Source organism: Klebsiella planticola ATCC 33531, assembly GCF_000735435.1.
In the GTDB taxonomy this organism is placed as follows: Bacteria; Pseudomonadota; Gammaproteobacteria; order Enterobacterales; family Enterobacteriaceae; genus Klebsiella; species Klebsiella planticola.
Genome location: NZ_JMPP01000028.1, coordinates 1 through 57,671 on the forward strand (window position 1 = coordinate 1; position 57,671 = coordinate 57,671).

Here is a 57,671-nt window from a genome sequence, read left to right on the forward strand (position 1 = left end):
CCCACCGCCGTCGACGTCGGCGATCTGTCGGCGCCTGACCGAGCTGTGCCGCGATCTGCAGGTCGATATTCTGGTGAACAACGCCGGCGTCTCTCATCCGGGATCGATTCTCGATGCCGAGGCCGACTGGATCAACACCCAGGTGGATGTCAACCTGCGCGCCGTACTGCACCTGTGCCGGCTGCTGGTCCCGGGAATGGTGGCGCGCGACTGCGGCCACGTCATTAATATCACCTCCATCGCCGCGATTTATAACTTCAATGGCAACTCTATCTATCACGCCACCAAAGCGGGAGTACACGCGCTGTCGCGCCAGCTGCGCGTCGATTGCTACGGCAAGCGGGTGCGAATTACCGAAATTTGCCCGGGGCGGGTGGCGACGGAGATTTTCGGCAATGTTTCCGGCGATCATGAAGAGGCGCGTCGTCGCTTTATCGAGGGTTTCGAGCTGCCGGAAGCAAAAGACATCGCCGACTGCGTGGCTTTCGCGCTCGCCGCGCCGGTGGCGGTCAACATCGGCAATATTGAGATCACCCCGACGCTGCAGGTACCCGGTGGGCTATCCACGATGCGTCCCGGCGACCGTGAGTCCTGAATGACGGCAAACGAGGAGGGTATATGGCACTCGACTTCAGTAACGTGATGACTGGCCACTATGGCCAGATGATTATTGATGGCACCGTCGTCACTCTGGAACTGGCGTTGGGTGCATGGCTGCTGGCCATGTTTATTGCGCTGGTGCTGGTGATGATCCGCCTGAGCAACAAGCGCTTCGCGCAGCTGTTGGTGGCGGCGTATGTCTCCTACCACCGCAACGTACCGACGCTTATTCAGCTGATGATGTGGTACTTCGCGATTCCGACGCTGCTGCCCGAGTCGCTGCAGATGTGGGTTAACGAGATGAATGCGGAGTTTTTGTTCTCGTTGGTCGCGCTGGGACTGTGCCAGGCGGCCTACTTCTCTGAAGACATCCGCAGCGGCCTGCGTGCCATCCCCGCAGGGCAGAATGAGGCGGCGAGGGCGCTGGGAATGGGGTATTTGCGCGCCATGCGGCTGGTGATTCTGCCGCAAGGGATCCGTAACGCGCTGCCGTCGGTGATTAACCACACCGTGCTGCTGTTTAAGAATACCAGCCTTGCCATGGTCATTGGCGTCGCCGAACTGACTTACGTGACGCGCGATATTGAAAACCAGACCTTCCGCACCTTCGAAGCTTATACGGTGGCGACGGTAGGCTACCTGGCCTTCTCTTTGCTGCTGATGGGGATGGGGGCGCTGCTGGCCCGCCGCTTTCAGCGCGCGTATGCGAGGTAATCTGTATGTTTGATTTTTTCACGATTCTGCACGATAACGGCCTGCTGTTGCTGATGGGACAGTATCCCGATGGTCCGCTGGGCGGCGTGTTGTGTACCTTGCTGGTGTCGCTGCTGGCGGTCCTGTTCGCTTTCCCGGTCGGCGTGCTGCTATGCCTCGCTCGCCTCTCGCCGTGGCGCTGGCTGAGCTGGCCGGTAACCTGCTGGATCTATCTGCTGCGCGGTATCCCGCTGATGATGGTGGTGTTCTGGACCTATTTCTGCGTGCCGCTGCTGATTGGCCACAACATCAGCGGCTTCAGCACCATGCTGTGTACGCTGATTATCTACGAGAGCACCTATATCGCTGAAATCGTACGCGGCGGGATCCAGGCGCTGCCCTCGGGGCAATATGAAGCCTCCCGCGCGCTGGGAATGGGGCACATCCGGGCGCTGCGCCTGGTGATTCTGCCGCAGGCGCTGTACAACACGCTGCCGAGTCTGGTCAGCCAGCTGGTGTCAATTATCAAGGATAGCACCCTCGGCTACGTGATTAACGTGCCGGAGCTGACCTATGCGGCTAACCAGGTCAGTAACCAGCTGCTGACGAAACCGTTCCAGGTCTTTGCCATCGTGGCGCTGAGCTATTACATCATTAACTTTAGCCTGACGTGGCTGGCCAATCGCCTGGAGCTGCGTATCGCCAGCAGGAGGCAAGGCGCGCAGTCCGCCACGGGAAAGCCGGTCACGGCGCTGGTTCTCGACCCGTCGTCATCACAAACTCAATAAGGAGCAACCATGCGACCGATGATTCTGTTCAATCAGGTGAATAAATGGTACGGGGAATATCAGGCCCTGACCGACGTCAGTGCCGAAATCAAAAGCGGTGAAGTGGTGGTGGTGTGCGGTCCTTCCGGATCGGGGAAATCGACGCTAATCCGGACGGTCAACCGTCTTGAGCCCATCGAACAGGGGCAGATCCTGTTTGACGGCGTCGATATTCATGGCTCAAGCACCCGGCTGAACCAGCTGCGAACGCGAATCGGCTTCGTCTTCCAGAGTTTTAACCTGTTTCCGCACGTTTCGGTGCTGGAGAATATTATGATGTCGCCGGTGAAAGTGCTCGGCGAGAAGCGCGCCGAAGCCCGGCGCCATGCCGGGGAGCTGCTGGAGCGGGTGGGGCTGTCGCACAAGGCTGACGTTTACCCGGCGCAGCTTTCCGGTGGCCAGCAGCAGCGGGTGGCGATTGCCCGGGCGCTGGCGATGAAGCCGCCGGTCATGTTGTTTGATGAACCGACTTCCGCACTCGATCCGGAGATGGTCGGCGAGGTGCTGAGCGTGATGCGCGGGCTGGCGCAGGAAGGGATGACCATGATGTGCGTGACCCATGAAATGAATTTTGCCCGTGACGTCGCCGATACGATCTGGTTTATGGATCAGGGACAAATACTGGAAAAGGCCGAGCCGGATAAATTCTTCACCGCACCGCAGCATCCGCGCGCGAGGCGTTTCCTCAATGATTTGCTGGTCCACTAGAACGTTGAGCGGCCAGCGCGTTGCGCACCTGCTGCAACAGAAGCTGCGGAGGAACTGCTGGCCTGATGGTTGTACTGCCCCCTGGCCGTGTGCTGATGTCAGGAAGTCGGTGAATATTTTTCATGGCACTGATATGGATGCCTGATATCTGCATCCGTCATCCCTTTCTGTCCTGACGGAGCCAATAAAAAAGCCGTATTGCGTTGCACGGGCGCGGCTTTGACTGCTGAAGAGAGGTCATCTGGTTTCGTCTCAACCCGGTAAGGCGAAGCCTCGGTGCCTGATATCTCAGGGAGGGCGCCGGATTTGACTCCCCGTGTTTACCGATATGGCGGGTAAAGTCTCAACGCCCCGGGAAGCGCTTTCACCTGACCTGTTGAATTCATGCCGTATCAGGATTCGTAAGGATGTACGAAAGCAAAAAGCCCGCTTAAGTTTCCTTAAGCGGGCTTTTTAAATATGGCTCCTCTGACTGGACTCGAACCAGTGACATACGGATTAACAGTCCGCCGTTCTACCGACTGAACTACAGAGGAATCGTTGTGGAGTCGTATCTTAGCGGCGAAAAAAATTTTGTCAAACATCAATTTGCCCGCAAAGGTTCAACTGCCGCTTCCATCAACAATTTGTTGCTATTACCGACAATTAATAAGGAAAAATGTTTTGCAGGAACCATCATTCTCTATCATTATTTGAAATGTAGTTTCAACTTTTCTCACTAAGGTCTCCTTTGAACGTCACCTCCGCAGTAAGCCAGGTCCTCGGACGCACTTCCTGGTTCAAAAAGCGTAAAAGTTATCGTGTACTTTACTGGCGTGAAATCAGCCCGCTTGCGGTGCCGATTTTCCTCGAAAACACCTGCGTTTTGCTGATGGGCGTACTGAGTACGTTCCTCGTCAGCTGGCTGGGAAAAGAGGCAATGGCCGGGGTGGGGCTGGCCGACAGTTTTAATATGGTGATTATGTCGTTCTTCGCCGCCATTGATCTCGGTACGACCGTGGTGGTCGCCTTTAGCCTCGGCAAACGCGACCGGCGGCGGGCGAGGGCGGCGGCAAGACAATCGCTGGCGATTATGACGCTGTTCTCTGTTCTGCTGGCGGTCGCGATCCATGCATTTGGCAGCGAGATCATTAATTTTGTTGCCGGCGATGCCTCGGCGCAAGTGAAGGCCATGGCGCTGACCTATCTGGAGCTGACGGTATTGAGCTACCCGGCGGCGGCCATTGCGCTGATTGGCAGCGGCGCATTGCGCGGGGCGGGTAACACCAAAATCCCTCTGTTGATCAATGGCGGGATGAATATCCTCAACATTATTATCAGCAGCATCCTGATCTACGGCATTTTTTCCTGGCCGGGCCTCGGGTTTGTCGGTGCCGGTCTCGGGCTCACCATCGCCCGCTATATTGGTGCCGTGGCGATAGTCTGGGTGCTGGCAATTGGTTTTAACCCGGCGCTGCGTATCTCGCTGAAGAGCTACTTCCAGCCGTTCAACCTGGCGATTATCTGGGAAGTGATGGGCATTGGCATCCCGGCGAGCATCGAGTCGGTGTTGTTCAACGGCGGTAAACTGCTGACGCAGATGTTTGTTGCCGGGATGGGGACCAACGTTATCGCCGGCAACTTTATTGCTTTTTCCGTCGCCGCGTTGATTAACCTGCCGGGGAACGCGCTGGGTTCCGCGTCGACGATTATTACCGGTAAACGGCTGGGGAAAGGGCAAATCGGGCAGGCAGAGCGCCAGGCGTGGCACGTCTTTTGGTTATCCACCATCGTTCTGACGGTGATTGCGTGGGGGACGGCGCCGTTTGCCAATCTTATCGCCTCTTTCTATACCAGCGAAGAAGATGTCAAAGTGGTGGTCAAAGAGCTACTGTGGCTTAACGCCTTCTTTATGCCTATCTGGGCCACTTCGTGGATCCTGCCCTGTGCCTTTAAAGGCGCGCGCGATGTGCGCTACACCATGTGGGTATCGATGCTGGGAATGTGGGGCTGCCGTGTGGTGGCGGGTTACACCCTGGGCATTGTGCTGGGAATGGGGGTGATTGGCGTCTGGCTGGGAATGGTGCTCGACTGGGCGGTGCGTGGCGTGCTGTTCTATTGTCGAATGGTCAGCGGGCGCTGGCTATGGAAATATCCGCGCAGCAAGATTCAAGTCGACGAAACATAACCTTTTTTTCGGGCGAAACGGTACTTTTTGCCCAAAGTGGAGAATAAATCGGCAAACGATTTAAATTGTGAAAACAGCCTTTGACAAGGCCAGGCGACGCCGTTAATATTCGCCCCGTTCACACGATTCCTCTGTAGTTCAGTCGGTAGAACGGCGGACTGTTAATCCGTATGTCACTGGTTCGAGTCCAGTCAGAGGAGCCATATTTAAGAAGCCCGCTTAAGGAAACTTAAGCGGGCTTTTTGCTTTTCTGACGCTGTCCCAGATAGCCAACCAGAATCCCGCGTCGCCCATACCCACGCGACGGCAGGCCCCAGAGGCTGTAACCCGGGTTCAGGCAGCTATCGGGCTTTCGTCCGTTGGCTTCGCCATTCCCGGCAGATCTGTTCCAGACCCTCGCGGTACGTTGTGACGGTGAAATCAGGGAAGCGATGCTTAAATTTTGCCGACTCGAACAGATTGTCATACTCATAACGCGGCAGCAGTTCCCGCAGCTCGCGGACCCTCTGCACGAAAAGTCCCGCGGCGATCAGGATCTGCTTTTTGAGAACGGAATACTCCGCCTCTCTGCCGAAAATCTCACCAGCCAGGGTGACAAACTGGCGATAAGTGAAGCGATCGTCGTCGCACGGCAGGTGCCAGCTTTGGCCGAAAGCGTCCGGCGTGTTGCCGAGGAGCGCGAGGGCGCGGCTGGCGTCAGGTGTCCAGATGAGCGTACGCAGCTTATCGTCACGTACCGGTACGCGTGGCCGTTCGCCTGTTTTCAGTCTGTCGATGATCAGGGCGTTGGTAAAACTCTGCGTCTTTCCCGGTCCATAAAACTCTGGCGCGCGCCCGATAACGACCGGAATGGCTCCGCGTTCCATCTCCTCCAGCACCCTGCTTGTCATCTGCGCACGCACTTTTCCTTTCCGCCCTCGGGGGGCGAAGCGCGTTTCTTCCGTCTGCGGATCGCCGTTCTGTGGGTACATATAGGTATTGTCAAAATAGACAAACCTGGCGCCCGCCGCGCGAGTTGCATCGAGCGCATTCTTCAGCATTGTTGGGAACTGTTGCTCCCAAAGGGCCGAGTTCGTCGGTAGCCCCGCGGCAAAATAGACAATACTGCTGCCCTTGACCGCTTCTCGCGTTTGTTCCGCATCAAGTAGATTTGCCGCGACGGTAACATCGCTGGCGTTTACCTTTCGGGGACTGCGGCTGACCAGTCGCAGGTCATCGGTATATGAGCGTTTCAACTCACGGGCAAGTTCCTGGGCAATCTGGCCGCTGGCTCCCAGAATGGTTTGCATATCAGTTCCTCATTTCAATTGGCATGCTGTACGGTATGTCGCGCCGGTTCAGTCAGCCATCAAAGGCATTATCTGATCCTGAACCCGGTCCACATACAGATTCGGCAGCATGCCTCTGTTGACCATTTAACGAGTATAAGTTTAAAGTTAACTTTAAGGTCAAGAGGGGGAAGGTATGAGAATCGGTGAGCTGGCAAAAGTGACGGGGATAACCCCCTCGCGGATTCGCTTTTACGAAAGCGAAGGGCTGATTACGCCACCTCCGCGCCAGGGAAATGGCTACCGAAATTATTCTGCCGATGTGGCCGATCTGCTGAAGATTATCGATCGTGCGCAGCGTGCGGGGTTTTCTCTGGAGCAAATTCGCCGCTTTTTACCGCAACGGCAGAAAAGGTGGGATCACGAGGCGCTGATACAGTCGCTGCAGGGGCGTATAGCGGAGATTGATCTGATGCAAAAGCAGCTTGCGCAAAGTAAGGCAGAACTGCTGAATCTGATCGCCAGCATCGCCGAGCGGCCCGATGGGATCTCATGTGAGGAGAATATGCAGCGGCTGACAGGGCAACTGCTGGATCCTGGGCGGCTAGAAGAGAGTGTCGACACCTGCCCCCAAAGTGACCAGCCGGAGTAAAACGATTTCCGCTCAGCGGGAAGCTAAGCGTTCTTCTTGCCTGCTGGCGGATGACACCTCTGTATTAAGTCACGACGCCTGTGCTTTTTTGTGCTCCAGTATTTTATCCACCCCTTCGATGAAACCGTCTCCCCCGGGACCCACGCTTATCCACGCAGGCAGCGTCGGGATGGCCGCCAGGTGATGTCGCAGGGTACTCATACCAAGGGTATGCCTGAATCCGGCAAACATCGGGGCGTCATTTTCAGAATCTCCGCTATAAAAGACGCTCTCCTGTCCGGCCCGTTCATCCAGATGGTAAAAGGTCCTGAGGACGTGACGGCTCATGATTAACTTATCGTATTCCCCGGACCAGGCCAGCACCCATAAGTTATTCACCGTGGTCTTTAACCCGGCCTCGTGCAACGACTCACGCAGCGTGTCAATGTGCGCGCTATGCGCGGGCAGGTTAAAGGCCAGGCTGGAGAGGCGGAAAGGCTGGTCTGCCGCAAGGGTTGCCCATTGGTATTGTCCGGCGATTTTCCGCGCAATCGCGGTGAGTGTTTTCTGCATGTCGGCCTGCTTGTCCGCATGCCAAAAATGGCGGTTTATCCCGTGGCCATCGGCGGCACGCTGAAAGAAAAAGCCGCCATTCTCACCGATGACGCCATCGACAGGCCACATTCTGACCATCTGATCGCACCATCCTGCCGGGGCGCCGGTGACGGGGATAACCCGAATACCGGCAGATTGCAGCCGCTCTAATGCCCTATAGGTGGCGGCGGAAAGCCGTCCGTTAAAGGTGAGCGTTTCATCCATATCGGTCAGAACATATTTTACCGAGGAGAAGAGTCCCTGTGATACCAGCGCAAGTGGTCGCATATCCACTCCCAATACAAAGAAACGATGTTATCGCGCTTTGGCGCGCAGGCGTTATAACGGAAGGCAATGAGTTATACCGTGGCTGAAGTCCGGTGCTGAGGGGAAAGCCCGCCTGTGGGCGGGCTGACGGTGGTCGGTCGTGAGCTCGGTTTGTCGCTTTCTCTTTGTCCGTCGTCGCGTCGGGAAAAGAGGGGAGAAGGTTAGCGGAACGGCGGCTCGTTGAAGGTACGCAGTTTGCGCGAATGCATGTGGTCACCCTCCGCACGCAGCAGATCAATAGCTTTAATGCCTATCTGCAGATGCTCGGAGATCGCCCCTTCATAAAAGCGGTTGGCCTGGCCCGGCAGCTTAATTTCGCCGTGCAGCGGTTTATCGGAGACGCAGAGCAGCGTGCCGTACGGGACGCGGAAGCGGTAGCCCTGGGCGGCAATAGTGGCGCTCTCCATGTCGATGGCCACGGCGCGGCTGAGGTTGAAGCGTAGCGCTGAGGCGGAATAGCGCAGCTCCCAGTTGCGGTCATCCGTGGTGACCACCGTGCCGGTACGCAGCCGCTGTTTAACCTCTTCGCCAGGCATGCCGCTGATTTGCTTGGTGGCGTCGTACAGCGCGCGCTGTACTTCGGCAATGCTGGGAATCGGGATATCCGGCGGCAGTACCGCATCCAGAACGTGGTCATCACGCAGGTAGGCGTGGGCCAGCACATAGTCGCCGATGGTCTGGCTTTCACGCAGACCGCCGCAGTGGCCAATCATCAGCCAGACGTCAGGGCGCAGCACCGCCAGATGATCGCAGATGTTCTTGGCGTTCGCCGGGCCGACGCCAATATTAATTAGCGTAATACCCTGGCCATCTTTGGTGATCAGATGCCAGGCGGGCATCTGATGCTTTTTCCACGCCAGATCGGAAATGGCCTGCTCTGGCGCCTCCGTATCGGCTGTTATCCAGATCCCACCGGCGCAAGAGAGCGCGATATAGGGGCTGTCAGGATCGAGAATCTGGCTACACCCCCAGCTCACGAACTCATCAACGTAACGGGTATAGTTGGTAAACAGAACGTACGGCTGAAAATGATCGACCGGTGTCCCGGTATAGTGCCGCAGGCGCGCGAGTGAGAAATCGACGCGGCGGGCGTCAAAATGGGAAAGCGGGTGGTGTTCGGTGGGATGGAACAGCCCGTCGGCGGTTTCATCGCCAATTTGCGATAGTTCGGTGGTCGGGAAATGGCGGGTCAGCCCCGCGCTCATCGAGCGATCGAGCGTTAAGGCAGAGCCGTCGATGACATACGGATAAGGAATTTCATGCTGCGATAACCCGACGCTGATATGCGCACCGTAATCCTGATACAACGACGTGAGCTGCTCCAGCAGGTAGGCGCGAAACAGCTTAGGATTGGTAATGGTGGTGGTGTAGCAACCGGCATGGGTGAAGCGGCCCCAGGCCCGGGTTTTTAGCGCTTTATGGTCAGCGCCGTCCCATGAAACGGACAGCTGCGGATAGACAAACAAGCCGTTAGCACGCGCGTCGTCATCCGGGAGAATGCTGTGGTTGATATATTCGCCGATGGCTTTACGTAATGCATTGACCGAACGCTCATACTGCAGTTCAAGCTGATTCAGTGCTTGTTCCGGGGTCAGACTGGCGGCCTTGTGGTTCATCTTTGCTCCTTTTTTCAGGTCTGCTGACATGCTTGATAGTATGTCACAGACGGAAAAGAGCGAAGGGGAATTTCAGTCGCTCGGCGGTGAAAGTGATTGAATTAAATATTGTTGCTGAAGGGCCGGTCGCTGATTTATTAATCAGATTTGGCGATTTCCGCCCAGCGTTCGCTGCTGAAGTGCGTGGCTTTTATCACTTTTAATGTCAGCGCAGGATTGTCATTGAGGCAATACAGGGCATTTGCCAGCGGCGTGAGTTTATCTCCGCACTGTAAAGCGCATTGCCGGGTGGTGATTTCGGCAATAACCATTAAATGCGCGCTTTGTAATACTGCGCAATAATCTTGCGGTTGCTTGGATGATTGTACTTTTTTTACCCACCACTCCATAAGACATTCCCTGTTCAGCGTTATTTCAGGCGATAATTGCCCGTTACCTTTTTTCTTACAATAAGAATAGCCTAATGGTTTAGGATGCGTTTAATCTGAAAAGATTCAGAATATCGTCACGTGCATAATGGTCCGAATAAGAATACCGATGATAGCGCCAGGGGCGGCAAAGCGGAACAGCCGAACAAAGCGCGAGCTCACGCCAAGGAATATACCAATGCCGGGCAGATCGAAGGTCTGGATGAAGAGTCCGGCGGAGGCGTTGAGTTGGCTGATGGTGACTTTGCCTTGCTGCACCAGTTCAGAGACCACGCCAAAATAGGCCGTACCGCCTGCGATACATTTGACCAGCGCAGGAAGGACAAAATTGACTGGAATATGCAGCCACTGTAGCAGCGGCATCAGCAGATGCTGGAGCATGTCGATGATGCCGGCCGCCTGCATCACCCCGACGATGGTTAATGACAGGATCAGCATCGGCACCGCGCCGAGCGCAAGACGAATGGCATCCGATCCCGCATTGTTAATGACCGCAATCACGCCCTGGCTGTTTTGTTCGGCGTTGGGTAGCACCTCCGCCCGGGCATTCTCTATCACTGACAGACGGCGCCCGATGACGTGCCAGGTGACCGCCCCCGCGCACAGACCGCCGATAATCGAAATGCAAATCGAGGCCATCCAGTGCAGTCCGAAAGGGGTGAGAGGGTAAAAGACGTTGCCCTGACCCATGGCAAAGACCATGGCGAGCGTTGCGGCCATCTGGCGATCTGAGACGCCACGCTTATCCATAATGGCCAGCGTCGCCAACGGTGCGGCGAAACTGACGAAGTTAATCTGAATCAACGCGAATGCGCTCATCCCGCCAAGGCCAAAAGGTTTGAGCAGCGGCGCGACCCAGCGGACGATAACGTCCAGTACCCCGCGGACTTCCAGATATTTCATGATCATCAGCATGACGACCATAATGGGTAATAGCGTATAAAGCGCGACATCAACGGAGGATTTTCCCGCCGACATAATAATGCCGATAAGATCCATTTAACTCTCAAGCACCGAATAGCGAAATGATAATAGCCATCATCATAATCCTCGTCAGACGGAAATGATACGCCTTAATGGTAGCGCTCGCGCCGCACCGGGCTATTATTGTGGTGTAAATAAGAAAATCATATTTCGGGGATTATTATTAAAATAAAACTTATGTTTGCCCCGGGCATTATTCGATGAACGCTGCGGCTTATCCGTGGGAGAGATGAAAAATGGACAGGTCTGTCGAACGCGGGTCAGAGGATAGCCCCTGCTCGAGATAAAAAGCGCGAGGGGCCGCCAGGAGACTCGTTCCCGGCATATTGTCGTTCGGAGCGCGACGAGTCACGGAGGAGGGCTGAGATTGAGTGGGCTCAGATCTCTCCGGTTACAGCGTGCGATAAGCAAAGTGTCAGCATCGGTCTGGCGGCGACGGCCTCCACCACTTTCAGCGATCCGTTTAATCTGGCGCGTAGCTTTTCATCCCTCGATCATATCAGCCGCGGTCGCGCCGCGTGGAACGTCGTGACCTCTTTTTCTCGCGATGTGGCGCGCAATTTCAGTCGCGAAAATATGCCGATGCACGCCGAGCGCTACGCGGTGGCCCATGAATTCCTCGAAGTGACCTGCACATTATGGGAAGGCTGGCAGGAGGGGGGCAACCGGATAAGGCGAGCGGGCGCTATTTTGTCGACGAGAAAATTCAGGCCGTGAACCACCGGGGAAAAGGCGAACATTTTCAGACACTGAGGATTGGCTGACAAAATAGTATGTGAGGGATAAATGCAGAAAAGCAAAAAGCCCGCTTAAGTTTCCTTAAGCGGGCTTCTTAAATATGGCTCCTCTGACTGGACTCGAACCAGTGACATACGGATTAACAGTCCGCCGTTCTACCGACTGAACTACAGAGGAATCGTGTGAACGGGGCGCATATTAACGGCGGCTCATGGCCTTGTCAAAGGCAGAATCACCCGAATCTGTTTGATTGCTGACAATTTCAGCAACAGGGATGCGTTTGCGCTGTTTTCCATCAATGCGCACCGTTGTGGTGCAAATATACCCCTAATGGGGCATAGCGTAATCCGCTTACCGGGCAAATAAATACTCTGTTGCTATCAGAATCGCTTATCACGCCGCCTGTAGCGGCCTTTGCACCGATGCAAAAAAACTGGCAAGCAAATTGCAAAACCTCTGTAACTCAATAGCCAGCGTTGGTACTGGCTTTCCTTACAGGAGGCAAAATGAACTTAAGACGACTGAAGTATTTTGTAAAAATCGTCGATATCGGCAGTCTGACCCAGGCTGCTGAAGTCTTGCACATCGCACAACCGGCGCTGAGCCAGCAGGTGGCGACCCTGGAAGGCGAACTGGACCAGCAGCTGCTGATTCGGACAAAGCGCGGCGTTACCCCGACCGAAGCCGGGAAGATTCTCTATACCCATGCGCGCACCATCCTGCGTCAGTGCGAGCAGGCGCAGCTGGCGGTGAATAACGTGGGTCATACGCTCAGCGGCCAGGTCTCGATTGGCCTTGCGCCGGGGACCGCGGCTTCTGCCATTACCATGCCGCTGCTGCAAACGGTGCGCAATGAGCTGCCCGAGGTGATGGTCTATCTGCAGGAAAGTAGCGGGACAATCCTTAACGATAAACTGCTCAGCGGTCAGCTGGATATGGCCGTGCTCTACGAGCGTTCGCCGGTAGCTGGCATTATCAGCCAGCCTTTGTTGAAAGAAGATCTTTATCTGGTGGGGACCCGCGATTGCCCGGGACAGAGCGTCGATCTGACCGCGGTGGCGGAGATGAATCTGTTCCTGCCGCGCGATTACAGCGCGGTACGTGCGCGGGTGACGGAAGCGTTCACCCTGCGTCGTCTGTCGGCGAAAATTATCGGTGAAATTGAATCCATTACGACGCTAACCGCGGCGATTGCCAGTGGAATGGGCGTTACCGTGCTGCCAGAGTCCGCCGCGCGATCGCTGTGCGGAGCGGCAAACGGCTGGATGGCGCGGATCAGTACGCCCTCGATGAGTCTGTCGTTATCGCTGAATATGTCGGCGAAGGGCAGTCTGTCACCGCAGGCACAGGCGGTGAAAGAGATTTTGCTTTCGCTGGTGAGTCGTCCTTCGCTGGAAAATCGTGAATTGTTGCTGGTAAGTTAATCTATATTCCCGAAAGGAATAAGTTGCTGGTTTTTATTATTTGTTAGTAAGGACAACAGACTTTAACAATAGAGCATATGTTATGTCTGATAGCCCGGAGGAAAGGGTGAATTTCCAGCAACTAAAAATTATTCGTGAGGCTGCCCGTCAGGATTACAACCTGACGGAAGTCGCAAATATGCTGTATACATCGCAATCGGGCGTGAGCCGTCATATCCGTGAACTGGAAGAAGAGCTGGGGATTGAGATCTTCATCCGACGCGGTAAGCGTCTGCTGGGGATGACGGAGCCGGGTAAAGCGCTCTTATCCATTGCGGAACGCATTCTCAATGAAGCCAGCAATGTCCGCCGTCTTGCCGACCTGTTTACCAACGATGCCTCCGGTGTGCTCACCATTGCGACTACTCATACCCAGGCGCGCTATAGCCTGCCGCCGGTGATTAAAGCTTTCCGGGAGCTCTTTTCCGATGTGCGGCTGGAACTGATTCAGGGCACCCCTCAGGAGATTGAAGCGCTGTTGCATAACGGTGGCGCAGATATCGGTATCGCCAGTGAACGTCTGAGTAACGATCCGACGCTGGTGGCTTTTCCCTGGTTCCGCTGGCATCACAGCCTGCTGGTGCCGAAAGATCACCCGCTGGTGCAAACGACCCCTTTAACTCTCGAAGCTATTTCTCGCTGGCCGTTAATTACCTATCGGCAGGGCATCACCGGGCGCTCGCGTATTGATGAAGCCTTTAACCGTAAAGGGCTAATGCCGGATATTGTCCTTAGCGCACAGGACTCCGACGTCATTAAAACCTATGTTGAGCTGGGACTCGGCGTCGGGCTGGTGGCGGAACAATCGGGCGATGCCCGGGAGTCAGACACCTTTACCCGCCTGGAAACCCGGCACCTTTTCGATGCGAATACCGTCTGGTTAGGGCTTAAACGCGGGCAACTGCAGCGCAATTATGTCTGGCGGTTTATCGAGCTGTGCAACGCCGGGCTGTCGCTGGATGAAATTAAACGTCAGGCAATGGAGCCGGAAGAAGCGGCCATTGATTATCAGATTTGAAAGATTTTCGCGGTGGCGGATAAAGGAACAGCGGTCCGCTGCCACGAAGAGGTGAGAAAAACGCTATAATTCATTCACGATTGTCGCGACTGAGGAAGGGAAATAAATGGTGCGGCGTGTGAAATGGTTTTGCTCTTTTTTATTTATTCTCTCAAGCCAGAGTGCGCTGGCCGTAAGTTATCCGTTGCCGCCGGAAGGAAGCCGCCTGGTGGGAAGCCCGCAGCTGATTACCGTACCGCACAATAATACTCAACCGCTGGAAGCCTTTGCGGCGCAATACGGGCAGGGGCTGAGCAATATGCTGGAAGCGAACCCCGGCGTTGATGTCTTTCTACCGAGGTCGGGTACGACGCTGGTGATCCCGCAGCAGCTGATTTTGCCTGCTACGGTTCGTGAAGGCATCGTGGTCAACGTGGCGGAAATGCGCCTCTATTACTATCCGCCGGAAGGCAACACCGTTGAGGTTTTGCCAATTGGTATCGGCCAGGCGGGGCGTGAAACGCCGCGTAACTGGGTCACGACCGTAGAACGTAAGCAGGAAGCGCCGACCTGGACGCCAACGGCCAACACGCGGCGTGAATATGCCCGCAGAGGCGAAAGTCTGCCGGCGTTCGTTCCGGCCGGGCCGGATAACCCGATGGGACTGTACGCGATTTATATCGGCAGGTTGTACGCTATTCATGGCACTAATGCTAATTTTGGTATCGGGCTGCGCGTCAGTCAGGGGTGTATTCGCCTGCGGAATGACGATATTAAATATCTGTTCGACAACGTCCCGGTTGGCACCCGCGTGCAGATTATCGATCAGCCGGTGAAGTTTACCGAAGAGCCGGACGGTAGTCGCTGGGTTGAAGTTCATGAGCCGCTGTCGCGTAACCGCGCAGAATACGAATCGGACAGAAAAGTGCCGTTACCCCTGACCGCAGGCATTCAGGCGTTTGTGAAGGGGGTGGGTGTCAATGTGATTCGGGCGGAGCAGGCTCTCGAACGACGCTCAGGCATGCCGGTTAATATCAGCGAGGCTGGCACCCAAAGCCATATCGGGAGCTAGCGGCGCGCGATCGTTGGCGTGGAAATAACCCATTGCGGGTGAATTCAAAAGCAGCAAAGCAAAAAGTCCGCTTAAGTTTCCTGAAGCGGGCTTTTTAAATCAGGTTCCTCTGACTGGGGGACCTTCATCACTCACTGGCTGATGAGTTAGCTAAATGAAAATCTGCAGGCCCCCCTCATTTAAGTAAAAATAAAAAATCTTCGTTCATCATCAGGTCCTTTAAAATCAGGGAATATTCTTATTTCTCCTCTATGAATCATCACAGCTGGCACATTATACGCTGAATATTTTTAAGCGTGGGGGCGAGCCCTGGCGTGAGATTTGTGGATGATTTTTTAAGGAAAGATAAAGAATCCTGATTGATTTATTTAATTTTTTAGATAAGTCATAATTGATTTAAATCAATGAGTGAAAAAATAATGATTAAAATCAAGCGCATCAATGAATTCTGTTTATGAAATTATCTCAATAAATCACAATATAAGAATTATATCGATTGCTGGATAAAATATAACAGTGCTGACTATATTTTGGATGATTTGTTTTGCCTATCAAATAATGGATATCTATTGGTTAAAAACAGTTGGTCTGCTCCTCGGAGCTGTGATTATACTGGGACTGTCTTAATGTTTATTAAGAATTAAATGCGTGCTTTAATTTGTTAATGATGGCAGGAAGTCTAATATGCATATTTTATTGCTGGTTTTCTTGATGAATAAGATATGTTAAATCCGTAGTAGATTATATTAATTATAGTTGTCTCGCTTCCATCTGTTCGTTATTAGTCATGTTGTATCAGGAAGTCTCATAACCCGCTACCCAAACAATAAAACAATCTCTGGTGGGGTTATTGTACGTAGTGGATTATTGCCAGTGCCTGAATTTTACCAGGAGCCTTGACGTAAACGTATGCATAACCATTATATTATAAATGGAACCGTTGAGTTTCATCCGGCAACCAGTACGTTGCGCGACCTTAATAATCATGACAATGTTATTATCTTAAATTCACCAGCCAGTCGGTGTTTATTGCTTCTTATTGAACGGATTGGCAGTATCGTTACCCAGCAAGAATTCCTGGATATTGTCTGGACAAAATGCGGTATGCAGGTATCCACTAATACATTTTATCAAAACATTTCTATCCTGCGTAAAGGCCTTAAAAAGATGGGCCTTGATGAAGAGCTGGTGGTGACGATTTCGCGCGTGGGGTTAACGCTGGCCAGTGGCGTATATATTAAAAAACTGACCTCCGAACAGCAGGTTGAAACCAGCCCTATGCCTTCTAACGGTATCAATTTTGATGAAACGCTGCAGGAACGGACACTTAAAACGCAACCTCCATTATCAATTCAGGTTGATGGCGAATCGGCGATAACCGAGAACGAAGAAATACAACCACCGGAACACCCGGAAACAAGGCGCAAGACAGGATGCCGTCACTCATTGCCAGGCGTGATGACCGGGGCGCTACTGACCATTATTCTTAGCGTAGGATTTATCGCGACGAGTCGTTATGTTGAGGGGCAAAACCAGTACTTTTCTCACTACGACTTCCTGAAAACCATTGAGGGTTGTCACATCCATCTCTCGGGCGCCATTATCTCTGATAAAGAGCGTTCCTCCGCTCTCAGACGAGCCAGCCAGTTCCTGGAGAACTGCACAAATTATCCCTGGGTATACGTTACTCGTTTTCCGCTGCTGCCGAGAACCTCCGTTATTCGCTGTGATAAGCAGATGAACGAACCCAACAGTTGTGTTTCTGATTATTTTTTTGAGGACCAGTAAGTGAGAATTAGCCGTAAATTAAAGGTACTGCTGCCGGTATTAACGGCAGCGACTGCCGCGGTGTTCATTTATTCATTATGGAGTAAAAAAGGGCCTGATGATTTTTCCTGCGTTGCCAGCTTTTCTCAGCATTATGCAAATGAAAATATCGATGTTTCACTCCGTTTTATGTTTAGCGGTCAGGCTGGCGTGGTGAGTATTAATGGCCGTGCGCGATCTGATCCGCAGAATATTTTTAACCGTAAAATATCGTTTATCATGCGCCGGCATCAGGATATCTATTATATGACATCAGAGAAAAATATTAAGTTTCCGGATGATAATGTGGACGATGGCTGGTTGAGTCAGTACCAACCTGATTTTTTCGTGTACCCGGACAAGAGTCTTCATATTCGAATAAACCAACAAAAAAATGGCAACTATCTTTTTATGATCTCAGCGCTACCTACCTATATCTGTAATGCCGCTGATTAATACGTTGCGGAAAAGAAAAAGGTGCAGAATGATCTGCACCTTGTGGTTAGTCAGGCAATCATGCGGCCCGCATGAAATCTCCGTTGCTGACGTTGTTGGCAAACTGGAGCACAGTAGAAGTCACTGAGCCCGGGTCATCCCAGCCGACCACCGCGCCACCGACGGCTCCGGCAACGACGCCGATCAGGCCGCCGCCAATCATCCCCACCAGCTGGCCGATGGCGCCAAAGCCCAGGACTCCGCCGCCGTCACCACCGTGCATCCCCCCAATGATCGCGCCAGCACACCCGGCCGCCGTTGCGCCGAGAATCGCGCTGGTCAGAGAGCTAAAAAGACCCGCGCCGGAGACGGCATCAATTTCCATTACGTTTAATTCGCGCATTTGTTTCTTCCTTTAGTTAAAAATAAAGTGTAATTACAGAAATATTCCGGCATTAATTTCTGCCGGTCATTTCTGATGTATGAATTATGCCTATGGTATATGTTTAAATAAATAGAATTACTTCTATTTTACCTGGTTCATTACTGGTTTTTGTAATTTCAAGGTGCTGGTTTTCATGTAAAAACAGCAGGCGATAGTACTAGGTGTTTAAAATGAAGCGCTTCACGCAACGATGAAGCCGGACAATCTCTCTTTCCATGCTCCCTTTGTCAGGGTATACGCTGGTAAAATTGATAATATCCTGACCGGCAATGCAGGATGCCAGAGTAACCTGCCAGACGCGTTGCCCGCTTGCTGATACGAAAGTAAATATAATTTCTATTGTCTCACCAAATACATCGTCGTCTTTCCATTCTTCCATTTTGACAAAATTAAATTGTTTAAATATTTTTTGAGCATTGTCCAGTTGCAATGATATTTGCTCAGCGAAAGACCTGCCGGGCAGCATGCGGTCGCGATTAATCGTGATTTGCTGCCCCTGGTGGAATGAGATGATATTCACAGCCTGGTTTCTAATCTCTTCTTCAAAATCTACGGTGCCTTCAAGGCATACTAAACGGTTAGCCATATTCTCTCCTGTATGTAAGGCTATGGGGGATAAGGGGGAAGGGTTGCCAGTTTTAATCACAAATCAAACCTGCAGGACTGACTGTGAGTTTTTGATGGCATGGATAAAATCATGCTTTGCCACTTCAATGACGCCGCGGCTATGGATCTCAATAATACGGTCTGCGCTTAAAATGGTTTCCGGACGGTGAGCAATGATGATACGAGTGACATTCATATGCCTGATGGCGTCATTGATGGCGCTTTCCCGGGCAATATCCAGGTGACTCGTCGCTTCATCAAGGATCAATAGCCGCGGGTTTCGATACAGCGCTCGCGCGAGAATAACGCGTTGTATCTGCCCGCCGGAGAGGGAAGATCCCATGTCGCCGACCATACTGTTGTAACCCATCGGCATCGCCATTATGTCATCGTGAATCTGCGCGATTCTGGCCACGCGTTCAACCCGCAGCCGGTCGAGGCTGGCATCAAAGAAGCTGATATTATCGATGATTGAACCGGCAAAGAGCTGGTCTGTTTGCATCACGCTGCCGATCAGATCGCGGTAGAGGGTCATCCCGAGTTTTCTATGGTCGATACCGTTGATACAGATGCTGCCATTCTCTGGCTTAAGTAACCCTAACAGCAGTTTTGCCAGAGTCGTTTTACCCTGTCCGGAAGGGCCAATAATAGCGATCGATTCGCCGGCTTCGATCTCCAGGTTGAAGCCCGTAAAAATTTCGCCATCGGTGGCGGAATAGCGAAACGAGAGCTGATGGATGGCCAGATGCACCGGCCCCTCCCGATCGGGCAGCGAGGCGCTGCTTGCCAGGTCCGGTTCTTTTTCGCTCAGCACAATGTCCGCGAGACGTTCCCCATGCAAACGCAGCATTTTGAAATCAATCAGTGCGTTAATCAGCCCGGCGGATCGCGAAATAAACTGGTCAGAAAAGCTGATAAAGGCGACCAGCATCCCGCTGGTAAAGTTGCCATCCAGCACCTGCGCGGCGGCCAGCCAAATCAGTACGATTTTGCCCACACCTGAAATAGTGCCCTGTAACGTACTGAAACCGATAGAGAGTTTCTGGGTAGTAATCCCTTTGTTGGTGGATTGTACGGTTTCATTGGTAAAGGTTGAAACACGCAAATCCTGTTTATTGTTGAGCTTGATCGCCTGAACCCCGCGAATGGATTCCAGCAGCTGCGACTGTGCCTGCGCCGAAGCCAGCAACTGGTCTTCACTCGCCTGGCGGAAAGGTTCGAATGAGATCCAGCGGATCAGCGCGTAGAGCAGAAACAGGCCAATAACGATAAACGTCAGGGAGGTATTGTAGGCAAATATCACCCCCAGGGTGACCAGGGCCATGATGCCGTCGAAGATAGAGGAGATAAACCGGCCGGTCAGCGTGCTTTGGATATTCGCGATGGAGCCAAAGCGTGACAGGATGTCACCCACGTGGCGATCTTCAAAATAGCTTAGCGGCAAACCCAGCAGGTGAGCACACAGGTTGCTGGACCACTGTACGCTCAGCATGCTGGAGAACCAGGTCGTTACCCAACTGCGCAGTGCGCCAATCAGATTCTGGAACAGCGTAATAAAAATGAACGCCACGCCAAGCAGCGTCAGCAAATCCCGATCGGCCGAGACCAGCACCTGGTCAATGACCCACTGCATATAAAAGGGCGTAATGATGCCGAAGAACTCGAGTGCCAGCGAGAGCAGCGCCACCTGGATAAATGCTGAACCGATGCCAGAGACGTTACGGATCAGACTCAGCATCGAGATCGATTTTTTCTCATCCTTCCGTTCAAATGTGGCGGCAGGATAGAGTTCCAGCGCTACGCCGGTGAAGGATCGCGATACCTCATCCATCGCCACCTTACGCGCGCCGCGCGCCGGGTCGTGAATAGTAAGGGTATTTTTGTTAATACTTTTCAGCACCACGAAATGGTTCATATCCCAGTGCAGGATGCAGGGTAGCTTCAGCTTATTGAGCTCATCCAGCTCAAGACGTACCGCCCGGCAGCCCATATCTAACTTTTGCGTAAAGGACATGACGTCGGCCAGCGTACTGCCTTTTTGTGATGAGGGAAAACGATGACGCAGGGACACCATGTCTATCTGATAGCCGTAATAGCCGGCAATCATACCGACGCAGGTCAGCCCGCATTCTGCGGCCTGGGTTTGTCGCAGGACGGGGAGTTTATGGCGAAACGACAAATTAAGTTTGTGAAAGAGATCCATGATCAACCTGAGTTAACATTTGAAATTATAAAGAGGTCATTTTGCCAAGCGCATTCAGCGGCTCGAGAACCCATTCATAGATACGGCGCTTATCGACGATAAAGTCTGCGTCGAGCCCGCTGCCGGGACGCAGGCCTATCTGTTTGCCGTAAGCTTGTACCGACTGGCTATCGAGCGTGACCTTGACCTGATAAAGCGGCTCCTGAATCTGGGTATTGCCGGTGATACCGGCGATTTCCTGAGGTGACAGGGGGGATGTCGAGATTTCGCTGACCGCGCCAGAGTGCTGGCCAAATTTTTGCCAGGGAAAGGATTCATAGCGCAGCACCACCCGCTGACCGGTGTGGATAAAACCGATGGCCCGGCTGCTGAGCAGGATCCTTGCCTGTAGATGGGCGTTGTCCGGAAGAAGCATGGCGATAGTTTGCCCGGCGCTGACAATCTGCCCCGGCTTCACCAGCACGGCGCTCACCGTACCCTCTTCCGGCGCGCGCAGATCCACCGAACGGCGTGATTCATTTTCCATCATCGATTGCGTGATATCCGACAGTTTTTGCTGCAGGTCATTCTTTTGCTGGAAGTAGGTAAGAGGCTGCTCACGTAGCTGTTGGCGTGTTTGCGCGTGCTGTTGCCTGATTTCGATACGTTGACGGGCGACGTCCTGTAATCGTACTTTGGCATCCAGCAGATCGCTCTCCTGCTGCTCGACCTGGGTATTAGAGGCGTAGCCTTCGGCGCGCATCGCCGCCATTTTATCGACCTGCTTTTGGCTCAGCGCAATTTGCCGCTGACGCTGGCGGTAAATGGTATCCAGCTCCGTCGTTTGTTGTGCCAGCAGGCTGCTTCTTTCTTGTAAGGATTTCAGCGCCTCAGCGTTACGTTGTTCCAGATTGGTTAACTGTTGAGTCAATCCCTGGGACTGGATCTCGAGCTGTCTGGCTATTGCCTCGCGCGTCTGGCCATAGCGTGCGGTAGAGATTTCGGAAGACACCGTGGCGATACGTTCGCCTTTTTTTACCCCAGCGCCTTCACGGACGGGGAGGGCGGTAACGGTGCCCGCCGTCAGGGCGGTAATGGTCATGATGCCGCTTTCCGGTGTCAGAACCCCTTTCGCCGTTTCCCGCTTTGTGTAGCTTCCCAGGCTACAAAAGCCGACCAGCACGATAGTCAGGGCGCATACCATCGCCACGATCAGCCAGCGGAAAGGAGGGCAGTAAAGTGCTACCGGACCTAACACTTTGGTTTTGTTCGCGTCCAGCGATTCCTGACGAAATAAGTCGTGATTCATTGTCGAAAGCTCCGGTTAGGTGGCACTGCAATCAAGACTGCGCATCGCGGCGTAATCCAGCGATCCAGTGGCTGATTTTAAGTTGACGATCGACTGGATCAGCGCGTTCTGAGTCTGAGCAAGATCCTGAATAGCCTGGTAATATTCATTTTCTGCGTTAAATTCGTCGATCAGCGTCCGCTGGCCGAGCTCCCGCCCATAGCGGGTTGCGTTCAACCGTTTACCTGCCGAGCCGATCGCTCGCTGGTAAGCTTTAATCAGCGAGCGGGCGTTTCGTACCCCCGACATTGCCTGTAAGGTCTGCTGTTCCGCTTTGCGACGCGCATCAATCAGCAGATCTTTGCTTTGTTCAAAGCGATGGGCCGCTTCCAGACTCTGCGAAATGTGGCTTCCGCCGGCGAACAGGGGAATGGAGATATTGATGCCAACGGTGGTGTTATCTGTTTTGGCGGTGGTGCCGAACAGGTCATCAAGTACGTTACTGTCTTCCGCCCGGCTCCAGTTTTTGCCATAACCGGCCTGTAAGGTAACAACCGGCAGATGGCCGGCAGTGGCCGTGACCAGATCGGCTTCGCTGCCTTTAATGGCTTGTAGGGCGGCGAGAACATCAAGATTGCTCGCCGCCGCCGTGCGCTTTAATTGTTCTGGATTCATGTCGTCAACATAGCGAACGCAGTCCAGGCTCCGATCGGCGATGTCCCGAGCGTCCAGACCGGTCAGCTGGTGAAAAGTCACTCTGGCATCATTAAGGCTGTTTTCGGATGCCAGTTCATCAGCGACCGCTTTGTCATAATTAGCCTGCGCCTCCGCTTCATCCAGCCGCGTTCCATCGCCTAACTTCAACGATTTTTGTACCTGTTTCAGCCGCGCATCAAAGGCGGCAAGGATTTTGCGCTGGGTTTCGAGGACGCTGCGCTGATACACCACGCTGTAATAAGCCGTTACCACGTCAGCGATCATTTTTTGCTGCGCGATCAGGTAATTCACATCGGCCAGATCGCTGATGACCACGGTTTTCCGCCAGTTAGCATATCTGGCGACGTCAAAAACAGGCTGCGTCAGATTAAAACTGTAATTATGCCGGGTGACGCCAGCGGAATAGGCGGCGTCCGGCTGATCGGTCTTATTCCAGGCGGCGTTGAGGGTGACAACCGGCAGTAATCCGGCAAATCCCTGATATTTTTTTTGTGCATCAGCTTCATGCGCTCTGCGCGCCGCATTAAATTCGGCGTTATAAGCGCTGGCTGCCAGCAGGGCTTGCTGAAGCGACAGCGCACAAGCTCTGCCGGACAACAATAATCCGACGATAAGCGAAATAAGTATTTTGTTAAACATGGTGTTCCACAGGACTTAGTGATTAAAAAAGGTGTTCTGATGTAAAAAACGCTGTAATTCACTTTCGTTTGCGAGATGCAGTTTATCCATCGCCTTACGCTTCTGCGTCGAGACGGTGCTCATGGCACGACATTTCTTCGAGGCTATTTGTGACAGCGAATAACCCTGATTGATCAGGTTGAGAACCTCCCACTCCTTGGTGGTCAGTTCATCCGATGAATGTTGCAGAAGTTCTTTAATCGTCTGTGATATATAAGGTTCTGCATGAGGGGAGGCGATCGCCTTCGTCAATGCGCTCAGCAGTTCATGAGCAGTATCATGTGGGCTGACCAGAATATTCATGCCTGAACTCACCATTTTCCTCAGCAACACCGGCTTCATATTTTGGGCGAAGAGTACGGTCACCGTTCGCTGATGAGGGCAAATAACGGAAAGCATTTTTCTGATTTCCGTTTCGTGGAAAAAACCATCGAAAAGGCAGGATGAATTAATCAGCAGAATATCTATTTTATTATTTTCAACCGCGCTTAACAGTGCGTTCAGATTGGGTAAATGATGTAGCCTTAAATAATGTGTTTGCAGTTCACGCTGTAAACAGGTGGTGATGAGGTCATAGGTCATGAAATATTTATGAAAGTAGGTAATGTTAAGCGTCATGTTTTGCATGGGAGACTATAATTATGTCGAATTTAATAAACCGTGTTACATCGCATCTGCGCTTCTCCCCCAGCCATCGATAGTGGGTGGGGGAGAGAGGCCTGACTTCATAATTGGCGCGTATAGGCGATTTGTTTGCCGTAATCATCGATGACTGACCAGCTCAACAGCCCGGAAGCGCTCGCTGGCGAAAGCGGCACTGCGGTGGAAGCTCCGGGCGCAATCATCATGGTGGTCAGCTGTTTTCCTCCCAGACGTAGCTCTCCTAACGTCATGTTGTAGGGCGTAGGGTTAGTAATCAGCAGCGACCGGTTTGTGCTACTGCCTTTTTTAAGCGTAAATATCAGCGACTCTCCGATGTTCTCATCCGGTGCTTTCAGACCGGCCGGGCGGACAAAAACTTTTAAGCGGATACGTAGAGGCAAAATGATTTTTTTACCCTTTTCGCCGTCAGATTGCGTGTTCGGCGGGATCTGATAGATATTCAGCCAGTAGACGCGCTCGCGCCCGGCCGCAATTTCCTGACGCGAGGAGAGCATGACGCGCAGATTGCGGGATTCTCCCGGTTCCAGCTTAAACAGCGGCGGCACCACAACCAGAGGCGTATGGAGGTTATCCGGCTGAGCCAGCGGATCGTTATCATCGCTCCAGACCTGAACCAGCGCTGGCGCTCTTTCTGAATTCACCAGTACCAACGTCTCGACGATACTGTTTTCATTAAACACCAGCCGGCTCTGCGTGCTGTTGACCACCGCGCCTGCATAGCGGGCACTTAGCAAGAGTGTCATCATCAGGCAGGTCTTACTGAAGACTGACAAAAATCTGTGCTTGCGCATGGACCGACCCTGCCGTTGCTTGTAATCCTGGAAGCCGCTCAAGAGAAGCGGTGAATAATCCGCTATATCGACTGCCACCTGTACCCGTTGCCCCAACGTTGTCCAGATAATCGCTAAAGCCGTACCAGCCCGCGGCATTGCCTGTTCCGGTGGTGGTATTGGTGGACAGCAGAGTAAGCGGCGTACTCGATCCCTCTGGGTAAATGCGGATGCCGACGCCTGAAGCCACGCCGCTTGTTCCGTAGCTATTGTCCAGCAAATGACTGATGCCGCCGTAACCGTTTTTCAGCCCCAGCGTAGCAGCCTGGGCAAGCGCCGTGGGCTGGGTGACCAGAAACCCCATGGCCACGGGTGGTGTGGTGGTGTTTGTCACCGTCCCGGATACCGCGCCGGCATCGCATTCAATCGCGACATTAAAATTGCTGGTGCTGGTCATGCTGGCGTTGAGTTCAGCCGCCCCGATCGGGGGAAGAGTAACAACCTGATCAAAATCACTGACCACGCAGGTCTCGCCGTGGATGATGGTGGTACTCCCTCCTCTCATCCCCCACACCGCCACTATGTTTGTAGCAGAAGCTGAGGGGCTGGTTGCCTGCGCCCCCGCGATGGGGCTGGTCATACCGAAAACCGGTTTAAAGCGCATGGTGGCTTGCGCCTGGGTCAGGGTGTTAAATGCGTTACGTGGGTCAGCATATGAGATATTGCCGGAATCGTTGGTTTTAAGTAGCTCAAAGGTGATATTGCTGAACGCGGAAGCTGGAACATAGATAGTGGAACCGACGGTAATATAATCCGCGGGGGTTAATTTACGCTCCTGCCAAAATTTTGTGTAATACGCCCCTGCTTTCTGGTTCGTAATACGAAAAGCGACATTTTTTGCCGGTGTAATATACCCGCTGTCAATATCATTGACCTCAATCCCACCATAAAAGTTTGAGTTAGCCGTGGCGTACATTTCATAGAGCGAATCCGCATCGGACAAAGGGCATTTGTATAAAATTTGATTCGCCGCATAGGGGGCATGCAGCCCGGAGCTAATCACGTCCACGTTTGCAGTGCCCAGTAACGTACCGGGTGGGTTTAATGATACCGACCCCGTGCCGATACTGAGTACCCCGAAAGAAATAGGGGCGTTATTACCATTCGTGACCAGCGGGGTGGCGGTGTAGCCCATATCGGCAACTTCCTGAGGAATATCGTTGATTCCCGTACCGATTGAGGTCACTCTGCGACACTCAGCCTGAGCCCAGGGGGCGCTGACTATCATGAGTGCGGCAATCAGGCCGTGTTTTAACTGAATAACTGGAAATTTCATGTGTTATCTCACTGTACGCAGATGCCATTTAAATGGATGAAGTTATTGCCTGATGCTTTATTCCGTGCGGGCATCTGGTAATTGACGCGGCACGTTTGCTTGCTGTCCCAGCGAATGAATAAAGTGCCGGAGGCATCGGGCAAGCGCGCATAGACCTGTCCATTCTGGCCGGCCATCCCAATGTTTTTCCCATCCCGGTCCTGAACCTCCGCACCCATCGGTACCGGAGAGCCATCGGGCATCATGACCGCGATCAGGGCAGGGGTACCGCCAAGGGTGTTGAAAGCCACTTTCGGCACCGCGCCGCGAACCGGGACCACGCGTACGTTTCCGCCTTCCAGCTCGACATCCTGGTCCAGGGAATTACCGTCAATGCTGATGGTGTTGTAGCGGTATGGCGCCAGAGAAGGCGCAATCCCATAGCCGAAGACATCAATTCTGGCTCCCTGCGCATTGTTAATGCGCGCGCCGCTGGCACCTTTGGCTTCAACCAGAGCAAAGGTATCACTGGCGTACGGGCCGTAGGTGACGCCGCCGCTGTGCAGGGCCAGAGTCCCTGCGGTTCCCAGACCCAGCTGGTGATCTTTGCCGCTGTGAGCGTAAGAGGCTCGCATTGTTCCTGAACGGGTACGCTCCTGCACATTCGCGCCCCAGCGCATGGTATGGCTTCGGCCCTGTTCCAGTGCGGTGTACTTGTCGTGATTGGCGTACAGGGAATAGGTGAAATCATTTTCTTCGCCTGCGGAACCGGAAAGGGTGGTCATCGCCGTGCGGGTATTTTTATTCTTCGTCATGTCGAACGACACGCTTGAGCGAGAGTCACGCCAGTCGAGCGGAATGGAAAACCCGATGGAAACGACGTTCTCGGTATATTTCTGATAACGACTGGAATCATATTCAGCGTCATTGACGCTATAGATATAATTCGTGTTACTCCAGCTGGAACGCTGCCTGCCGACGTTGATGTTGTAGCTGAGCTTTTTCCATATGTTGTTGTAGGACAGCTGTAGCTCAGTGATACGCGAACGGTTGTTGTAATAGTCGGTGCTGCTGCCGCTGAGCGAGAGAGTACCGTACTCGTCCATGTTCTGGCTTAACGTCGCGGTGAAGCGGTTACGTTGCTTAAGCGTGTCGGAGTAATAATTAGCCCCGTTCTGTTGCTGGCGCCGCACGCCGAGAACATCCTGGAGATCGCGGTATCCGGCGGTGGAATAGCGGTAGGCTGCCAGCACAATATTGGTGTTGCTCGGGAAGGTTTTGCTGTATGCCGCCTCGGCGCGCCAGCCGCTTTTGGACTGATTGTTTTCCACCTGCGCATGTGACCAGGTTGTATTGAGCGATAACGCGCCGAGTTCAGAGGCGAAAACGCCGCCGGCGAGCAATGCCTGATAATTGTTGGCGAACCGCGCGCCGGTGTTGGCGGTAAAACGGTTATTCACCCCGTACTGCAAGACGCCTTCGGCGAAAGCATTCTGTACGGAGTAATAATTCCTGACTTTACCTGCGGCCAACTGATAGCTCATATTGCCCGGACGCATGGAGCCCGGCACGGCAGCATAAGGCACAACGAAGAAGGACGATTTTCCGTCGGTTTCAATGATCTGCACCTCAATATCACCCTGACTGCGGGTATTGTAGAGGTCGTCGATCAGAAAGGGGCCCGGAGGAACCTGCGTTTCGTAAATAAGATGGCCTGCCTGGCGGATCAAAACCCGGGCATTGGTATTGGCCACGCCACGGATTTCGGGCGCGTAGCCCAGTTTTCCCTGTGGCCACATGCTTTGATCGGTATACAGCTTGACGCCGTTAAAAGAGATTGAGCCAAACATGGCGCTGTCGGTATAGGTATCGCCGACCATCAGCTCGCTGGAGATGGCGGGCAGCGGGCGCTGTACCCAGGTTCTCACCGAGTTCCATTTATAGGCATTGCCTGCAGTGCTGCTCTGCATGTAGCGCAGATTGGCCTGGTGACGTAATTGCCACATCCCCATATTTGCGCCGGCGTTGATCATGCTCCACAGATAGCTGTAGTGAATGTCACGCAGAATATTGCGGGTGTAGCTGGTGTTATGGCGTAAAAATAACAGCGGCGCCCCCGCATCCCATTCGGCAACCGGGATATAGTCGCGAGGCGGGCGGTTGAGCATAATTTGTGGGATGGAAAACTCCACCGACAGCGTTGACGGTTTAATCCGCCAGCTTCCCTGCCGGGTAATATCCGCTAAAGATAAACACGGGACCTGGGGTAGGGAGGAGGGCTGGATTTTTAGCTGTAACAGTTTAATTAGCTCAGCATCAAGACACAGCTGCGCACTTTTGTCCGTCGGATTGATTTTCTGGAATTTAACCGGAACCTGGCTTTTTATTTTAGTACCATTGAGTACCAGGTCTAAATTCTGCTGCCCCGGCGCAATGATAACCTCAGTATCGTTGAATTTTTCCAGGCTGATACCTTTAGCAAACCCTGATCCAGCGAGTAAATTGTTGTCAAAACGATACTCTTCTGCAAAGGCCGAATGCGAAAACAGAGAGGCTTTAATCATGCAGGTTATTAATGCAAGACGAAAATAAACTTCCTTATTTTTGAATTGGATATACATGGCTTACCGTTGCTCCATAATCATTAACCAGACCGATCTCTATTCCCTTAGCGCTCCTGTCAGTCACCTTTCCGGCATTAAGCGCAATGTCTACAGCGGTAAAAGGCGCAATCATTGGTGGTTTATGCTTTGCATTAACACCGTTAACGCTCACCTTGCTTAATGAGATGTAATAGGGAGAGGTATTAGTAACCCGGATGCTATTTGCTGACGTGTTACTGACCGTCAGATAGTCGAAAATCATTTTTGGGTTAGTTTTTAAACCCGTGGGTCGATAAAACACTTTCATTCTGTTTTTCAACATCACAACGATTTTGCTACCTTTATCGCCGCCAATGTTTGCCGGAGGTACCTGAAGGAAGTTGAAATAAAATATAGATTCCCGGTCCTGCGGCAACGGTTTATCTTGCGTAAAGAAAACGCGTAAAATTTGCCCTTCTTTTGCCGCAATGCGAAACGTTGGCGGCGTAACAATAAAAGGGGCCGTTCCTGTTTCAGGCGTAGAGGAGGGATCGCCACTGTCGAACCAGGCCTGAATCACATAAGGAAAATCATCATCATTTCTTAGTTTTAGATCAACGGACTTTGCGTCAGAGGGATAAATTACCCGCGAGCCGGTCATGACCACACTGGCCAATGCTGACTGACAAAAATAGAGGGATAATATAAATAAGAAAATGCTACGCCATTGTAAGCGGGACATATCAGTCACCTGTTGGAAATTATTTTCTGACAACCCGGAAAGAATAAATTAAGACCATCCCTGGTCTTAATTTATCTAAATACCGATTAAGAGATATTGAATCCCTGTTTTAACGCCTGATTAGTTGTAGCTAACCGCGTACTGCATCGAGGCCTGTACCGCGCCTGGGGTGGCAACGCCGGCTTCACTGATATACTGCGCGGTGTAGGTCGCAGAGGCAGAATCTGCTGCTGCCGCCAGAGTCAGATCGCCAGATGCAGTAAAGGGAGTCGTAAAGTTGATTGGCGCTGCAGCGGTATCCAGAATCTGGATTTCAGCATTTGTTGCCGCAGTAGTACCCGTTGCCACGTTGCCCAGGTTGCCGCCTACGGTGATGCTGTTACCTGCAAATTTGCTGGAAATAGTCGTTGGTTGTGTAGGATTGCCAGTACAGCCGCTTACGCTGATGTCGAAGGTGGTTGGTTTCGCAACGCTACCCGCAGTAAGCAGTTCGGATTTATTAACGCTCGGCAGCAGAACTACCGGGCTAACTTTGTTGCCGTTAATCGCCACGGTACAGGTTTCAGAGGTGACTTCCCCAAGGAAAGTGACGGTATTATCAGCAGCTAACGCCTGTGCACTAATCAGAAGAGACATCGCAGTAACAGGGATCAACACCAAACTTTTTTTCATTGCAAAATATCCTTTAGAAAAATAATCAGCCTACATGTATTAGGCTGGTGAGTGTAATTTCTTCCTTTAAAGTTAATGTTGAAATTACGCTTCGTTTTATACGCATGCTAAGGGTTGGCGCATAAAATAACCGCGGAGTTAAATTTCAACATCAATGCAACTAAAATAAACGCAAAGCGCTTTTTAGTTTGCCGGAGTATCTTGGTGTTGAGGGCTGGAATTGTGTAGTGATTTAATCTGATGAAACATGAAGTGCGCATTTGAAAATGTGAAAAAATCTTATCCTGAGGCGTTCTGCCGCGGCTTCACAAATGATAAAGACATATTGCCCCGCCTTCGCGGTTTTTCGTTGGTGGTCGACGTTACGACAAAGGTTAACTATGCGTGAGATTCTTAATAATGGAGTGATTAGATAAAGGCGATGTTGTTTTTTTATTTGGTACGAAATGTGAAATCGTTATGCCGGGTAAAAGATAGACGTTAGCTGATCATGTATTAAATGTACTTCACTGGGGGGGAATTTCATTAGTGACAAAATATATCGCCTAATGGGCAGGCATCATTCGTTTATTGTCTCTTGAGCGGCTGTTGGCGCTTTATGAAATTTATGAACCAGCACTGGAAACAGGTTTTTGCGGCATTGACAGTACGCAGAGGCTAGTTTTTCTGGAAGAATAGTGCGTTGCATATTGCCGCACGAAACCGGTGTATCCCGTCCTGCTATTGGACATTATTCCCTTCTGTGTTCACCTGTTTTACGACAATGGGGCGAAAATGATGAACATTGGCATTGAACAACGCCACACGATTACCAGCAGGGCATAAGAAACCGGTGAGTATCCTCACCGGTTAACCCGTTACCTGACGGTATCGATGCGGCTAAAACGTTTACCATCGGCGCTGACAGTACGTACGTTCACTGCGCCCTGCACCTGTGGTTGCGCATTGTCATCATAACGTTGCCAGCTGCTGCCACCATTGGTGGAGTACTCAATGATCATCCCCGGGAAACTGGTGTTTGCTTCCAGTTTGCCGTTGGTGATTTTCGCCCCCGGTACCGGCAAACGGAACGCTATACTGGCTTTTTCCATCTTCGCCAGTTCCCGGCTGCCCAGGATATTGGCGAAACGAATCCAGTCCTTATTCTGTGCTTTCGCATCAACATGGTGCGTTACGCCCGCCTTATAGCTTTTCCCCTTCAGGTAATCCTGCTCCCACGCCGCTTGATGCCATGCGCGTTCGGCAACGGAGAACAGCCGCGGGAAGAGGCGATATTCCATCTCTTCGTCGGTACGGACGATTTCGCTCCATATTTGAGCCGACAGGCCATACGCGCCCGGCCACTCTTTATCTGCCTTGCCTTCAAACGGGTTACCGTCCCGATCGAGTGAAGTTTCTGCATTTTGCGGCAGGTTATTTGGTGTGAATCCAAAGATCTTACGCTCATCGCTAAAGCGCGTTGCCCAGTAGAAGCCTGGCTCCTGAGGATTAACCTCGTATGGGTGATCCAGATAAACATAATCCGGGTTGGAAATGACCACTTCGTAGCCTTTGTTTGCCCAGTCATTAACCGACTCCGCACCGCCCCAGAACAAGGTGTCCCAGAAATTTACCGCCGTTTTTTTGGTGGCAAAATCGGTCGCATCCTTAGCATGCTTTAATCCATCCTGCCAGGCCTGCATTTTCGCAATACCATGCTGGTTGACCAGTTGACTGACTTCCACGGCGAACCAGCTCGGCAGATGCTCAATATCGGCCACTTTTCCCTCTTTCAGCATGACCTGGCAGACCGCTGACTTCGCCCACGGTTTGTCCTGATTGCGCTGTTCAATCTGACCTTTACCTTCCTGCGGATTGTTTTTATCGGTATATCCGGCGCCCAGATAAATATTTTTCGCTTCATCACCACCAAAATGCCAGGTCGTTAGCGGTAGTCCCGCCTCTTCATGCATTTTCTGGATTTCGCCCATCACCTTATCGACAAAATGACGAGACGACGGTAAGCATGGGTTCAGATAACCGGTGCGATCGTAGAACTGAACCCCGGTAGTCACCGAAGTATCGTCAGGATCGAGTAGACGGAATTCATTCGCTTCTTTCTCTTTACCTTCTTTCATCAGACGATCGTAGCGGGCTTCCATCGATATGGTTGCCGCTCGGGCATGCGCGGGCATATCAATTTCCGGGATGACATCAATCTGCCGTGCTTTGGCATACTTGAGTATCTCAATATAATCAGCACGGCTAAACCAACCACTGCCGTTCGTACTGCTATCCGGGCCTGACCCCAGTTGCGGCAGCAGGCAGGTTTTTTCCGTCAAATCATGGCAGCGCTTTCCTCCGACTTCCGTCAGTTCAGGTAGCCCAGGGATCTCAATACGCCAGCCTTCATCGTCGCTGAGATGAAGATGGAATTTATTCAGCTTCAGCGCCGCCATCTGTTCCAGTGCCCGCAAGATAGCCGCTTTACTGTGAAAATTACGCGCAACATCGATAAACAAACCACGATACTGGAAACGCGGCGCATCTCTGGCTTCAAGAGTGGCGATCTTCATCGGCCCCTCTGCAGGAACCAGTGAAAGAATTGACTGGAGGCCGTAGAAGACCCCAGCCCGATCGTAACCGGTTACCAGTGCCCCCTTTTCGTCAATCTTAAGGGTATAAGCTCCCGGTACCGCTTCCTTACCCTGGAAAGATGGCGCAGAAATCTCGGTACGCACCGGGTAACCTCGATCGGTTTTCAAGCCCAGCAGGGAGAAGCGCTCGGTAATCGCCTCTGCCGACGGCTTCGGCAGGGCAGAGAGATCCAGCTTAACTCCGTGGCTCAGATCAACATCCCGATCATGCACGTTAACCACCCGCGGCGTTGGCACAATTTGGCCGCGCAGGGATGAGGCGTTGAGCAATTTCACATCGCTGTTTTTCTCAAAGCGTACTTCGGCCGTCATCAGGACATTGTTGTCGGCGGCCGTGCTTTTCCATAAATCACCGCGAATTGGTGTGACAATCTGATTGAGATCTTCTGTATCGGTACTGGCAATGACTTTGGGCTGCGCATCCGTGGAAGTGACGTACCAACGCGGGATCACATCACTCATAAACAGCTGCCAGTATTCATTAATAATCGGGATGTCCACAGCTTGTCCTGCCGGGAATGCGCTAAATTTATCAGTAGGTTCCAGTTTGTGCAGGTCGCCGATGATATGCGTAACCTTAAACCGGGCATTATCCACGCTCAGAATCCGGCGAATACTGGAGAAATAAATCGCCCAGTCTTTACCCGTAATTGCATCGCCATCATTCGTTAACCTGATGGTGGCCTTGTTACAGGATGCCCAGTCCGCGCCCAGGCTGGCGCAATCAACGCCATGCAGCGCCGCGTGGTTATCCACGACGGTATAGTTAATCTTGAGTTGACTGATTTGATCGACAGTTTGCTGATTGGCAAAGGCTGTTCCGCTGCCCATTATTCCAGCAACTGCGGTTGCCAGCAGGCCTGTTTTTAATGATTTCATGTCATTTTCCTTAATGATTATCGGCACTGGCACTGCACGTTAATGCTGGAATCAGCAGAGAAACTTTCGGCGTTAGCCTGCGGAAAAATAATCCAGCCTGGCGCGTCAATTGCCAGCGCTGGGGTATTACGTTTTCCAGTAAAGATATGCATGTGAATTTCCTCTTGACATTTAAAACGCGGGAAAGGCAGACCGCGTGAAATTAAAAAAATAAGCCAATAATAAACGCTATAAACCCCTTAATAAGCATGGATACATTATTTTTTGTGACGCGAATTATCAATCTGTTTTTCTGTGATAAACTGAATTTTATGACAAAACGCACATATTATATTTCTCTTTATTACACTTGAGTTTTGCCAGGTTGTTTTTGTAATTATTTGATTTTTAAAATAAATTAATGGATTGAATTGATTTTATGATGAGCGGGAATAGTGGCCGCGAATAAGATTTTTCCCCATTGCAAATGGAGTTAATTTTTATCGTGAAAATATGCCGTGGTCAAAGAGAGGCGACAGACATGTAAGACCTACCGTCCCCGTATCACTATCCCTGTACGCTTGTGCTTTTGAATTGCCCTTTGAGTCGATAGTGATCTCTTCCCGGAAACCTCAAAATAAAACGGGTGTGCTTACGCTGACACAGCGGAAACGGTCGTACTGCCTTGTGCAGAGCAACGCTTCCGCAGGGGCTGCCGGTTTCCCGTTCTCCTTTAAATGTGATGATAAACAATAGCATACGGTCTTTTTCCCTGACCCATCTGATGAAGTAAACCCTTACTGTCTGTATTTCGCTCTTCACCTCAAGCCCATTTCATCGACACATACTCTCCTTTATTTCGTGATTCATCTCTCATTTTATTCATTATTCGAATTGTCACGCTTGATAACTATGTGGCGGAGTGTAGTCTAAAGCATAACTTCACAAATAATTGTGAAGAAGGAAAGTACATCACAAACTCGTTTGAAGGATCCACCCCCATGTCGGAATTGAAATTTGCCACGCGTTTAAACTCTTTTGCCTCAGGAGCGAACCTCTACTGGCCGGATCTTCAGGGGAAACCCTCTGTGCTGCAGATGATTGCCCGTGCCGGTGAGGTAAAAGGGTTAACCCATCTTGATCTGAACTACCCGCAGCACATCACGACTGATATTCAAACGCTGCGCCAGGCCATTGAGGATGCGGGACTGGCGGTCAACGGTATGCAAATGCGCTGGGATGCACCGCAATTTAAGATCGGGGCTTTTACTAACCCCAACCCACAGATCCGTCGTGAGGCCATTGAGCTGACAAAACGCGGGATTGATGCCGGGCGCGAATTTGGATCACGTCTGATGACGCTGTGGATGGGGCAGGATGGTTATGATTACTGCTTCCAGGCGGATTACAAAAAAATCTGGAACGATGCGGTGAGCGCAGTCCGTGAAATTGCCGAATATGCGCCGGACGTGGATATCAGTATCGAATACAAACCGAATGAGCCGCGTGCTTACAGTATTTTCCCCAATGCCACGACATGTTTACTGGCAGTAGAAGAAGCCGGCTGTCCGAATCTGGGGATCACGCTTGATTTTGCTCACGTGCTGTTTGCCAATGAAATTCCGGCTTATGCTGCGGCGATGGTAGCCCGCCGTTCACGCCTGCTGGGGCTTGATCTCAATGACGGCTGGGGGAAACGTGATGATGGTTTGATGGTGGGCTCGGTTAACCCGCGCGCCACGCTGGAATTCCTCTGGCAGATGCAGCGAGATGGGTATCAGGGGGCCTATTACTTTGACACATTCCCGGATGCCAGTGGCCTGGATCCGGTTCGTGAAGCTGAAATCAATATTGCGACCGTTACCCGATTACTCAAACTGTGCCAACAACTGGACGGCAATGATGAACTGGCAGCGGCCATTAGCCGCCAGGATGCCGTTGCCTCTCAGCGGATAGTTAATGACATTATGCTAGCCAGATAGCGCAAAAAATAAGCAAACATTAGAAAAATACCCTGACGCAAAAATAAAAGGCTGAAAAATGAAAAAGCTCATACTCTCTGTACTCGCCTCTTCTTTACTGTGCTCGATGGCTTACGCCGCTGATTTAGCCCCGCTGAAATCGGATACTGAACCGGATCGCACAGACTGGACGCAGCTCAGCAGCAAATATGGTCCAATGCCGAAAGTCGACAGCAAACTTAAAATTGGCGGCGTATCGAAAACGCTGACCAATGAATACTGGCGTTCACTCGGCGAAGGTTACCAGAACGTCGGTAAAAAATATGGTTTCACCGTAGCTTATCAGGCTGCCGCCAATGAAGACGATCAACTGGGTCAGTTATCAATAGCGGAAACGCTTATCTCCCAGGGCTTTAACGGGCTGCTGGTATCACCTCAGACCGATATCAACCTTGAACCCGCTCTGGAAAGTGCCACCAGCAAAAAAATTCCCGTGGTCAATGTTAACGATGCGGTGATGCCAAATGCACCGTATTACGTCGGGAACGTGCAGAAAGATAACGGTGTGCGGGTGGCGAAATGGTTCATCGAACACCATCCGCAGGGCGGTAAAGTTGCAGTGATCGAGGGGCAGCCTGGCGTCTATGCCGCTGGCCAGCGAACCCGCGGTTTCAACGAGACGCTACAGGCCAACGGCAAGTTCAATATTGTTGCCAGCGTACCGGCGAACTGGAGTCGCGAACAGGCGTTTAATGCGGCCTCAACAATCTTGCAGCAGCATCCCGATCTGATTGGTTTTTACGCAAATAACGACACCATGGCGCTGGGCGTAGTGGAAGCGGTTCGTTCGCTGAATAAAGCCGGGCAGGTGGCTGTATTTGGTACCGATGGCATCTCAGATGCCTATGCCTCGATTAAACGCGGCGAACTGACGGGTACGGTGGACAGCTTCCCGGTACTGACCGGGGAAGTCGCAATGGAAGTTATGCTGCGCCTGATTGACGGGCAGAAAATTTCCCGCGTGGTCTCTACACCTCAGGCCTTGATCACCAAAGATAACGCGGATGCCTTCTCGACCAAAGATAACGACAAGCTGCGTCAGCTGCTGGCTCAACAGTAAGTCAGGCGGAGGGTGTATGGAACAGTATCGCTTAACGATGCGTGGGATAAGTAAGACATACGGTAACGCGGCGGCATTACAGGACGTGGACTTTTCGGTCAAACCTGGCGAGGTTCATGCCCTGATTGGTGAAAACGGCGCCGGAAAATCCACGCTGTTAAATATTCTTTCAGGTGTACGAGAGGCCGATAGCGGCGAGATTAGCGTGAACGGACAGACCGTTCAGATGAAGAATCCGCTCAGCGCCCGTCATGCCGGTATTGCCATGATTCATCAGGAATTACAGCATGTTCCGGAACTCTCCGTTGCGCAGAATATGTTTCTTGGTCGGCCGCTCACCAGGGCAAAAGGTTTATGGGTGGATAAACACGCTCAGTTGGAAAGAGCGAAGCTGATTCTCAAACAGCTGGATCCGACAATTGATCCCAATGAGCCGATCAAGAACCTGAAAGTCTCACAGCAGCAGATCGTGGAGATTGCTCGCGCCATGCTGGACGATGCAAAAATCATCGCCATGGACGAGCCGACATCCAGTCTGACGCCGAGAGAGTTTGACCGGCTGGCCGAACTGATTTCGGATCTGAAGTCTATGGGGGTATCGCTTATCTATGTTTCTCATAAGATGAACGAAATTTTCAGAGTCTGCGACCGGGCCACTATTATGCGTGATGGCAGGCAGGTTGGGGTGGTGAACATTTGTGATGAGGATGAAGAAAGCATTGTCTCAAAGATGGTCGGACGCAAGATTGAGAAACTTGAGCACAACTCATATGTGACCGACCGTGAAGTTCTTCGCGTTGAGAATCTCTCTCGTGGAGGCGCTGTGCGCGATGCCAGTTTCACCGTCCGTGCGGGTGAGGTGCTCGGTATTGCGGGTCTGGTCGGCGCCGGGCGTACGGAACTGATGAAACTGATTGCCGGTATTGATAAACGCAGCAGCGGTAACGTGTTTGTTAATGGCCAGACGGTGCGTAATCACAACGTCAGTGCCGCGATTCGGGCAGGCATTGGCCTGGTCCCGGAGGACCGTAAGAAAGAAGGGATTATCAAAGAGCGTGCGGTGAAGATGAATATGGCACTGCCTTCGATGCGTAACTTCACCATTGCCGGGATGATCGGCAAAGTTAAGCTTAACCGGGTTGCGCATGAAGTCATGAGCGATTTGAAGCTACGACCACTGAACATTGATAAAACGATTGGCACATTAAGTGGCGGTAATCAGCAGAAAGTTATTATTGGACGCTGGGTTGCCGCAGATGCTCAGGTTTTTCTGTTTGACGAACCAACCCGAGGGATTGATATTGGGGCGAAATCAGAAATTTATAATCTGATAGAAAAACTGGCCCGTTCAGGCAAGGCAATTGTTGTTGTCTCTTCAGAGATGACAGAGATTATTCGTATTTCTGACCGAGTACTGGTTATGCGTGAAGGGAAGATTACTAAGGAACTGAAAGGTGACGCCATCACGGAAGATAATATTGCACGCTATGCCATTAAAGATGTCGAAGAGACCATTTGAATTTCTTACCTTTATTAATTTGAAAGGCCATAATCATGATTTCACAAAGTAATTCCCGGCCAGAAAAGCTTCGTGCACTGCCGTTTAAATTTAACCTTCGCGATGCCGGAACCTTAATTGGTTTGCTTATTATCATTATTACGTTTTCTTTTTTATCACCGGTGTTTTTCACTATTCCTAATTTGTTGAATATTTTACAGCAATCATCCATTAACGCATTAATTGCGCTCGGGATGACCCTGGTCATTATCTCCGGAGGTATCGATCTTTCGGTGGGGCCGGCTGCAGCATTATCAGCGGTTTTAGGGGCAACCATGATGGTTGCCGGAGTCCCCGTGCCGTTGGCCATTCTGGCAACGCTGGGAATTGGGGCTATCTGCGGTGTCTTTAGCGGTTCGCTGGTGGCCTATGCCGGATTGCAACCCTTCATTGTTACCCTCGGGGGGCTGTCGCTGTTCCGTGCTATCGCACTGATTTATACCGGCGGCAATCCGGTATTTGGTATCCCGACGGAATTCCGTAGCCTGATTAACAGTGAAATTTTTGGCATTCCAACGCCTATCGTTATTGTTGCCGTTATTGCTTTGGTACTGTGGACCGTCATGAATAAAACGCCGTTAGGAGAATATATTCTGGCTGTCGGCGGCAATGAAGAAGCGGCTCGCGTTGCCGGCGTGCCGGTGAAAAGAACCAAAGTCACGGTATTTGTTATCTCAGGAACCCTGGCCTCTCTGGCCTCACTGATCTTGATTGGTCGGTTAGGTGCTGCGGAACCAACGATTGGCAATCTGTGGGAACTGGATGCCATTGCCGCGGCGGCTATTGGCGGCGCGTCTCTGATGGGAGGGAAAGGTAGCGTAGTAGGTACAATTATCGGCGCCATCATTCTTGGTGCGCTACGCAATGGCCTGACGTTACTTAATATCCAGGCTTTTTACCAATTGCTTGCGACTGGTCTTATTATTATCATAGCGATGTTGATTGACAGAGCGACCAGAGGCAAGTAATGAAGCAGGATCCACGAGCCATTGGTGCTCAAATACGTATGCGACTACCCCAGCTGACACCTTTAGAGCGACGTGTGGTTGAGGCTATCATCGCCCGAACTGATATTACTGAGCAAACTTCTCTAAAAGAAATTGCCCACGAGAATAATGTTTCAGAGGCGATGATTGTCAAAATAGCCAAGAAGCTTAACTTTTCAGGTTTTAGAAATTTCAGAACTGGTTTGATTTATTATAACCAATCTGAGGTGGCAAGTTTACACGCGGAAATTGAGCCTGATGATTCATCGGAACAACTGTTGTCAAAAGTATTCAGAACATCAATTCAGGCTATTGAAGAGACGATGTCTATTCTGGATATTGCAGAGTTCGACCGCGCTGCGGATATTATATTCAAAGCTCGACATATTGACTTATATGCTGTCGGTGGTTCCGCCACGGTAGCACGTGACTTATCCCACAAGCTTTTAAAAATTGGTATTAAGTCGACGGTATATGATGACGCCCATATTATGTTGATGTCCGCTGCGGTGCTATCTGACGACGATGCTGTACTTGCAATCAGTCACTCTGGCGCAACGCGTGCCGTTAACGATCCGGTAAAACTGGCGGCACGCAATGGTGCCAAAGTGATTGCGATTACGAATTATGCCGAATCGCCTATTGCGCGTAACGCGCATGTGGTACTCAATTCAACTTCTCAGGGATCGCATTTGTTAGGGGAAAACGCCGCGTCACGCATTGCTCAGCTCAATATTCTGGATGCATTGTTTGTGGCCATTGCCAAGAAAGATCTGAAGCAGGCGGAGAAGAATTTGATGAAAACCCAGCATGCGGTTCAGGACCTGCGGGAATATTAACCATGAGTAAAATTGTTGTAGCGGGGAGCCTTCATTACGACATTATGCTGGATGCGCACCATCGTCCGGAAAAAGGTGAAACGGTAATGGGCTCGGGCTGCACTTACAAATTTGGCGGTAAAGGGGGCAATCAAGCCATATCCGCTGCTCGTGCGGGAGGGAACGTCATTTTTATTGGTGCAGTAGGGGCTGATGCGCAAGGGGCGTTTCTTCTGCAGACGCTTTGTGATGCCGGAGTCAATATCGGATCGGTCGCCACAATAGATGAGATCCCTTCCGGGATGAGCGTGGCGATTTCTGATGTCGATGGTGATTATGGTGCGGTTGTCGTCTCAAATGCGAATCAGCATATTCCTGCAAAACTCTTTCAACAGGGTGACATCTGGCAAGATGCCGGAATGCTGGTTCTCCAGAACGAAGTTCCGGAAACGATAAATCTGTATGCGGCCATCGAAGCCAGCAAGCGGGGGATTCCTGTCTGTATCAATGCGGCGCCGGCCAGAGAACTGAGCCCGCAGCTGGAAAGCTGCATCACGTTGCTGGTGGTTAATGCTATAGAGGCACGTGATATGTGTGGAGTGACGGTGAACGACCTTTCCTCAGCCCTGGAAGCTGCGGAATTATTGGCTAAACGTTTCTCTCAGGTTGTTGTCACAGCCGGCGAACATGGTGTCGCGTTTTGTGAAGCGGGCATTGCGGGCTCGACTTTAGCCGCCAGGCGGATAACGCTGGTGAGTACTCATGGCGCTGGTGATTGTTTTATGGGGGTTTTATGCACCAGCCTGATGCATGGAGAGGTGCTTAGCGATGCGGTATTTCGGGCGAATGAAGCTGCCGCCCGCCATGTCTCTCAGCCCCGGGCATAAAGAAGTATTCCGTCATCCAGAGCCTCAGTATGGCAAAATTAGCAGCTGATTTTTCTTCAGAAGAAGAATGAAAAGCAAAAAGCCCGCTTAAGTTTTCTTAAGCGGGCTTCTTAAATATGGCTCCTCTGACTGGGATCGCCTTTGCCAATAACTGGCTAAAAAACAAGCTAAACCTGAATTCTTACCCTGTCAAGACCACCAGAATGACCACCAATAGTCACTGGTTACATAACACTAGTTGGTGCGGTCTTGTTGTATATGGTGTCCATGATCTTATGCTCAGCAAAAGTGTTTTATGTATAACGGCCTACTTCGTAGGGAAAGTTCGTATGCCGGAAGATCTCTAAATGCGAATGGTAATATTATGCAGGGGATTTACATAGCTAGCTCATCAAAAAAGAAAGCTAACTTAAGAGTCTTAAGAAAACATTCTGTGTTGGGGTTTTAAATTTGAGTATCATGAGTGTAGAATGATTAAGAATTATCTTAAAAAAGGGGCCTACGATGGTGATCAATCATATCAAGCGTATAGGTAGTGGTGGTTTTGGTAATGTTGATTTAGTGCAAGACATTGAGAACGGTAATTATTATGCAAAAAAAACATTTTCGATAAACCAACCCCAGCCTTTGCCTCCCGAACTGGCTGAAAATGTTAAAAAAAGATTTATAAGAGAGGCTAGTGTACAGCACAGATTAATACATAAAAATATTGTTCCAGTCCTTTTCAAAGATCTTGCAAGTAATCCACCATCATTCCTTATGCCTGTTGCAGCATCAAGTCTTGATAAAGATATCGCACAAAGTCGAAATTTGAATGGTTTTTTCTTAAGGGCCATAATGGATATTCTGTCTGGGCTTGAAGAATTGCATTCATTGCAAATTTATCATCGTGATCTCAAACCTCAAAATGTTCTAAGATTTGACGCAGGAGATGGTTCATATTATGCAATTAGTGATTTTGGTTTAATGTCAGTTAAAGATACTCAAATTTCTGCGTTAACTCATACAGGAATGAAAATGGGTTCGGATTATTACACTGCACCTGAAATTGTTTCAGACCTCAGAAAAGCAAGTATTGCCTCTGATATATATTCGTTGGGATGTATACTACATGACTTTGTAGGTACAGACGAAAGAATTCCTTGTGGTGAGATTAATAATGATTCAAGTGCGTACGCCCATATTCTACGTGTATGTACTCGTCGAGATCCGTCAAGACGGTTCCCTAGTGTCTCAGCATTAAGGGATGCAATTCTTAGCATTGATCCTGCGACTGTTATTCATCTCTCAGCTGAAGTAAGTTCATATGCTTCTGCTTTAGAGAGCGGTAACCCAATTAATGTTGAAACGTGGAGAGAAATAGTTAATTTTATTGAAGATAATATTGGTGGAGAAAACTCTACTGTGATATTTCAACGTCTAACTTTCGATAGGATCAATGAGGTCATTGCTCATGACACTATGCTCGCTTGTCGACTAGGTGAGGCATATGGTCGTTGGGTTGCTGATGGTGTATTTTCATTTGAGCAGTGTGACGGGATATGTAATCGACTCGAACAGTTTTTACAAGTTAACGACTTGAACTGTAAAGTTGAAATTATCATAGCTATGCTTTTAATGGGGACATCACATAATCGTTGGTATGTCGAAAGGCGCTTTGTAAGCGTAGCAGGTCACGATATGACACCAGATCTGGCTAAAAGGCTTGCTTTGGAGATGAGTATACTTGAAGGTAGAATGTGTGCGGCGGTGAGCCACCTTCAAAGATCCATTGGTGCCACACCTGATATGCTTCATCCAGAGCTTTTCGATATGATACAAAGAGTATGCCATTGATAAACAAATTCGCTTACACGTCCCCAGGACCTAGAACTCAAAACCAAGATGCCATCTTGGTTGAGTGTTTGCCCAGTGCTAATTTGTTATGCTGCGTTGCAGACGGCGTTGGCGGTAATCTTGGAGGGGAAACAGCCTCTCGCTTAGCACTGGACATAATTTCTGCAACTTTGCGAAGTGATGGCAATGTTTCACTTCATGAAGCCATTAACTCCGCTGACGAAGCGATTAAAAATGCTGCTAGGGAAGATGATAAATTGACCGGTATGGCCACGACTGTGACTGCCATCAAACTTCTAGGTACCAAGTTACTAGGGGCCAATTGTGGTGATTCCCGTGCTTATCTGTTGAGGGGGCGTGGTCTTATGCAGCTTTCATATGATCATAGTGAAGTTGCTCGACTTCTACGTGAAGGTAAGTTAACTAAAGAGGCTGCTGTTGACTATCCGCGTAAAAACATTCTTGATAGTGCACTTGGAGCAAGCAAACCTTTACAAATCCATGATTTTCAAATCGATTTGATGGGCGGTGACAGAATTGCCATTCTCACAGACGGGGTTTCTTCAGTTGTTAGTAAAAAGGACTTTCGGGATCTTTCATTAAAAAATCAGTTATTGGATGATTATGGTTCAAGTATTATCAATCTTGTTGAGCATAGAGGTACTAGGGATAATTACTCTTTGATTCTTATAGAAATTTGATTTACGCTGAGGTGCGTTTATGGTATGACGCCCTCTTTTATATAAGTTTGTAATTAAATTCACTCAGTTCATCCTTAATCCAATTAATATCTATATGGCCAGTAATTTACTTGTTTTCTTTGATTTATATTTCATCAATTGTGGTTGTATGCAATGTATCTAATTAATTATCTGAGTTTTACTTCTTTCTTAATATTTAAAGTTTATCTTGTATTTTAAGTAATGTAACCTGCTTTCACCATTGCCGATTTTAAATGGGATTTGCCGCTACGTAAACTGTTGCGATTTGTACTAGAATGTTTTTTCTAGCAGAGGGGGGGACTCAAACAGTAAATAGTAATGCCAAATTTTTTTTGCTTTTGTGTAACTCATGAACCTGGGATGAAAATTATTTAGAAAGTGCATTGGCGATGTTGTTAGTCATTAAAAGCATAGCAGGGGAAAAGTGAAAAGAACACTTATAAATCGCGTCTCCAGAGCGGAAATAGGGCTATAACCAATTCCATATCACACCAAAAAAGTAATGTATGCGACCAGCATTAACTGAAAACTGACATATAATGTCAAATTTATTTATTTATTTGGTATATACGTTCAAGAAAACTCTTCTTTTGGAATTATGAACTGATTTATGTTGTGGCAAAGAATTGGTGAATGTTTTCTATCACAGGATGTGCTAAATTATTCAATAATAAATATTTTCAATGTTAGTGTTTACCTACCGTGTATATAATGCTTTTGTTTTTTATCATTACATAACAGCATAATGAAAATGAACAACAAACTAAAGCCACAATTAAAAAACCATGATGTTATCAAAAAAGTTTTGAGAAAGGTTGAAGTATCTCTACTTCTCTCTGATAAAAGAAAGGTTGAGACCTTATTAGTTTACTTACCAATTGAAAACGGCGAAAGTAAGCACTCAGTTTTTTTTGAACTTATTAAAGATGAGCTGTTACATAATTTTGCTCTTACATGCAAAGAAATTGATAGAAAGTTAAAGAGACCAAGTAAAATTGCGATAGATCAACTTTTTAAAAAGGCCTTGAGCAAACTCAGTCAACAAACAGCACACGGTGAATTAGGTGAGTTAATTCTCTTTACAATATTAGATGTTTACCTGCAAGCTCCCAGACTGCTCAGCAAAATATCACTTAAAACCAGCGCAAGAATGCCTGTTTATGGCGCTGATAGTATCCATGCTCAGTTTATTAAGGGCGGGTTGAGATTATATCTAGGAGAGTCAAAGCTTTATACTTCTTTTTCAAGTGCTGCAACAGCAGCTGTTGAATCTATTAAGTCCGCAAGTGATAAATATATACAGGAATTCAATTTAATTGATAGTCATTTAGATCTTCCTGAGCTTGATGAAGATTCTCAAGAGGAGCTGATAAGAATTTTAAATCCTTTTGAGAATACAAGTAAATTGGATTTTATACACTCACCATGTTTCATTGGTTTTGCTGATGGTAATTTAATAAAAGATGCAACGAGTGACGATGACTTTATCCAAAGATATATCCATGTTGCTTTTGAGCATATTGATGACTACTATAAAAAAATTGAATTGCAAGGTTTAGATATAAATTCAACAACTTTATTCATATTACCTTTTAGTGATATTAAAAAGCTTGTTGATAGCTTTATTGCTCATCTGGAGATAGCAAAATGAGTGATTTTTATATAGAATTATCAGAACGAATTTTATCTAGCAATGATTTTAAAAAATGCTCATTAGAATTGTTTAAATGTTATGCGAACTATTTGGTTGGTGATACTTATAAGTTAGATCGTCTTTTAGTAAAGAAAATGGCAACTGCTTCACAAGTTTTTTATAAGACACAAGAAGAAAAGTACCTTAAACAAGGTTCGTCAATACTTTCCATGTTAATTGATACATGCGCTGAGGATTATCCTGAGATTGTTCCTATTTCAGACTTTCTTTTTTCATCTGTAGGTGATTTCCCTAATGTTAAGTTATTAGAGAATAGATTTCCTCAAATTTCATTCAGACATAATATATTTACTGATTCAAGTCAAAGTTATAAGAAAGCACTGAATAATGTTGAGGAGTTAGGTTTGGTACTTACTGATTTTCAACGTAATTTATGGGATGATCTTCAAGCTGGAGAAGATGTGATTACTGTCGCACCTACTTCTGCAGGTAAGACTCATATTATTCTACATTATTTATTGTCAGAAGTAATTAACAGTGATGGTGCTTTTGCTGCAATTGTCGTGCCCACGAGAGCTCTAATTACAGAAGTGTCTTCAAAAATATTCGAAATGGCAAAAGAAAGAGGATATGAAAAAGATATAGAAATTTGTACTATCCCTAAAGATGAAGTTTTTTCTGATCGTACCTTTTTTGTCATGACTCAAGAACGTTTACATGAAATCCTTCTTCGCGGTGATATATATTTTGATTTTCTTTTCATTGATGAAGCTCATAATATTTCGGATGAGGGCCGAGGTGTATTACTCCATCTTACCCTTGAACGAATTCTCGAAGATAGCAGCCCTCAAATTATAATCGGCATGCCTTCTCCTCAATATCAAAATAGTTTTTCAAGCATTTTTAAGGAAGTCAAATTTACTAAAGCAATTACTGCACATTCTCCTGTATCTAAATTGATCTTTGAGGTAAGAGCTAAAGGGACTAATTTAGAAATTAGTAAGCGTGGTTCAGATGATAAAATTACATTACCAAAAAAATTTAAAAATAAAAAACTAGCTGATATTGTGCTAAGGCTTGGTAAAAACGAAAGTAACATAATATATAGAAATCAAACAAATCATTGTGAACATATTGCTGATGAAATAGCGAAAAGAATTACTGATTATGAGGTTAATGATACTCTAAATGAGGCTTCTGAATATATACAACATTTCATCCATGATGATTTCACTTTAGTAGAAAACATTAAAAAGGGTGTTGCATTTCATTATAGTCCGCTACCCACTTCTGTTAGAATTCTTATCGAAAATCTTGTTAAAGAAGGCCTCATTAAATTCATATCATGTACTAGTACGCTAGCTGAGGGTGTAAATCTTCCAGCAAAGAATCTGTTTATGTTGAATCCTACGTTTAAAAATGGCCTTTATAATAAAACAGTAAGAATTGAGGATGTAAAAATAAACAATATTACTGGGCGTGCAGGTAGAATGTTGCATCATTTTTCCGGGAATATATTTTTGGTTGAGCCGGACGATTGGACCTTTAAAGATTATTTTGATGAAGACGATAATAAAAAAGAAGAAAAGATACCAACATATTATAAATTGATTAATGAAAATACAAATGAAGTCCTAAGGACTCTGACTGGATTTCAACCTGATGATGAAGACCATTCTAAGTTCTATTCTGTAGCTAATAAATTAATTAAGTCATATGGTAATGGAGATCTGGACTCGACATTCTCTTCACCAGATATTAAATTAGATGATTATACTATTAATGGATTAAAGCAAGTTATTGAAACGGCATATTTAAATCTTAAAGTTCCTCCTCTTATTTTAGAATCTAATCCAACAACTGGATATATTCAACAAAATAAGGTTTTTGAGTTTTTAACTAGCGAAATTGACCTTAACGATTGGTCTCTACCATATCCATGGTCTGACGAATTTTACGATAGAATACTTAAAATCGCATTTAAATTGATTGAGCTTGGTGTGTTTATTCCTAGCGGAAATTACACTGCGGATTATATTTGTTACATTGCTAAAAAATGGGTTCAAAATAATAGTTTAAAAGATATGATTAATTCTCAAATCGAATGGGATAAGAATAATATAGTAAAGAAAAATAGCAGAGATGATGAAAAGGAAGTTAAAATTAACAGATCTGTTAAAAACATAATAAACGTAATAAATAATGATATTAGATTCAGACTTTCAAATGCAGTTAAGTGTTATTTTACTTTGTTTGCTTTGGCAGCGAGAATGAAAAAATCAGATGCTCAAAGTATTAAGTTACATTACTATCTTGAAATTGGCGCCAGCGATGAAAGGATGATGTCTCTGATAAACTTGGGATTATCCAGAGAAGCATCTAAAGAGATTTCTGATAATACATCTAAATCGCGAATGTATAATGGCATAAGCGATTTGATTCAGTTACTAAACTCATCGGAAATTAATGGTATACATAGAGTTATCAAAAAAGAGATAGAGCATTTACTCAGCCGTTCTTGAAGTTTAAAAGTTCTAATAATGCTTGGTCAAGAACTCGTGATGCAGATTCTTCATCAATATACTTATTTCGTGTGTTAACTTCAGTTTTGAAGTGAAGAAATGTATCTGAGAAATCTATAGTACTTGCTTTGCCATCACTATTATTTGCTTTTACTTTTAATGTAGAACAACCGTCATGATCTGATAGAAAATTAATGATTTCAATTACATTATCTTTAGTAAATGAGCTGCAATTTTCATCATTAAATTCTAAATCAAATGAAAGTTGCATTCCTGGTCCGATATAGGGGCTTGTGCTGAGTTGTTTAAAAAAATGAGGCGCATCATCTGTTATCTCGCTGAGATAAGATGAGTTCATTTTAAAATGCAAGCTGTTAAATGCTTGGTAATCATTCAACGATATATACCCTTTTGCTTTCGGGATGAGGTCAATTTTTATTTTTAGTCTTCTGTTTGTATTTAATTGTTCAAGAATGAACTTGCAGACACTCTTTAATGTACCACTAGGCCCGGAAGTGAAACCAAAAATAGTCCTGTATGCTGGTAATATATAAATATAATACAGGTCACCAATTATTCCTTGGTTGAGATGGATCCCAGTGATTGAACCATCTTTAGTGGCTTTCGTTTGCCAAGTGTTCCTCTCACGAACAACAGTAACACCGAAAATCTCATTATCATTTACATAATGGGGAGGGTTTAGTTTAATAAGATGTTTTTTGTCGCGCGAAGTTATTATCCTCGTGTTTTCTTCCGACTCACACAAGGTAAAATAATTTAAGGCAAGATTTTCATAAAATAAATCGTCACCTTCAATATTATAAAATAAGACGGTGATATTTTTTTTAATTTATTTGCACTCATTATTACATCCCCTAATATGAAGCAGTAACGTTCTAATTATACTTACACTTCATGTATAAATAAACAGTATATTAGCATGAGTGAATCAAAGTGTCTAATTTTTAACAAATTTCAGTTACGGTTTCGCATTCATTCCAGAGTTGGATAAACCAGCCGTAATCAAAATGTTATAACTAAAATAGTCGGTGATGAATGCCGGAACGAGACCATTTAAGAACAAACCGCCCCCGGTTAGCAGGATCGTCTCGTCCGGCAGGAAAGAATGCTAACACCTACATGAAGTTCCTGTCAGTGCCAGTCCACGACTCAAGACCACCAAATTGACTTTTCACCATTGCGGAGTAAGGGGCGCTACGCTTGACTATGCAAGGGCAAGTTTTTTCTCCTGTACGTTTTTCGTTCTCGTATCGGCTTCCGGTTAATCGTTTCCCAACACAACCCGTCCCGCAAGGGTAAATGGCACGCATGCTGCGCCCTTGCAGGACAGAACGATGCCGGGAAAGCGAACCGTCAGGCGATACGAAGACGAAAATCACACACTGACGGAGAAAAAATCATGTCTATTTCCCTGCATAACCAGACTACCGCCCCTAACGCCGCAGCGGCGACCAGCGTATCCCCGCTGGACCAGTCAGGCTCCTCAAAAACGAAATTTTCTAAAACCAGAACGGACATTTATCAGACCGTTACCGACAACATCATTGCAGCACTTGAAAGCGGTGTAAAACCGTGGTCCTGTCCGTGGCAACGCGTATCGGGCATGTCTGGTCTGCCATCTAATTACGCCACCGGTGTACCCTACAGCGGCATGAATATCATGCTGTTATGGTGCAGCGCATCTAAACAGGGTTTCAGCGATTCTCGATGGATGACCTACAAACAGGCACAGGCTGCAGGTAGACAGGTTCGCAAGGGTGAGCATGGAACAACAGCTATTTTCTACACCACCCTTGAAAAGGAAAACCACGCCGGAGAAGTTGAACAAATCCCGATGCTGAAAACCTTCACCGTGTTTAACGTTCAGCAAATCGACGGCTTGCCCCTGACGACTGAAACAGTCAGTCCGGAAGCGACATTTGACCCGTTTCCACAGGCTGAAAATCTGTTGCGGATGAGCGGCGCAAAAATCATTGAGAAAGGACAAAACGCCTTTTTCAGCCCTTCAACCGATGAAGTCTGGTTACCGGAGCGTCATCTGTTTTCAGATGCAGCTAACTTCTACGCTACCGGCCTGCATGAGCTTGTCCACTGGAGTGGGGGTAAAAAACGCCTGAACCGTGACATGAAAGGGAAGTTTGGTAGTGCGGATTATGCAGAGGAAGAACTGGTGGCGGAGCTGGGAAGTGCTTTTTTGATGGCGGATTTGGGGATTGATGGAGAGGTACAACATGAAAGCTATATTGCTTCCTGGCTGAAAGCGCTAAAAAACGACAAGCGCTATATTTTCAAAGCGGCCAGCGCCGCCTCCAAGGCGCATTCTTATCTGATGGATAAACTCTGAGGTCGGGAGCTGGACAACAGCAAGCGAATGCGGTTACATGTTTTTACTGGCAACGCTGCAAGGTGCAGACTGAGGCGGAACACAGCACAGCGAGTAACGAACAGTCTGCGTTTTGCAGTGGAATAAAAAATCACCAGGACTGGCTACGATACCGCAGGCCGGGTAAGCCCATCATGCTGGCACTTTCCGTGCCCGGTAAACTTGGAAAATCATTTTGTGCTAACTGCAATCTTTTTCTTGTACGTCTATAACTGCCTCTTGCTCGTTCAGGGTGAACCCCCGAGAATGTCAGAATCGGACATTGCAAACATTCAGGTGTGTTAATCATCGGGGAACAAGTCACATGTTTAGTTGGGTAAGATGGTTACCTGATTAAGAAAGATCTCACCAACCTACTAAACAATGTTGCTTATGGTAAAGTCGGTGCTAATCTGTTGAGACTGACAGCAGTCCTTCATCTTTATTCGGATATCAGAGAATTTATGAACGAAGAAAAATATATATGTCATAGATGCGTGGGTGAAGAGTATGTAAGGCTAGTTATAAAAAAAACAGGAAATGCCAACAATGATTGTAATTACTGTGGTAGGAAATTAAAGAGTATTAAATTGGAAGTTCTTGCAGAGATGGTGCACAATGTCTTTATTGAATATTATGAACAGCCTGATGATGGCGAGTTTTATAATGATAGTGGTGATACTGCAACCTCTATTATTCAAGACGAGCTAATCATTGAAGAAGAACCTGCCGATGATATATTCAATGTGATGCAGGACATTTATAACGATTATCACGGCATAGATGTAGTTTATGATGAATGCTTTAATTATGTTCGTGTTAATCGCGTCAATAATTCGCTTGGCTGGGCGTGGGAGAAAATGGAGCAGTCACTTAAAAGTGAAGCTCGTTATTTCAATAAGCATGTAAAAGAGTTTCTGGATGAGCTTTTTTCAGACATAGAAAGAATGAGGACAGGTGAAAGCAGGCAGGCAATTAATGATGTTGGCGGCGATGTCATTTTTTACCGGGCTCGGGCATTTGAAAACTACGAGGACGTGCAGGAAGCACTGGAGCATCCTGAGCGGTATTTTGGTCCACCACCACAAGCGTTGGCACGCTCAGGAAGAATGAATGCACACGGCATTCCAGTATTTTATGGTGCAACGTCACCGAGCATTGCTGTGTCGGAAATACGTCCAGTGGTTGGGAATTTCGTGGTGGTCGTACCGTTTCGACCTATCAGAAATTTGAAAATTCTCGATATTTCAGCCCTAAACGATCTCTCAAATATCAAAGGTAGTATCTTCGATCCATATGTGACCGGGCATAACGAGAAGGTCTCTTTCATGAGGACGCTTGCCAGAAAGCTGACTATGCCCGTTTCTGGCAGAAAGCCGGAAGATGAATACCTGATCACACAAGCAGTATCAGAATATCTTGCCTTATCCGATAAATTTAGTCTTGACGGTATTAGTTTTGAATCCACTCAGCATTCCGGTGATGAGCCCGAGGATATTGGTCACCACAACGTTGTGTTGTTCAGAAAATCATCGAGAATACTGAATTCTGAGAGTAACGAAAAATCTTTTCAAGTAGATCTATTTGAAAATGTGGAAGATGATAATTATATTTTTTCACCCGCTATTCATCCAATCAATAAAAATAAAACAAGGAGAACATTGTCTTCTTCTTTCAGTATCGATAAACACTTGTGTGCTCTTGAGTTAATGCCTGATGGCATCGTATTTCACAGAGTAAAAGGCGTTAAGTATTACACAGACTCAATTGATGTAAAATCAGATGGGATGTTATGAAAATTCACATCGTATATCTTTATGTATGCTACGTTTACGACCGTCTCTAGAATTATCGTGACTAGTCAATACTAATCGAGATATAAACCAAAAAATACCAGCATGAAAGGGCTTAAAATTCGGTGAGCCCGCTTTTGCTCATGCAGAAAGTTAGGCTTGCAACGATTTAACCAGCTTATGAATAGTTCTCGAGCTCTATACGCTCCAGTTCGGCAAGTGTATAAATGCGAAAAACGTTTCGGTGACGCGCTTCCAATTGAATGTGTTGATGGTTGATGATGACATGCCTGATGCTGTCAAACAGCAGTTCAAGCGCACGCTTCTTCTGTGGATCGGGCACAACATAAAAAACGTAAATCCACTGCTTGCGGGTACGGGCCAGCAGGTGGCTGGCAATAATCGACTGGTAGCGGGCTCGGGTTTTCAGGCGGCGCTCGGTTTCAATGGCAATAACGTTACCGTCAGGCAGCGTCAGTAATCCGTCCGGGCGATGTTTTACCTGAAACTGGCTGAGAAAGCTGGCCCGGTCGCCGTTAATCCATCCCGAAGCGCCTTTCTTCTCCAGAATAAGTCTGGCGGCCTGATTATCAAGATGGTGCTCCAGCGTCCAGCCGGTGATTTTTGATGGTTCAAACCGCGCAGGAAAGATTTTATCATCCAAGGTTAACACCACCGCCAGCCCGTCGCTGGTGATCCCCCACAATGAAATCTTAATTGTCCGTGATTCAAGCACATGCTTCTGGATTAACCCCATTCGCTCCGTTTTTGCAAGCAGCGAATAAAGCGACTTATGATCCCGGAAACCAAATAACAGCATCAGCGTTTTAAAATCACTGTAGGTTTCTTCTTTCAGGAAGTTCAGCAGTTGTTTTATTTTTTCTCTGTTGCGTGTCTGGCGCTCTTGATATGTCGAAATCAGCATAACCGCTCCTTAAAAATCCAGCGGGGACAGGTGTTCTCCCTCATCAGGTTGGGGCTCTGCCGGTTTGACTTCGCTTCCGTTGAAGAAAAGATCCGGGTACGTTGTCATTACATCCTGTATGGATGGTTTATCATCCTCGTCAAAATCCAGTGCGATTTTCACCGGTGCCGCCGATGCGGCAATATCAGGGGAAACCGAGAAGATTTTTAGCTGACGCTTTCTGACCTTTATCGGTGAAATCAGTGAAGCAGAAGGTAGCGTTTTTGTCGTAAAGATAAAGCTGACAAAATCGGGCAGGTTCAGGATCATATTGCTGTCAATAAAGAAACGTTCGGCCTGGCGGATTGTGCGCTCACTGTCGATGGTTTCCGTCAGCATATTATCCGTTTTAGCCTTGCGGAGTTCGTCGTCCACCAGAATCGTGCCTGACATTCTCGCCACCCATTCCGCTGTATCCGGGTCCATAACCCGGTAAACCAGTTTGAATTTGGCATTTTCAACGACCGCACCGACAACGGCGTCACCTTTCAAATCTGCCGGGCAGTCTTTTAAATCGGCAATGGACTGGTGATCCATAATAATATGTACGCCTTTATCCCGCGCCGCGCCTAAACCTTCCAGCGCTGGCCTGGATAAATGGTATTTCAGTTCGGAAAGATAAATAGCAATGGGGCGGGGTACGTCTGTTACACGGTCGCGCCTTTCTGCTAACTGGTACAGGCGAACCAGCAGCATCCGCTGTGCGGTAATAATTTTGCTGTTTCGCATGGAGCCGATAACATAACAGCAGCCACCTTCATCAAAAGTTTTTTTGAGTGAAAAACCCTCCGGTGAATTAATGGCATTGAGTAATGCCAGTTCCTCAATCTTCCCAAAGAATGCTTTGATTTTTTCGGCAACTCCCTGAACGTAATCACCGTTATAAACATCACGGATTGTTGCCGATGGATTATCACTGACAAATTGTGCGGCGATACGGGCGGCTTTCCGGTCGTCGATCCGATAAAAGTCAGATTCCTGTCCTTTTTCCGCCAGGCTGAAACCTGCAACAAACAATTCTTCCATTTCATCAGGTGTGATATCTTCAATCAGATTTAGCTGGTATTGCTGTTTTCGCAGGTCAATTAAGGCAAAGGGTTTGCCTGCACCCTCGCAGGCTTTGCGGTAAAGATGCGGTGCCCATTCATCGTCTTTGGGGTCCATAACAAAGACACCTTCACCGGCCAGAATACTTTGGTAAAGCAATATCCCGGCGGCTACCCCTTTACCTGCTCCGGTGGTGCCGATAATATCTGCGTGTTGTTTCTGCCAGTCTTTTAACGGGAGATACATTGGTTCATTCTCCCTGTTCATGCCAGTAAAGATACCTTTTTTCAGATCGATATAATCCAGCGGGTTATAATGTAGAGTTTCCGGCAGAAGGGATTTTACAGTTCGGACATCAGTGCGTAATTCCCGTTCAAGGGCGGTTTTTTTAACAAGGCGTTTCTTTATTTTGTCCAGTTCCGGCGTGAATACCCGGCGAAGCATAATATGAAAAATAATCCCGGTTACAGTGAAAGCAATCCGTACTGACCAGGCCAGTACCGTATTATCACTGGTGAGTCTGGTCTTATACAGCCACTGGAAGGTTCCGATAACTATCGGGGCGAGTGTGCCAGAGAGAAAACACAGCAGGGAAAAAGCGATAATCAACCTTTTCCATAACGGGGATTTCTGCCGTTCATCGCTTTTCATCGACGTAAAAAACGGCATCGTCAGCCCCGCTAATAACGCCAGTATCAGTTGTTGCTGTTGCACAAAAGCGAGCAGCGCCAGCATCCCGTTCACTATCGGCGACAGTGAAGCGGTAAGCTTATTTAAAATCATCGTGCCTCCTTCGTCAGCTATTCGCCCATGACATCGCCCCATCAGTTCGCCCCATGGTGTCGGGCGAAAAGGCGGGGCGAACGTATGGGGTAAAGAAGGTGGTCGCTGTGCGGCCATGTGCAGGAAAGCATGCTTCCCTGCACGAAACGGTGTGCGCCAGTACATGCGGGCTGGACGCCCTTATTGCCTGTCACATGGGGGTAATGTCGTGGCTGGACGCCGCGCCAAAACCCCCAGGGTCAAAGGCGGCACACCGTCGCCCGCTACGCGCGACCACCCCCTTTAAGACGGTCGCTTTCGCCTTTTTCTTCCCTTTGCTCGTGCCTCGCAGCGGGAATAAAAGGGAAGCTGACCTTTAAAGAGGGTGGTCGCGCCACGCTACCGGCTTTTGGCCGGAGACTTAGCCGCGACGGTGTGCGGGGCTGTGCCCCCCAAATAAATCGCTGTCGTGGGCGACAGCTTTTCGCTCGCTGGGGCGGCGAAATTTATTCGGCTCCCCCCGGCCGGCAAAATCCGCGTGGGCGCGGCTGTTTGCCGGTGAGGCGCGGTGCCTGAACTATTTTCGCTCCTTAACCCGCGAAAATAATTCTGTCCGCTGCCTCATTTTTACGGCCCGCATTTCTTCACTCCTCAATTCGCGAAAAATGTGCTAGACCGTAAAAACCTGAAAACCGCCACGCCTTAAGCCTGATTCGGCTGAAATATTCCGCTGTCGTTTGAGAACTGAGAATAAAATAATAGCAGGGGTTAATATTGGTTCTCGCGGATTTCCCTGATGATGTCGGAATAACACTGACGACTTTCTTTAATGCTGGTTTCATTAAGCGTAAACCCTCGACGGTTAGCTTCTTCTGTCAGCGTTATCCTGTCGGTGCCGTTCAGCGTTTGCAGTAATTGCAATAACCGGAATATAACCCGGTAGTGATATATTTCATAATAAAGGCCGCATCCGTGCATCGACTCATTTTCAATGTGCTCAATAACACAGGCTGCGCGCATGGAATCTCCGCGCTGATGTGTCCAGGGATGCTGAATAAAACCCGGTTTCGTCATAAAGATAACCTCCGCTAATTAACCACGCATGCGGCCAAATTTATTGATAATCTGGCTGATAATGGCGGGGTCTGCCGAATCACATTCAAGTAAAAACGATTTTCTGGCATCGGCAGTATGGTCCGGCAGAAAACCGTGCCTGTTCTTTTTGACGATGTTAAAGAATGCTCGTTCGGCCGAATGGCATTCATTGCCGCCGCCGTTCCCGGTGGCTTTACCGTACATGCATAACACCACTTCACAGGCGTCAGCGGCCATGACGGAGGTGGAATATGACGCCATAGCGCTGAGTAATAATGCGGAGGATATTACTTTTTTCATTTCGGTCACCTTCACATTTAAACAAGGGTAGCGTATTTGGATATGTTATTTACTGGAGTCCTTTGCTGAATACACCTCTCATGTCATTGAGATGAAGGGGTTTAAAATAAACATCACTCATCCGGCGTATGTCACCGTGAATATCAATGCTGACTATCACATCAATGCTCTTAAGCAACTTGCGTAACAGCACGTCGAAAGGCATGTTCCGGCAGTCGGGGTTTTCATAGCAGCGGTCAATTAACCCTTCGATACATTCTTCCGGGCTGCCCGCATGCAGGGAGGTTATCAATCCCTCATGCCCTGAACCGACGATTTTCAGGGCATCCCAGGCTTCCCGACCGCGAATTTCAGCCAGTAATATCCGGTCAGGGTTCATACGATAATTGGCGCGTATCAGTCTGCCGGGCGTGATAATGGCATTATCCCCGGCGTCCGCTGGATAAAAGAGATGGACATAATTGGTGTGGTGATAGAGCCGGATTTCGGGATTATCCTCAATGGTGGTCAGCCTGAGGTGCCGGGGAATCGAGTGCAGCAGCGTTTTCATATAGGTGGTTTTACCGGACCCGGTTTCACCGACGATAAAAATCGTCTTGCCGTATTCCACCGCTTTTTCCATAAAGCGGGGAATATCCTCACTCTGATAGTAGCGGGTCAGTTCAACATCTTTGCCTTCCGTTCGCTCCTTACCGGTCACCCGGTTATAAAATCCCGCATCAATCCATGACTGATGCGTTTTCTGCCCGAATGAGGGTTTGCGCAGGGTAATAGACACGGTATTACGCTCACAGGCCGGGGGAATAATGGCCTGAATGCGCTCGCCTGATTCAAGCGTGGCGGAAAGGATCGGCGAGGTGTCGTCGATATTATCGTCCTGCCACGACGCCAGCGCTCTGGCAAAGGCGTAACACTGGCGCAGCGTAATGGGGGCTTCATGTCTTCGCCATTTCCCCCGAATTTTGGTATGCAGTTCACCCGGCCGGTTAACGGCAATTTCCGTCAGGCCGTCCTGCGCAATAAACTCACCAAACAGCTGTTTTTTCATGAAATCCAGCGACAGGTTTTCAGCGTTCATACCACCTCTTTTTCAGTCGTAGCTGCCAGACGGATGAGAAATCAATGTCGGTGCCGGTCATGATCCCGATGACATCACCCTGATTCAGGTAAAGGGTGGGCGGGATATTGATGCTGTTGTCCAGCGTCGTTTTCGCCATTTCCGCCGTGGCGGCGCGGGTGTTTTCGGTGTAGTCGGTATTGCGGTCTTTCCCCGGGGCAGCATCCGACGCCGCCGCAGCCACGTCCTGCACGGTACTGAGCATCAGGGCATTGCCGAAGCGCTCCCAGAAGTGATTGTCGATCCAACCTGAGATCCCCGCCTCGCCGAGCGGGCCGCTGGCCTGCGTATCAGTTAGCGGGATTTGCAGGCTGCCGGGCTCAGGCGTACGCAGCTCCGTCCACAGCACAAACATCCTGCTGCGTCCGTGTTGCAGCGCCCCGGTGCGGTAGATGCCACGGGCGACCGTTCCCGCCGGGATCAGCGTCACATGGTTGCTGGCGCTGTAAACATCTTCACTGACCAGGCAGGAAATATGCCCCGCGACGTCGGACACGAAGCGCCACATCATCGAACACGGGATATAGCGGTCCACCGGGATATAGAGATCAGGATCGAGGCCCAGCCGTCTGACGCCGGTGACACGGGCGACGCCCGGATTGTCGTTATTACCCGTTTCCGGCGAGGCAGTCTCCGGG

General features: G+C 49.0%; 48 protein-coding genes, 3 tRNA genes and 2 pseudogenes (1 of these 53 running past the window's edge). 26 read left to right on the forward strand and 27 right to left on the reverse strand.

Going from position 1 to position 57,671, the window contains the following annotated elements; translation table 11 throughout:
* From GRPL_RS12860 to GRPL_RS12845, 4 genes and pseudogenes are all read left to right on the forward strand, one after another.
* Positions 1-595 (forward strand): annotated as a pseudogene (locus GRPL_RS12860) (SDR family oxidoreductase); the annotation flags it as partial.
* 23 nt (positions 596-618) lie between these two features.
* Complete coding sequence (locus GRPL_RS12855) at positions 619-1,314, forward strand: amino acid ABC transporter permease (protein WP_032686848.1); 696 nt, start codon at positions 619-621, stop codon at positions 1,312-1,314.
* Positions 1,315-1,319: 5 nt separating this feature from the next.
* Positions 1,320-2,081, forward strand: a complete 762-nt coding sequence (locus GRPL_RS12850) for an amino acid ABC transporter permease (protein ID WP_032699237.1) — start codon at positions 1,320-1,322, stop codon at positions 2,079-2,081.
* 9 nt (positions 2,082-2,090) lie between these two features.
* Entirely contained in the window at positions 2,091-2,828 is a 738-nt protein-coding gene (locus tag GRPL_RS12845) for an amino acid ABC transporter ATP-binding protein (protein WP_032686850.1), read from the forward strand.
* Positions 2,829-3,288: 460 nt separating this feature from the next.
* Here GRPL_RS12845 and GRPL_RS12840 read toward each other — a convergent pair.
* A tRNA-Asn gene (locus GRPL_RS12840) sits at positions 3,289-3,364 on the reverse strand.
* Positions 3,365-3,370: 6 nt separating this feature from the next.
* Between GRPL_RS12840 and GRPL_RS28505 the strand changes: the two genes are divergently transcribed.
* From GRPL_RS28505 to GRPL_RS12830, 3 genes are all read left to right on the forward strand, one after another.
* A complete protein-coding gene (locus GRPL_RS28505) occupies positions 3,371-3,550 on the forward strand; it encodes a DUF5951 family protein (protein WP_219637347.1) in 180 nt (59 codons plus the stop codon).
* An 8-nt stretch (positions 3,551-3,558) separates the two neighbouring features.
* Positions 3,559-4,995: an EmmdR/YeeO family multidrug/toxin efflux MATE transporter gene (locus GRPL_RS12835; protein WP_032686851.1), complete on the forward strand. Its 1,437-nt coding sequence runs from the start codon at positions 3,559-3,561 to the stop codon at positions 4,993-4,995.
* A gap of 127 nt (positions 4,996-5,122) precedes the next feature.
* Positions 5,123-5,198: transfer RNA gene (locus GRPL_RS12830), tRNA-Asn, on the forward strand.
* Positions 5,199-5,336: 138 nt separating this feature from the next.
* On the opposite strand, the gene GRPL_RS12825 is transcribed toward GRPL_RS12830, so the two are convergent.
* A complete protein-coding gene (locus tag GRPL_RS12825; protein WP_032699239.1) occupies positions 5,337-6,284 on the reverse strand; it encodes an NAD-dependent epimerase/dehydratase family protein in 948 nt (315 codons plus the stop codon).
* 175 nt (positions 6,285-6,459) lie between these two features.
* Here GRPL_RS12825 and GRPL_RS12820 point away from each other — a divergent pair, with 175 nt between their 5' ends.
* Complete coding sequence (locus GRPL_RS12820; RefSeq protein WP_032699241.1) at positions 6,460-6,915, forward strand: MerR family transcriptional regulator; 456 nt, start codon at positions 6,460-6,462, stop codon at positions 6,913-6,915.
* Between the two features lie 69 nt (positions 6,916-6,984).
* Here GRPL_RS12820 and GRPL_RS12815 read toward each other — a convergent pair whose 3' ends face one another.
* From GRPL_RS12815 to GRPL_RS12800, 4 genes are all read right to left on the reverse strand, one after another.
* Positions 6,985-7,776, reverse strand: coding sequence for an HAD-IIB family hydrolase (locus GRPL_RS12815; protein WP_032699242.1), 792 nt, complete (start codon positions 7,774-7,776; stop codon positions 6,985-6,987).
* 200 nt (positions 7,777-7,976) lie between these two features.
* Positions 7,977-9,431, reverse strand: coding sequence for an AMP nucleosidase (locus GRPL_RS12810; RefSeq protein WP_032686855.1), 1,455 nt, complete (start codon positions 9,429-9,431; stop codon positions 7,977-7,979).
* 137 nt (positions 9,432-9,568) lie between these two features.
* On the reverse strand, positions 9,569-9,820 hold the full coding sequence (locus GRPL_RS12805) for a histidine kinase (RefSeq protein ID WP_032686856.1): 252 nt from the start codon (positions 9,818-9,820) through the stop codon (positions 9,569-9,571).
* A 105-nt stretch (positions 9,821-9,925) separates the two neighbouring features.
* Positions 9,926-10,858, reverse strand: coding sequence for a nucleoside recognition domain-containing protein (locus tag GRPL_RS12800; RefSeq protein WP_032686857.1), 933 nt, complete (start codon positions 10,856-10,858; stop codon positions 9,926-9,928).
* 402 nt (positions 10,859-11,260) lie between these two features.
* Between GRPL_RS12800 and GRPL_RS27765 the strand changes: the two are divergent.
* Positions 11,261-11,589: pseudogene (locus GRPL_RS27765) on the forward strand (LLM class flavin-dependent oxidoreductase); the annotation flags it as partial.
* A gap of 93 nt (positions 11,590-11,682) precedes the next feature.
* On the opposite strand, the gene GRPL_RS12795 reads toward GRPL_RS27765, so the two are convergent.
* A tRNA-Asn gene (locus GRPL_RS12795) sits at positions 11,683-11,758 on the reverse strand.
* A gap of 329 nt (positions 11,759-12,087) precedes the next feature.
* Between GRPL_RS12795 and nac the strand changes: the two genes are divergently transcribed.
* The 5 genes from nac (at position 12,088) to GRPL_RS12770 (ending at position 17,375) form a co-directional block, all read left to right on the forward strand.
* Positions 12,088-13,005: a nitrogen assimilation transcriptional regulator NAC gene (nac, locus tag GRPL_RS12790; protein ID WP_004864391.1), complete on the forward strand. Its 918-nt coding sequence runs from the start codon at positions 12,088-12,090 to the stop codon at positions 13,003-13,005.
* 106 nt (positions 13,006-13,111) lie between these two features.
* The gene (gene cbl / locus GRPL_RS12785; protein ID WP_015583978.1) at positions 13,112-14,062 is read left to right on the forward strand and encodes an HTH-type transcriptional regulator Cbl; all 951 of its coding nucleotides are present in this window, start codon (positions 13,112-13,114) and stop codon (positions 14,060-14,062) included.
* Positions 14,063-14,168: 106 nt separating this feature from the next.
* Entirely contained in the window at positions 14,169-15,113 is a 945-nt protein-coding gene (gene ldtA / locus GRPL_RS12780) for a L,D-transpeptidase (RefSeq protein WP_094898035.1), read from the forward strand.
* A 909-nt stretch (positions 15,114-16,022) separates the two neighbouring features.
* Entirely contained in the window at positions 16,023-16,901 is an 879-nt protein-coding gene (locus tag GRPL_RS12775) for a winged helix-turn-helix domain-containing protein (RefSeq protein WP_032699243.1), read from the forward strand.
* Positions 16,902-17,375, forward strand: a complete 474-nt coding sequence (locus tag GRPL_RS12770) for a YqeJ family protein (protein WP_048619355.1) — start codon at positions 16,902-16,904, stop codon at positions 17,373-17,375.
* 58 nt (positions 17,376-17,433) lie between these two features.
* Here the strand turns inward: GRPL_RS12770 and GRPL_RS12765 are convergent, their stop codons facing one another.
* The 13 genes from GRPL_RS12765 to GRPL_RS28435 form a co-directional block, all read right to left on the reverse strand.
* Entirely contained in the window at positions 17,434-17,757 is a 324-nt protein-coding gene (locus GRPL_RS12765) for a hypothetical protein (protein WP_032699244.1), read from the reverse strand.
* A 199-nt stretch (positions 17,758-17,956) separates the two neighbouring features.
* Complete coding sequence (locus GRPL_RS12760) at positions 17,957-18,385, reverse strand: DcrB-related protein (protein ID WP_032686860.1); 429 nt, start codon at positions 18,383-18,385, stop codon at positions 17,957-17,959.
* A gap of 63 nt (positions 18,386-18,448) precedes the next feature.
* Positions 18,449-20,608, reverse strand: a complete 2,160-nt coding sequence (locus GRPL_RS12755) for a peptidase domain-containing ABC transporter (protein ID WP_032695324.1) — start codon at positions 20,606-20,608, stop codon at positions 18,449-18,451.
* Between the two features lie 25 nt (positions 20,609-20,633).
* Positions 20,634-21,896 carry an HlyD family secretion protein gene (locus GRPL_RS12750; protein WP_032686862.1) on the reverse strand — a complete coding sequence of 421 codons (1,263 nt, stop codon included), beginning with the start codon at positions 21,894-21,896 and terminating at the stop codon, positions 20,634-20,636.
* Between the two features lie 15 nt (positions 21,897-21,911).
* Positions 21,912-23,231: a TolC family outer membrane protein gene (locus GRPL_RS12745; protein WP_032699246.1), complete on the reverse strand. Its 1,320-nt coding sequence runs from the start codon at positions 23,229-23,231 to the stop codon at positions 21,912-21,914.
* Between the two features lie 15 nt (positions 23,232-23,246).
* Entirely contained in the window at positions 23,247-23,852 is a 606-nt protein-coding gene (locus GRPL_RS12740; protein ID WP_162180080.1) for a helix-turn-helix transcriptional regulator, read from the reverse strand.
* A gap of 143 nt (positions 23,853-23,995) precedes the next feature.
* Positions 23,996-24,679: a fimbria/pilus periplasmic chaperone gene (locus tag GRPL_RS12735; RefSeq protein WP_123198892.1), complete on the reverse strand. Its 684-nt coding sequence runs from the start codon at positions 24,677-24,679 to the stop codon at positions 23,996-23,998.
* Between the two features lie 10 nt (positions 24,680-24,689).
* The gene (locus tag GRPL_RS12730; protein WP_050500299.1) at positions 24,690-26,039 is read right to left on the reverse strand and encodes a fimbrial protein; all 1,350 of its coding nucleotides are present in this window, start codon (positions 26,037-26,039) and stop codon (positions 24,690-24,692) included.
* 8 nt (positions 26,040-26,047) lie between these two features.
* Positions 26,048-28,582 (reverse strand): fimbrial outer membrane usher protein, encoded by a 2,535-nt coding sequence (locus GRPL_RS12725; RefSeq protein ID WP_050500300.1) that lies wholly within the window; start codon positions 28,580-28,582, stop codon positions 26,048-26,050.
* 34 nt (positions 28,583-28,616) lie between these two features.
* Positions 28,617-29,342, reverse strand: coding sequence for a fimbria/pilus periplasmic chaperone (locus GRPL_RS12720; protein ID WP_032695320.1), 726 nt, complete (start codon positions 29,340-29,342; stop codon positions 28,617-28,619).
* Positions 29,343-29,462: 120 nt separating this feature from the next.
* Positions 29,463-30,014 (reverse strand): fimbrial protein, encoded by a 552-nt coding sequence (locus tag GRPL_RS12715; protein WP_032695319.1) that lies wholly within the window; start codon positions 30,012-30,014, stop codon positions 29,463-29,465.
* Positions 30,015-30,871: 857 nt separating this feature from the next.
* Positions 30,872-33,529 (reverse strand): beta-N-acetylhexosaminidase, encoded by a 2,658-nt coding sequence (locus GRPL_RS12710; protein ID WP_032699249.1) that lies wholly within the window; start codon positions 33,527-33,529, stop codon positions 30,872-30,874.
* Between the two features lie 17 nt (positions 33,530-33,546).
* Positions 33,547-33,681 carry a hypothetical protein gene (locus GRPL_RS28435; RefSeq protein ID WP_256991496.1) on the reverse strand — a complete coding sequence of 45 codons (135 nt, stop codon included), beginning with the start codon at positions 33,679-33,681 and terminating at the stop codon, positions 33,547-33,549.
* A gap of 828 nt (positions 33,682-34,509) precedes the next feature.
* Here GRPL_RS28435 and GRPL_RS12705 point away from each other — a divergent pair.
* From GRPL_RS12705 to GRPL_RS12670, 10 genes are all read left to right on the forward strand, one after another.
* The gene (locus GRPL_RS12705) at positions 34,510-35,490 is read left to right on the forward strand and encodes a TIM barrel protein (RefSeq protein WP_032686869.1); all 981 of its coding nucleotides are present in this window, start codon (positions 34,510-34,512) and stop codon (positions 35,488-35,490) included.
* A 58-nt stretch (positions 35,491-35,548) separates the two neighbouring features.
* Positions 35,549-36,589, forward strand: a complete 1,041-nt coding sequence (locus tag GRPL_RS12700) for a sugar ABC transporter substrate-binding protein (protein ID WP_032695317.1) — start codon at positions 35,549-35,551, stop codon at positions 36,587-36,589.
* A gap of 16 nt (positions 36,590-36,605) precedes the next feature.
* Complete coding sequence (locus GRPL_RS12695) at positions 36,606-38,108, forward strand: sugar ABC transporter ATP-binding protein (protein ID WP_032686871.1); 1,503 nt, start codon at positions 36,606-36,608, stop codon at positions 38,106-38,108.
* A gap of 35 nt (positions 38,109-38,143) precedes the next feature.
* Complete coding sequence (locus tag GRPL_RS12690; protein WP_032686872.1) at positions 38,144-39,115, forward strand: ABC transporter permease; 972 nt, start codon at positions 38,144-38,146, stop codon at positions 39,113-39,115.
* Positions 39,115-39,972, forward strand: a complete 858-nt coding sequence (locus GRPL_RS0125670; RefSeq protein ID WP_032686873.1) for a MurR/RpiR family transcriptional regulator — start codon at positions 39,115-39,117, stop codon at positions 39,970-39,972. The genes GRPL_RS12690 and GRPL_RS0125670 overlap by 1 nt, the downstream gene beginning before the upstream one ends.
* Positions 39,973-39,974: 2 nt before the next feature.
* The gene (locus GRPL_RS12685; protein ID WP_032699251.1) at positions 39,975-40,838 is read left to right on the forward strand and encodes a ribokinase; all 864 of its coding nucleotides are present in this window, start codon (positions 39,975-39,977) and stop codon (positions 40,836-40,838) included.
* A 504-nt stretch (positions 40,839-41,342) separates the two neighbouring features.
* Positions 41,343-42,674, forward strand: a complete 1,332-nt coding sequence (locus GRPL_RS26850; protein ID WP_072010675.1) for a serine/threonine protein kinase — start codon at positions 41,343-41,345, stop codon at positions 42,672-42,674.
* Positions 42,665-43,375 (forward strand): PP2C family protein-serine/threonine phosphatase, encoded by a 711-nt coding sequence (locus GRPL_RS12680; protein ID WP_032699252.1) that lies wholly within the window; start codon positions 42,665-42,667, stop codon positions 43,373-43,375. The genes GRPL_RS26850 and GRPL_RS12680 overlap by 10 nt, the downstream gene beginning before the upstream one ends.
* A 772-nt stretch (positions 43,376-44,147) precedes the next feature.
* Positions 44,148-45,047, forward strand: coding sequence for a HamA C-terminal domain-containing protein (locus GRPL_RS12675; protein ID WP_032699253.1), 900 nt, complete (start codon positions 44,148-44,150; stop codon positions 45,045-45,047).
* Positions 45,044-47,572, forward strand: coding sequence for a DEAD/DEAH box helicase (locus tag GRPL_RS12670; protein WP_032699254.1), 2,529 nt, complete (start codon positions 45,044-45,046; stop codon positions 47,570-47,572). Before GRPL_RS12675 ends, GRPL_RS12670 begins: the two co-directional genes overlap by 4 nt.
* Here GRPL_RS12670 and GRPL_RS26855 read toward each other — a convergent pair.
* Positions 47,559-48,338 carry a hypothetical protein gene (locus GRPL_RS26855; RefSeq protein ID WP_228134577.1) on the reverse strand — a complete coding sequence of 260 codons (780 nt, stop codon included), beginning with the start codon at positions 48,336-48,338 and terminating at the stop codon, positions 47,559-47,561. The two genes, GRPL_RS12670 and GRPL_RS26855, sit on opposite strands and share 14 nt — an antisense overlap.
* Positions 48,339-48,992: 654 nt before the next feature.
* On the opposite strand from GRPL_RS26855, the gene GRPL_RS12665 reads away from it, so the two are divergent.
* On the forward strand, positions 48,993-49,937 hold the full coding sequence (locus GRPL_RS12665) for an ArdC family protein (RefSeq protein ID WP_032699255.1): 945 nt from the start codon (positions 48,993-48,995) through the stop codon (positions 49,935-49,937).
* 482 nt (positions 49,938-50,419) lie between these two features.
* Positions 50,420-51,751: an RES family NAD+ phosphorylase gene (locus GRPL_RS12660; protein ID WP_050500302.1), complete on the forward strand. Its 1,332-nt coding sequence runs from the start codon at positions 50,420-50,422 to the stop codon at positions 51,749-51,751.
* Positions 51,752-51,926: 175 nt separating this feature from the next.
* On the opposite strand, the gene mobC is transcribed toward GRPL_RS12660, so the two are convergent.
* From mobC to virB10, 6 genes are all read right to left on the reverse strand, one after another.
* Positions 51,927-52,673, reverse strand: a complete 747-nt coding sequence (gene mobC / locus GRPL_RS12655; RefSeq protein ID WP_032699256.1) for a MobC family replication-relaxation protein — start codon at positions 52,671-52,673, stop codon at positions 51,927-51,929.
* 9 nt (positions 52,674-52,682) lie between these two features.
* A complete protein-coding gene (locus GRPL_RS12650) occupies positions 52,683-54,542 on the reverse strand; it encodes a type IV secretory system conjugative DNA transfer family protein (RefSeq protein WP_032699257.1) in 1,860 nt (619 codons plus the stop codon).
* 747 nt (positions 54,543-55,289) lie between these two features.
* Positions 55,290-55,595 carry a hypothetical protein gene (locus tag GRPL_RS0125675; RefSeq protein WP_032699258.1) on the reverse strand — a complete coding sequence of 102 codons (306 nt, stop codon included), beginning with the start codon at positions 55,593-55,595 and terminating at the stop codon, positions 55,290-55,292.
* 18 nt (positions 55,596-55,613) lie between these two features.
* Entirely contained in the window at positions 55,614-55,916 is a 303-nt protein-coding gene (locus tag GRPL_RS0125680) for a TrbM/KikA/MpfK family conjugal transfer protein (protein ID WP_032699259.1), read from the reverse strand.
* Positions 55,917-55,965: 49 nt separating this feature from the next.
* Positions 55,966-56,994 carry a P-type DNA transfer ATPase VirB11 gene (gene virB11, locus GRPL_RS12645; protein ID WP_032699260.1) on the reverse strand — a complete coding sequence of 343 codons (1,029 nt, stop codon included), beginning with the start codon at positions 56,992-56,994 and terminating at the stop codon, positions 55,966-55,968.
* Positions 56,984-57,671, reverse strand: the 3' portion of a protein-coding gene (gene virB10, locus GRPL_RS12640) for a VirB10/TraB/TrbI family type IV secretion system protein (protein ID WP_032699261.1). 617 nt of this gene lie beyond the right edge of the window; only the last 688 of its 1,305 coding nucleotides appear in the window; its start codon lies off the right edge, out of view — the gene reads right to left on this strand; it ends in the stop codon at positions 56,984-56,986. The genes virB11 and virB10 overlap by 11 nt, the downstream gene beginning before the upstream one ends.

Excerpts from the sequence above, each read along its gene's own strand:
- GRPL_RS12855 (WP_032686848.1), top strand. The coding sequence starts at position 619 with ATGGCACTCGACTTCAGTAACGTGATGACTGGCCACTATGGCCAGATG.
- GRPL_RS12850 (WP_032699237.1), top strand. The coding sequence starts at position 1,320 with ATGTTTGATTTTTTCACGATTCTGCACGATAACGGCCTGCTGTTGCTG.
- GRPL_RS12845 (WP_032686850.1), top strand. The coding sequence starts at position 2,091 with ATGCGACCGATGATTCTGTTCAATCAGGTGAATAAATGGTACGGGGAA.
- GRPL_RS12825 (WP_032699239.1), bottom strand. The coding sequence starts at position 6,284 with ATGCAAACCATTCTGGGAGCCAGCGGCCAGATTGCCCAGGAACTTGCC.
- GRPL_RS12820 (WP_032699241.1), top strand. The coding sequence starts at position 6,460 with ATGAGAATCGGTGAGCTGGCAAAAGTGACGGGGATAACCCCCTCGCGG.
- GRPL_RS12815 (WP_032699242.1), bottom strand. The coding sequence starts at position 7,776 with ATGCGACCACTTGCGCTGGTATCACAGGGACTCTTCTCCTCGGTAAAA.
- GRPL_RS12810 (WP_032686855.1), bottom strand. The coding sequence starts at position 9,431 with ATGAACCACAAGGCCGCCAGTCTGACCCCGGAACAAGCACTGAATCAG.
- GRPL_RS12805 (WP_032686856.1), bottom strand. The coding sequence starts at position 9,820 with ATGGAGTGGTGGGTAAAAAAAGTACAATCATCCAAGCAACCGCAAGAT.
- GRPL_RS12800 (WP_032686857.1), bottom strand. The coding sequence starts at position 10,858 with ATGGATCTTATCGGCATTATTATGTCGGCGGGAAAATCCTCCGTTGAT.
- nac (WP_004864391.1), top strand. The coding sequence starts at position 12,088 with ATGAACTTAAGACGACTGAAGTATTTTGTAAAAATCGTCGATATCGGC.
- ldtA (WP_094898035.1), top strand. The coding sequence starts at position 14,169 with ATGGTGCGGCGTGTGAAATGGTTTTGCTCTTTTTTATTTATTCTCTCA.
- GRPL_RS12775 (WP_032699243.1), top strand. The coding sequence starts at position 16,023 with ATGCATAACCATTATATTATAAATGGAACCGTTGAGTTTCATCCGGCA.
- GRPL_RS12765 (WP_032699244.1), bottom strand. The coding sequence starts at position 17,757 with ATGCGCGAATTAAACGTAATGGAAATTGATGCCGTCTCCGGCGCGGGT.
- GRPL_RS12760 (WP_032686860.1), bottom strand. The coding sequence starts at position 18,385 with ATGGCTAACCGTTTAGTATGCCTTGAAGGCACCGTAGATTTTGAAGAA.
- GRPL_RS12755 (WP_032695324.1), bottom strand. The coding sequence starts at position 20,608 with ATGGATCTCTTTCACAAACTTAATTTGTCGTTTCGCCATAAACTCCCC.
- GRPL_RS12750 (WP_032686862.1), bottom strand. The coding sequence starts at position 21,896 with ATGAATCACGACTTATTTCGTCAGGAATCGCTGGACGCGAACAAAACC.
- GRPL_RS12745 (WP_032699246.1), bottom strand. The coding sequence starts at position 23,231 with ATGTTTAACAAAATACTTATTTCGCTTATCGTCGGATTATTGTTGTCC.
- GRPL_RS12740 (WP_162180080.1), bottom strand. The coding sequence starts at position 23,852 with ATGACCTATGACCTCATCACCACCTGTTTACAGCGTGAACTGCAAACA.
- GRPL_RS12735 (WP_123198892.1), bottom strand. The coding sequence starts at position 24,679 with ATGATGACACTCTTGCTAAGTGCCCGCTATGCAGGCGCGGTGGTCAAC.
- GRPL_RS12730 (WP_050500299.1), bottom strand. The coding sequence starts at position 26,039 with ATGAAATTTCCAGTTATTCAGTTAAAACACGGCCTGATTGCCGCACTC.
- GRPL_RS12725 (WP_050500300.1), bottom strand. The coding sequence starts at position 28,582 with ATGATTAAAGCCTCTCTGTTTTCGCATTCGGCCTTTGCAGAAGAGTAT.
- GRPL_RS12720 (WP_032695320.1), bottom strand. The coding sequence starts at position 29,342 with ATGTCCCGCTTACAATGGCGTAGCATTTTCTTATTTATATTATCCCTC.
- GRPL_RS12715 (WP_032695319.1), bottom strand. The coding sequence starts at position 30,014 with ATGAAAAAAAGTTTGGTGTTGATCCCTGTTACTGCGATGTCTCTTCTG.
- GRPL_RS12710 (WP_032699249.1), bottom strand. The coding sequence starts at position 33,529 with ATGAAATCATTAAAAACAGGCCTGCTGGCAACCGCAGTTGCTGGAATA.
- GRPL_RS28435 (WP_256991496.1), bottom strand. The coding sequence starts at position 33,681 with ATGCATATCTTTACTGGAAAACGTAATACCCCAGCGCTGGCAATTGAC.
- GRPL_RS12705 (WP_032686869.1), top strand. The coding sequence starts at position 34,510 with ATGTCGGAATTGAAATTTGCCACGCGTTTAAACTCTTTTGCCTCAGGA.
- GRPL_RS12700 (WP_032695317.1), top strand. The coding sequence starts at position 35,549 with ATGAAAAAGCTCATACTCTCTGTACTCGCCTCTTCTTTACTGTGCTCG.
- GRPL_RS12695 (WP_032686871.1), top strand. The coding sequence starts at position 36,606 with ATGGAACAGTATCGCTTAACGATGCGTGGGATAAGTAAGACATACGGT.
- GRPL_RS12690 (WP_032686872.1), top strand. The coding sequence starts at position 38,144 with ATGATTTCACAAAGTAATTCCCGGCCAGAAAAGCTTCGTGCACTGCCG.
- GRPL_RS0125670 (WP_032686873.1), top strand. The coding sequence starts at position 39,115 with ATGAAGCAGGATCCACGAGCCATTGGTGCTCAAATACGTATGCGACTA.
- GRPL_RS12685 (WP_032699251.1), top strand. The coding sequence starts at position 39,975 with ATGAGTAAAATTGTTGTAGCGGGGAGCCTTCATTACGACATTATGCTG.
- GRPL_RS26850 (WP_072010675.1), top strand. The coding sequence starts at position 41,343 with ATGGTGATCAATCATATCAAGCGTATAGGTAGTGGTGGTTTTGGTAAT.
- GRPL_RS12680 (WP_032699252.1), top strand. The coding sequence starts at position 42,665 with ATGCCATTGATAAACAAATTCGCTTACACGTCCCCAGGACCTAGAACT.
- GRPL_RS12675 (WP_032699253.1), top strand. The coding sequence starts at position 44,148 with ATGAACAACAAACTAAAGCCACAATTAAAAAACCATGATGTTATCAAA.
- GRPL_RS12670 (WP_032699254.1), top strand. The coding sequence starts at position 45,044 with ATGAGTGATTTTTATATAGAATTATCAGAACGAATTTTATCTAGCAAT.
- GRPL_RS12665 (WP_032699255.1), top strand. The coding sequence starts at position 48,993 with ATGTCTATTTCCCTGCATAACCAGACTACCGCCCCTAACGCCGCAGCG.
- GRPL_RS12660 (WP_050500302.1), top strand. The coding sequence starts at position 50,420 with ATGAACGAAGAAAAATATATATGTCATAGATGCGTGGGTGAAGAGTAT.
- mobC (WP_032699256.1), bottom strand. The coding sequence starts at position 52,673 with ATGCTGATTTCGACATATCAAGAGCGCCAGACACGCAACAGAGAAAAA.
- GRPL_RS12650 (WP_032699257.1), bottom strand. The coding sequence starts at position 54,542 with ATGATTTTAAATAAGCTTACCGCTTCACTGTCGCCGATAGTGAACGGG.
- GRPL_RS0125675 (WP_032699258.1), bottom strand. The coding sequence starts at position 55,595 with ATGACGAAACCGGGTTTTATTCAGCATCCCTGGACACATCAGCGCGGA.
- GRPL_RS0125680 (WP_032699259.1), bottom strand. The coding sequence starts at position 55,916 with ATGAAAAAAGTAATATCCTCCGCATTATTACTCAGCGCTATGGCGTCA.
- virB11 (WP_032699260.1), bottom strand. The coding sequence starts at position 56,994 with ATGAACGCTGAAAACCTGTCGCTGGATTTCATGAAAAAACAGCTGTTT.